Source organism: Streptomyces sp. NPDC048331, from assembly GCF_043201215.1.
Taxonomy (GTDB): domain Bacteria; phylum Actinomycetota; class Actinomycetes; order Streptomycetales; family Streptomycetaceae; genus Streptomyces.
Genome location: NZ_JBICYT010000049.1, coordinates 1 through 47694, shown reverse-complemented (window position 1 = coordinate 47694; position 47694 = coordinate 1). Strand labels below are relative to the sequence as shown.

Below are 47694 nucleotides of genomic sequence, written 5' to 3'. Positions count from 1 at the left end.
GGGCGGGGCCCCCCGGGGGGGGGGGCCCCGCCCCCCCCCCCCCGGGGGGGCGGGGGCGCCCCCCGCGCCCCCCCCCCCCCCCCCGGGGGGGGGGGCCCCCCCCCCCCCGCCGTGTGCGTGCGGTGCGTGTGCGGTGCGTGTGCGGGTCCGTGCCCCGCTCAGCAGGTCGAGTGGAAGAGCCCGCCCACCCGCCCGCCCGGGGCCAGCCGGTTGTAGATCTCCACGGCCTCGGGCGTCCGTGCCACGTGCACCTCCACCCCGGCCGCCGCGAGCACCTCCAGGGTGCTCGGCGCCACCCCGAGGCGGCTCTCCATGCCCTGGCTGAGCACCACCGCCGTCACCCCGAGGTCGAGCAGCTCGCGTACCTCCTGCGGCTGGATGCCGGGATCGTGCCGCGTACCGTGCTCGGACCAGTCCCAGGGGCGGCCACCGCCCGGGTAGAGCCTCAAGTCCTTCCCGGCGGGCAGCCCTTCGGCCTCGATCCGGCCCCACGACAGGTGCGTGACGCGCGGGGAACGCTCGGCGGCCGGGGCGGGCGCCGGGGGAGTCCACAGCATCAAGTTGCTCATCAGCTCGGCCTGTTCGATCGCGTCGTCCAGGGCGTGGTGCGTGTGACGGCGCCGCGACAGCAGTTCGCGCGGCATCCGGCCCTTCACGGCGGCCCGGAGCGGCACCCGCGCCTTCGTCGCGTAAAGGGTCTTCATGTCCAGGCAGCCGGAATGGCCGAAGGGGCTGTCCCCGCCGAACCGGATCAGGTACCAGTACAGGAAGGTCCAGTCGAAGGAGGCCGGGTAGCCGCACATCACCGGCTGCGCCCCCGCCGACACCTCCCGCACCCAGGCGCGGAACTCGGCCATGGCCACCGCCGGATCGGCGCCCTCCCGCACCAGACGGTCGCGGTCCAGCCCGCTGACGGCCAGCGCCTCGGGCACGAACTCCTCACTGATGGGCCGCAACTCCCGGTAGAAGGTCAGCTGTTCGGGATCGGCGGCCGTATACGAAGGGCCGTCCTGGCGGCCCGCGACCGAGGCCCCGAAGCTGATCATCGAATACGGTCCGGGAATGGGTCCGTCGGCCTCGATGTCGACGGAGATGTAGAGGCTGGGACGTGCGTTACGGGCTGCCATGCGCCCGAGCATGCCGGCCGGCCACCCGCCGATCACCCCCTTTTCCGGGGGCGTCCGACGCTGCCCGGACTGCGGAATCGACGCCCGGCGGTCCAGGAGGGACCATGGGAAGCGGGGTGCCTCGGACCGAAGGAACGACCATGTTCGCAAACAGCAGGGCATTCAGCGGATTCGCCGTCGACGACCTGGACAGGGCCAGGGAGTTCTACGGAACGACGCTCGGCCTGAACGTCTCGCGGGACGAGGAGATGGGCCTGCTCCGCCTGGACCTCGCGGGCGGCGCCACGGTCATGGTGTACCCGAAGGAGGACTTCCGCCCCGCGACCTACACGATCTTGAACTTCCCGGTGGAGGACGTGGAGCGGGCCGTCGACGAGCTCACCGCGCGCGGTGTCGCGTTCGAGCGCTACGAGGGCTTCGAGGCGGACGCCAAGGGCATCGTGCACGGCGAGGACGGCATGCCCACCATCGCCTGGTTCAAGGATCCGGCGGGCAACATCCTGTCCGTGCTGACGGGCCCCGGCCCCGACACCCCGTGAAGAACGTCGGTCAGTACACCCGTGCGTCGGTGTGCTCGCGTACCGCGATCCTGGCCAGCTTCGTCAGCATCATGCCGTTGCGGATGGCGACGATGTAGTCCACCGGAAGTCCGTGCATCCGGGTGCCTGGTCCCCGCAGGGGGTGCCAGTCGAGGGTGAAGAGGGTGTTCTCGCCCCAGGGGTCCAGCCGCATGGCGATGCGCGCCGCACCGAAGGGCTCCGCCCGCGCTTCCAGCTCCAACCGGCGCTCCGGTTCGCACCTGCGGACGACGCACGTGTCGTCGAGGGTGAGGGGGCCGGAGCCGACCCGGACCTTCAGCCGGGCCCCCACCTGCGGCCAGTGCGGATCCGCGGCGAGGACCGCTCGGGTTCCCGTGACCCACTCGCCGTAGCGGTGGCCGTCGGCCAGCAGGCGCCAGACCTCGGACGGCGTGCTCAGGATGAGGCGGCGGTTCCGGGCCACGCCGATCACGCTCCTTCCGGATCCGGCGCGCCGCGTCGGGCCCGCGGTCCGTCACCCTGTCCGTCACCCCAGACTCGCGCCGAAGGTCCGCTCGCGCAGTCCCACTGACCCGAACGGGCAACGGAGCCGGCACCCGAACCGGCACCCGGGTGGGCTCCACCGGGCGCCGCCGCGCCCGGTGGAGCCCGCACAGGGGGCCTGCTAGGGGGCCGGGGTCAGGAACATGCCCGTCTGGTCCCCGCCCGCGGTGTTCTTGCAGCTGAAGTCGGAGCTCGCGGGCTGGGCCACGACCAGAGCCAGGCAGCGTCCCGCGGCCAGCTGGCCGAAGTAGTTCGGGTGCATGGACTCCTGGATCAGCCCCTGCGTCTCGTTGTTGTCGATCCAGCGCGCCCACTCGCTCGTCTTCGCCGAGGCCGGCACCGCGGAGGTCACCTGCTTGCTCGCCTTCGCGCACACCTCGCGGCCCTGCATCATGTCCCGCAGGTCCAGGAACTGCGCGTTCTTGGCCGCCGCGACGCCCTTGATCCGGTTCGCCAGCTGCGGCACGAGCGAGTCCCGCGCCCAGTCGGAGTCCCGGTTCCAGAAGGGGCAACCGCCGGTGTTGAGACGGCTCCAGTCGCTCTGCGTGTACCGGTTCTCCGCGCCGCGCGGGATCGGCGACGGGTAGGACTGCAGCACGATCCGGTACGAGGAGTCGGCGTACCCGGCCGCGCGCATCACGGCCCGGATCTCGTCCACGGACTTGCCGACCTTGCCCATGACCGCGTCGATCTTCTGGTCGACCCCGTACTGCTGGTCGTCGTAGCAGTACGAGTTCCACAGGACGAAGTCGAGCGCGCAGTCCGTGATGATGTCGGCGAAACCGAGGTCGTTGCCACCGATGGACAGGGCGATGACCTTCACGTCGTGGCTCGCGGCCACCGCGGCGAGCTGATCGGCCTGGGGGGCCTCGCCCTTGTAGGAGACGCCGCCGTTGGAGGAGCGGAACACGTTGTCCGAGACCGCCCCGGAGCACGCGAGGTTCACGGCGACGTCGGCGATCGCCCCGGCGCTGCGCACCTCGGCGGAGTCGGAGCGGTGGCATCCGCCCGCGGTGGTCCCGTACACCTTGGCGGGGTCGTAGGTGCTGCCGCTGACCCAGCCCCGGTCGGTGCCGTTGCGGCTGCCGCTGTTGGTCAGGCTGTTGCCCTTCCAGCGGCCGGCCTCGCCGGAGATGTAGCTGTCGCCCATGGACACCACGGCGGTGGGGCCGGTTCCCGGGCTGGCGGCGGAGGTTCCGGCTCCGCCGGCCAGCAGTGCGCCGGCGGCGAGTGGCACGGCCATTGCGGCGCCGGCCAGCCGTCGCACCCGACTGCGGTCCCGGTCCTTGCTGACGTTGCGGAATCCGATCACTGCGGAACTCCTGCGTTCGGCCACGCCGAAGTCGGCGACGACTGCGTCGCGTGGCTGGGAAGTGGGGGTACCGCCGGCCGGTGGCATCGGAAAGGTGACACGGGCCCACTTGTTACCGCTAGGTACAGTCATGTTACGAACGAGTAACGACCGACCGGTCGTTCGGGAGCCGACCCCTCCTGTTGTGGTACGCAAACGACTCCGCCCCCGCGCCGTGAGGCGACGGGGGCGGAGCCGACAGGCTTCGACCGCTGTGCGTGTCAGTCGAATTCGGGGGTCAGCCGACCAGCTGGTCGTAGGCGGGGAGGGTGAGGAAGTCCGCGTAGTCCGCGTCCAGGGAGACCTGGAGGAGGAGGTCGTGGGCCTGCTTCCACTTGCCGGCCGTGAAGGCTTCCTCGCCGACCTCGGCGCGGATGGCGGCCAGTTCCTCGGCGGCGATCTTGCGGGTCAGTTCGGCCGTGGCCGTCTCGCCGTTCTCGAAGACGACGCCCGCGTTGATCCACTGCCAGATCTGCGAGCGCGAGATCTCGGCGGTGGCCGCGTCCTCCATCAGGCCGAAGATGCCGACGGCGCCGAGGCCGCGCAGCCACGCCTCGATGTAACGGATGCCGACCTGGACCGCGTTGCGCAGGCCCTCGTACGTCGGCCGGGCGTCCAGGGAGTCGATCGCGATGAGCTCGCCCGGGGCCACCGAGACGTCCTCGCGCAGCCGGTCCTTCTGGTTCGGCTTCTCGCCGAGCACCGCGTCGAAGGAGGCCATCGCGATCGGGACCAGGTCGGGGTGGGCCACCCAGGAACCGTCGAAGCCGTCGCCGGCCTCGCGGTCCTTGTCGGCCTTGACCTTCTCGAAGGCGACCTTGTTGACCTCGGCGTCCTTGCGGGACGGGATGAAGGCCGCCATGCCGCCGATGGCGTGCGCGCCGCGCTTGTGGCAGGTGCGGACCAGCAGTTCGGTGTACGCCCGCATGAACGGGGCGGTCATCGTCACCGCGTTGCGGTCCGGCAGGACGAACTTCTCGCCGCCGTCACGGAAGTTCTTGACGATGGAGAAGAGGTAGTCCCAACGGCCCGCGTTCAGGCCGGCCGCGTGGTCGCGCAGCTCGTAGAGGATCTCCTCCATCTCGTACGCGGCGGTGATGGTCTCGATGAGGACGGTCGCGCGGACGGTGCCCTGGGGGATGCCGACGTAGTCCTGGGCGAAGACGAAGATCTCGTTCCAGAGGCGGGCCTCCAGGTGCGACTCCGTCTTCGGCAGGTAGAAGTACGGACCCTTGCCGAGGTCGATCAGGCGCTTCGCGTTGTGGAAGAAGTACAGGCCGAAGTCCACGAGCGAGCCGGAGGCCGGGCCGCCCTCGAACCGCAGGTGACGCTCCTCCAGGTGCCAGCCGCGCGGCCGCATCACGACGGTGGCGAGCTGGTCGGCGGGCTTCAGGGCGTACGCCTTGCCGGTGCGGGGGTCGGTGAAGTCGATGCGCCGCTCGTAGGCGTCGATCAGGTTGAGCTGGCCGAGGACGACGTTCTCCCAGGTGGGAGCGGAGGCGTCCTCGAAGTCGGCGAGCCAGACCTTGGCGCCCGAGTTCAGGGCGTTGATGGTCATCTTGCGGTCCGTCGGACCGGTGATCTCCACACGACGGTCGTTCAGCGCGGCCGGGGCCGGCGCCACCTTCCAGTCGCCCTCGCGGACCTGTGCGGTGTCCGGGAGGAAGTCGAGGGTGGAGGTCCGGGCGATCTCGGCACGGCGCTCACCGCGACGGGCGAGGAGCTCGGCGCGGCGGGGGGCGAACCGCCGGTGGAGCTCGGCCACGAAGGCGAGGGCCGCTTCGGTGAGGACTTCGTCCTGCCGGGGCAGGGGCTCGGCGTCGACGATGGCCAGCGGGGACGGCGCTGGTGCGGACATAACTGTCACTCCTTCAGCGGCGGTGCCTGGCGGCCGCGGGGAATGCTCGCGCGAGACGGCACGCAGTGCCGTCGGGTGTGGAGAGTTCCGAAATACGGTCGCGGGCGCCGTCTGTGGGTTCAGGGCGCTTCTGACCAGTGGATAGTAATTTCCTCATGGTGGAAGTTCAATGGTTTGTTGATGTCGAGATTCTCCGAGTCGACAGATTCCGCTTGTCGGTGGCCCTCAGTGCCATTGTCGTCACGCGGTGCTCAGAGAAGTCGCGCCAGGTCGGGCGGCGTGTCGATGTCGAACGCCTCCGCGACGTCCGAGCACTCCACCAGCATGAGCTCTCCGGCGTGGCGCGCCAGATGGCCCCGGGCCCCCTGGTCGCCCGTCGCCGTCGCCGCGATGTCCGCCCAGCGGTCCGCGCCGAACAGCACGGGATGCCCGCGCTCCCCGTCGTACGCAGCCGCCACCAGGCTCGTGGGGGAGCGGTACGCCGCCCGCACCCGGGCCACCGCCGCCGGGCCGATGCCGGGCTGGTCCACCAGCGAGACCAGGGCCGCGCCGGCGCCCGTACCGGCCAAGGAGGTGAGGCCGACCCGCAGCGAGGAGCCCATCCCCTGCGCCCAGTCCGGGTTGTCCACGATCACGCAGCCGGTCAGGTCCGCGCGCTCGCGGACCTCGGCCGCCGAGGCGCCGAGCACCACGTGCACCGGGCCGCAGCCCGCCTCGCGCAGCACCCGTACCGCGTTCTCGACCAGCGGACGGCCGCGATAGGGGAGCAGCGCCTTGGGTCGCCCACCGAGCCGGCGGCCACCGCCGGCGGCGAGGAGCAGGCCCGCGATCACGGGCGGATCGGAGTGCGTGTGGGATGACATGCCCCCGATTCTCGCTCCTGCGCGCGACCTCGTGGCCGTCGTTCCAGAGTGCGCCGTACGGCGGCGAGCGCGGCCCCGATCCGCAGCGGACGGGCGATGCGGTTCTCGGTGGCGGCCAGCAGGGCGCGCTCGTCACGGTCGGTCAGCATCTGGGCATCTCCTTGCCAATCGAGGGCCAATACGGCGAGTCTGGTCCTCGATTGGCCTGGCCGTCAGAGCCAATCAGGGGAGGTTGGCATGGCAAACGGGCGAGTGGTCCAGACAGCGGACAGAACGATCGGCAGCCGTCAGCTCGCGGCCCTGCTGCCCGCCGACGTCCTGGCCCGCCCCGGCTACCGGGCGCTCGCCGACGCCGTCCGCACGCTGATCCTCGACGGCCGCATCGCCCTGCACGTGCGGCTGCCCGCCGAACGCGAGCTCGCCGAGGCGGTCGGCGCGAGCCGGGCCACCGTCACGGGTGCCTACGACCTGCTGCGCGAGAGCGGCTACGTCCGCAGCCGGCGCGGCTCCGGCACCTGGACCGAGCTCCCGGACGGCCACCGCCCGGTCGGCGCCCACGCCCTCCTCGGCGCCGGCGGCTACAGCGCCGACGGCGAACCCGGCGTCGACCTGGCCATCGCCGCGATGGGCGCCCCGGAGGGCAGCCTCGCCGCCGCCTTCGCCTGGGCGGCGCCCCGGCTCCCGCGGCTCGCCCAGGACCCCGGCTACCACCCCTTCGGTCTGCCCGACCTCCGCGGCGCCGTCGCCGACCGGTTCACCCGGCGCGGGCTCCCCACCCGCCCCGAGCAGATCCTGGTGACGGCCGGCGCCCAGCAGGCCTTCTCGCTGGTCGTCAGCCTGCTCTGCCGGCCCGGGGACCGGGTCGTGACCGAGAACCCGACCTACGCCAACGCCCTCGACGCCCTGCGACACGCGCGGCTGCGCACCGGATCCATCGCCGTCTCCGAAGCGGGCTGGGACCTGGAGATAGCCGAGTCCACCCTGCGCCAGACCGTGCCCAGGCTGGCGTACGTGATCCCCGACTTCCACAACCCGACGGGCGCGCTCATGCCACCGGAGCAGCGGCTGCGCCTGCTCGCGGCGACCCGTGCCACCGGGACCTGGCTGGTCGTCGACGAGACGATCGCCGACATCGCGCTGGACGTGCCCGCCCCCGCGCCGTCGGCCTCCCTCGCCCCGCGCGGCGGCGCGGACCACGTGATCACCATCGGCTCGCTCAGCAAGACGCACTGGGGCGGGCTGCGGGTGGGGTGGATCCGGGCCTCCGCGAAGATGATCACGGAGCTGACGGCCGTGCGGGTCTCCGCCGACATGACCGGCTCGGTGCTCGACCAGCTCGTCGCGCTCCCGCTGCTGGACGACATGGACCGGGAACTGCCCGCCCGGCTGGCGCAGCTGCGGATCCGGCGCGAGGCCCTGGTGCGGGCGCTCCAGCGGCACACCCCGGAATGGTCCTGGCAGGTCCCGCCGGGCGGCCTCTCGCTCTGGGTCGACCTGGGCGAGCCCGTCAGCTCCGCCCTGTCCGAGCGGGCCGCCGCGGCCGGGGTGTACATCGGTCGCGGCGCCCGCTTCGGCGTGGACCCGGGCACCTTCGAACACCGGCTCCGGATCCCGTACACGCTGCCCGAGGACCGCCTGGACGAAGGCGTCCGCCGCCTCGCGAGCGCCTTCCACGACGGGGTCCCGCTGCCGCCGGCGGTGGAGCGCCCGCACTGGGTCGCCTAGGCCGTCTCTTCGGATCAGGCCTACGAGGGCCGTTCGCGGAAGTACGCGTTCGCGGCCGGGCGGAACATCAGGGCCACCGCCGTCAGGACGGCCGGCAGGTGGACCGTCCGGCTCGCCCCGAAGACCAGGTCGAGGGCGTCCGCCCGGGACACGGCGTCGGCGAGCGACCCCCCGTCGAGGAGGTACCCGAGGGGTTCGACGACCAGCGAGGCGCTGCCGGCCACGCCGAGGCCGACGGCCAGGGTGATCCGGGCCCAGCGCGCACCCGAGCGCATGCGGAAGGCGACCAGCACGGCCGCGGTGAAGACGGTCAGGCGGATCACCAGGCCGACGGCCACCTGGTCGGCCGGCACCCGGCCGAGCATGAGCGCGGTCTCGAACGCCCCGGCGGCCACCGCCGTGAGCCAGAGCGCGAAGGCGGTGCGGACCTCGGTGGGGGGCGCCGGTCGGCGCACCAGGACGGCGGTGTGCATCGGGGGGGCTCGCTCTCCGGTCGGGGATCGGACCGTCTCGGCAGTGACGGCCCGGGGGACACCCCGATGCTCCCAACGGTCCGAGCCGCGCACCCTCCTGCGGCCCGGTGTGTCCGTAGGGGGGGCCGGCCCCCCTACGGGGTGCGGATCAGCCGGCGTACGGCGGCCGCCGCGACCGCCGAGGTGCGCGAGTCGACACCGAGCTTGGCGTAGACGTGCACCAGATGGGACTTGACGGTGGCCTGGCTGAGGAAGAGCCTCTTGGAGATCTGCTGGTTCGACAGGCCGTCCGCGACCAACTGGAGCACCTCCAGCTCCCGCTTCGTCAGCGCCTCCGCCGGGGTCCGCATCCGGTCCATCAGGCGCAGCGCCACCGCCGGCGCCAGCGCCGACTGGCCCGCCGCGGCCGTCCGGACCGCCGCGGCGAGCTCCTCCGGCGGGGCGTCCTTGAGCAGGTAGCCGGAAGCGCCCGCCTCCACCGCCGCCAGGATGTCGGCGTCCGTGTCGTACGTGGTCAGCACCAGCACCCGGGGCGCGCCCGGCCGGGCGGTGATCAGGGCCGTCGCCTCGGAGCCGTGCATACCGGGACCGGGACCGAACTGCAGGTCCATCAGGACCACGTCCACCGGTTCACCCGCGGCCAGCTCCACCGCCCGCTCGGCGGTCGCGGCCTCGGCCACCACCGCGAAGTCCGGCTCGGTGTCCAGTACCGCGCGCAGCCCGGCCCGGACCACCGGGTGGTCGTCGGCGAGCAGGAGACGGATGCTCACAGGGCCTCCACGGTGTCCGGACGTTCCGCGTGTCCGAGGTGTTCGAGGTGTTCGAGGGGGAGCGGCAGGGTGACGGCCACGGCGGTGCCCTGGCCGGGGTCGGACTCCACCGTGAACAGCCCGCCCAGGGTCTCGGCGCGCGAGCGCATCGCGGGCAGCCCGAAGCCGCCGTCTCCGGAGCCCGCCGAGCCCGGTGACACCGACGCCGGGTCGAAGCCGTCCCCGTCGTCGACGATGTCCAGCGTGACCGAGGCGTCCATGAACGTCAGGGTGATCTCGGCGCGCCCGGCCCGCGCGTGCCGCACCACATTGGCCAGCGCCGACTGCGCGATCCGCAGCAGGGCCACCTCGTACGGGGTGGGCAGCACCCGCGGGGTGCCGCTCAGCGAGAACCGCACGCGCGGTCCCGGGACCCCCGCGCACAGCCGTTCCAGCGCGGCCGCCAGCGACCCGTGCTCCAGGTCCGGCGGAGTGAGGGCCCGTACGAAACGGCGCGCCTCGGCGAGGTTCTCCTGGGCCGCCTCGCGTGCCCGGGCGATGTGCTCCAGGGCCGGTGCCCGCGCCGGCAGCGCCCGCTCGGCCGCCCGCAGCAGCAACTGGATGGAGGACAGGCCCTGCGCGAGGGTGTCGTGGATCTCCCGGGCGAGGCGCTCGCGCTCGGCCAGGATCCCGGCGCCCCGCTCGGCCGCGGCCAGCTCGGCCCGGGTGGTGATCAGCTCCTCGATCAGCTCCCGGCGGCGTTCGCTCTCACGGTAGAGCGCCTGGTAGCCCAGTACGGTCGCCACCGCCACCGCGCCGCCCAGCAGGGGTCCGAGGAAGGCCCCGGGGGTCGCCGCGTCGCTGTGCGCGACGAAGCCGCCGATGGCGGCGCAGGCGGTCACCGCGACGGCCGTGATCCCCCAGCGCAGCCGCAGCAGGTGCAGCTCCAGGAAGTACAGCGGGAAGGCGATCCACAGCCCGTCGGGGGAGACCACGAGCAGGCCCGTCCAGGTCGCGCAGAGCCCGGCCAGCCACAGCGCCCCGGCACGCGGCGAGCTGTGCACGGCGGGGGCCCGTACGCCGCCCGCGTAGACGAGGGCGAGCACCGCGCAGGCGGCGATCACCCACCCGGCCCGGGGCGCGGAGTCGGTGACGGCCCGCCCGGCGGCGAGCGCGAGCAGGCCGAGGAGCAGCGCGTGCAGGCACAGCCGCAGCACCTTGGAGACGGGCGTCAGGGCACGGGTGGCGGGGGAGAGGGAGGAAACCGGTGCAGTCATGTCCGGACCAGCGTAAGTGGGGGCGGGCCGGCCCCGGTCAACCAAAAGTTCGATGTCCGGACGCACCCTTCGATACGAGGATCACTACTGTGGCGCGATGCCTTGTGTCCACGCGGATGACCAAGGTGGGGAACATGTTCGTCGCATGGAGAGATCTACGGTTCGCCAAGGGCCGATTCGCCCTCATGGGCTCGGTCGTGCTGCTCATCACGCTGCTGGTGGGACTGCTGTCCGGGCTCACCTCCGGCCTGGCCCGGGAGAACATCTCGGCCATCACCGGTCTGCCCGCCACCCACCTGGCCTTCGCCGCGCCCACCGGGGACCAGAAGGTGTCCTTCACCAACTCCCAGGTGGCCGAGCCCGCCTGGCTGGCCTGGCGGGCGCGGCCCGGGGTCAAGGCGGCCGAGCCGCTCGGCATCCGCACCACCAACGCCGTCTCGGGTGAGCGCACCGCCGCGATCTCGGTCTTCGGTGTGGCCTCCGCCGGGGGGCTCGCACCGCGGAACGCCGGCCTCACCCAGGGCCAGGTGGTCCTCACCGAGAAGGCCGCGAAGGAGCTGGGCGGCCTGACCGCCGGGGCCAAGCTCAAGATCGGCCCGCTGGAACTGACCGTGGCGGGCGTGTCCGGGACCGCCGCGTACAGCCACACCCCGGTCGTCTGGATGGACCTCAACGACTGGCAGCGCGTCGGGAACCCCGGCACCTCCATCGACACCCTCGCGACCGTCGTCGCCCTCTCCGTCGGCGACGGTGCGGACCTCGCCGCCGCGGACCGGGCCGCCACCACCGAGGTGCGGACCGTGGACGAGGCCTTGGGCGCCATCGGCTCGTACCAGGCCGAGAACGGCTCGCTGCAACTGATGCGCGGCTTCCTCTTCGCCATCTCCGCCCTGGTGACAGGCGCCTTCTTCACGGTGTGGACGATCCAGCGCAGCGGGGACATCGCCGTCCTGAAGGCGCTGGGCGCCTCCACCCCGTACCTCCTGAAGGACGCCCTCGGCCAGGCCGTCGTGATGCTCGCCATCGGTACCGGGCTGGGCACCGCGCTCGCCGCCGGCTTCGGCGCGCTGATCGACGGCGGCCCCGTGCCCTTCGTCCTCGACGCCGCCACGGTGCTCCTCCCCGCCGCGATCATGATCCTGCTCGGCGCGCTGGGCGCCGCCCTGTCCATCCGGCGGATCACCGCCGTCGACCCGCTGACCGCCCTCGGGAGCGCCCGATGACCCTCCTCGTCCACGACGTCACGCTGACCTACCCCGACGGCGAGAGCCGGCTCACCGCCCTCGACGCCGTCGGCCTGGAGGTGCCCGCCGGCACGCTGACGGCGGTCATCGGCCCCTCCGGCTCCGGCAAGTCCAGCCTGCTCGCGGTGGCCGCCACCCTGGTGACCCCGGACTCCGGTCGGGTCGTCGTCGCGGGCCAGGACACCACGGAGCTCGGCCCCGCCGAGAAGTCGGCCCTGCGGCGGGAGAAGATCGGCATCGTCTTCCAGCAGCCGAACCTGCTCGCCGCGCTGACCGCCGCCGAACAGCTCCAGGTCATGGCGCACCTCTCCGGCCGCCCCGCGCGCGCGGTACGCCGGCGGGCCCTGGAGCTGCTCGACGCGGTGGGCTTGGCGGACAAGGCCGACAAGCGCCCCCACCAGCTCTCCGGTGGTCAGCGCCAGCGGATCAACATAGCCCGCGCCCTGATGAACGAGCCGGCGGTGCTGCTGGTCGACGAGCCCACCAGCGCGCTCGACCACGAGCGGGGCGCGGCCGTGCTGGACCTGCTGGTCACCCTGACCCGGGAGCGCGCCACGGCCACGGTGCTGGTCACGCACGACCACGCCCACCTGGAGCGGATGGACCGTACGGCGACGATGACGGACGGCAGCCTGACGCTCGGCCCGGCCCCGGCCCCGGTGCGTTGAGCGGCACGGGCGAAGGCGGTACGCGAAGGCCCCGGCCGCCCCTCGTGTCGAGGGGCGGCCGGGGCCTTCGTGTAGGACCGCGTGAACCTACGCGGGGCTCTGGTTGGCCAGGGCCACCGAGAGCTCGGCGGCCACGCCCTGCAGGATCGGCACGAAGGACTCGGCCACGGCCTCCGTGACCCGGCCCGCCGGACCCGAGATGGAGATCGCGGCGGCGGTCGGCGAGTTCGGCACCGACACGGCGAGGCAGCGGACTCCTATCTCCTGCTCGTTGTCGTCGACCGCGTAGCCCGACTTGCGGACCTGCTCCAGCGCGTCGAGGAAGCCCTCGGGCGTGGTGATGGTCTTCTCGGTCGCCGCCGGCATCCCGGTGCGGGCCAGCAGGGCCCGTACCTCGTCGGCCGGGGTGTGGGCGAGGAGCGCCTTGCCCACACCGGTGGAGTGCGGCAGCACCCGGCGGCCGACCTCGGTGAACATGCGCATGGAGTGCTTGGAGGGCACCTGGGCGACGTAGACGATCTCGTCGCCGTCGAGGAGGGCCATGTTCGCGGTCTCCCCGGTCTCCTCGACCAGGCGGGCGAGGTAGGGGCGGGCCCAGGTACCCAGCAGGCGCGACGCGGACTCGCCGAGGCGGATCAGACGGGGGCCGAGGGAGTACCGTCGATTGGGCTGCTGGCGTACGTAGCCGCACGCCACCAGCGTGCGCATCAGCCGGTGGATCGTGGGCAGCGGCAGGCCGCTGGCGGCGGAGAGCTCGCTGAGGCCGACCTCACCCCCGGCATCGGCCATGCGTTCGAGCAGGTCGAAGGCGCGCTCGAGGGACTGGACGCCACCGCCGGCGGCGGGGGTCTTCGAGGAAGCGTCGGTGGTGCTGGCGCTGGACGTCGGCACGGCGCGGTCCTTTCGGTGCTGGCAGGCAAGGGAGCAGCCTACCCGGCGGTCGGCGTCCGTCCCAGTGCTGGGGTCGAGGTCGTCGTCGCCGGTCAGAGAGGGTTTGTCCTGGTGGCGGACGTCCTCCGGAAGGTATTCGCCCGGTTGCCGGTGGTGATAGCTACATTCTGTATAGCGAAATCTTAATTCCATCCTGTGGAAACATCCAATTGCGGCCCTGGTGTGTCAGTGGTCCGTCCGGACGCTCTTGACGGGGTACCGATCGCGGGGAAGACTCCGTCAACAGAACGTTGAATTTCGCTCTGTGGAAGTAGATGGGGAGGTTCCGGTGGCCGACGTGGCTGTGGAACTGGTACTGCGCTCGACGCGCGTCATCACCCCCGAGGGGACGCGCGCCGCCTCGGTCGCCGTCGCCGGCGGGAAGATCACGGCCGTGCTGGCACACGACGCCGAGGTTCCGGCCGGGGCCCGGCTGGAGGACTTCGGCGACGACGTCCTGCTCCCCGGCCTCGTCGACACCCACGTCCACGTCAACGACCCGGGTCGCACGGAGTGGGAGGGCTTCTGGACGGCCACCCGCGCCGCGGCCGCCGGTGGCATCACCACGATCCTCGACATGCCGCTGAACTCCCTGCCGCCGACCACCACGGTCGACAACCTGCGCGTCAAGCAGGAGGTCGCCCGCGCCAAGGCGCACGTGGATGTCGGCTTCTGGGGCGGTGCCCTGCCGGACAACGTCAAGGACCTGGCCCCGCTGCACGACGCCGGCGTCTACGGCTTCAAGTGCTTCCTGTCGCCCTCGGGCGTGGACGAGTTCCCCGAGCTCGACCAGGAGCAGCTGGCCACCTCCCTCGCCGAGATCACCGGCTTCGGCGGCCTGCTCATCGTGCACGCCGAGGACCCGCACCACCTGGACGCCGCTCCCGTCGTCCCGGGCCCCAAGTACGCCGACTTCCTCGCCTCCCGGCCGCGCGACGCCGAGAACACCGCGATCGGCAACCTGATCGCCCAGGCCAAGCGGCTGAACGCCCGCGTGCACGTGCTGCACCTGTCCTCCTCCGACGCGCTGCCGCTGATCGCCGCCGCCAAGGCCGAGGGCGTACGGATCACCGTCGAGTCCTGCCCGCACTACCTCACCCTCACGGCCGAGGAAGTGCCCGACGGCGCCAGCGAGTTCAAGTGCTGCCCGCCGATCCGCGAGGCCGCCAACCAGGACCTCCTGTGGGACGCGCTCGCCGACGGCACCATCGACTGCATCGTCTCCGACCACTCGCCCTCCACCGCGGACCTGAAGACCAGCGACTTCTCCACCGCGTGGGGCGGCATCTCCTCCCTCCAGCTGGGCCTTCCCGCCATCTGGACCGAGGCGCGCCGCCGCGGCCGGACCCTGGAGGACGTCGTCCGCTGGATGTCCGCCGCCCCGGCCGCCCTCGCCGGGCTGGCGCAGAAGGGCGCGATCGAGGCCGGCCGCGACGCCGACTTCGCCGTGCTCGCCCCCGAAGAAACGTTCACCGTGGATCCGGCCGAACTCCACCACCGCAACCAGGTCACGGCGTACGCGGGCAAGACCCTGCACGGCGTCGTGAAGTCCACCTGGCTGCGCGGCACGCGGATCGCCGACCACGGCACCCCGACCGAGCCCACGGGCCTCCTCCTCGAAAGGCAGAACTGACCAGTGGCGATTGAATCCTTCACCGGCAACGCGAACCCGTACGGAGGCGGCGACCCGTACGCGGACTACCGCACCGCGGAGTTCCCCTTCACCCAGTACGCGAACCTCGCCGCCCGTGAGCTGGGCGCCGGTGTCATCGCCGCCAACGACGAGTTCTTCGCCCAGCGCGAGAACCTGCTGATCTCCGAGGCCGCGCACTTCGACCCCGAGGACTTCGGCCACAAGGGCAAGGTCATGGACGGCTGGGAGACCCGCCGCCGGCGTGGCGTCTCCGCCACCCAGCCCTGGCCGACCCCCGAGGACCACGACTGGGCGCTCGTACGCCTGGGCGCCCCCGGCGTGATCCGCGGCATCGTCGTCGACACCGCCCACTTCCGCGGCAACATGCCGCAGGCCGTCTCCGTCGAGGCCACCAACTGGGCGGGCGCCCTCGCGCCGACCCCGGAGGAGCTCCAGGGCGACGACGTCAAGTGGACGACCATCGTGCCCCGCACGGCGGTCGGCGGCCACGCGGCCAACGGCTTCGAGGTGGACGCCGAGCAGCGCTTCACCCACCTGCGCGTCAACCAGCACCCCGACGGCGGCATCGCCCGCCTGCGCGTCTACGGCGAGGTCCTGCCCGACCCGAAGTGGCTCGACGCGCTCGGCTCCTTCGACGTGGTGGCCCTGGAGAACGGCGGCTCCGTGCAGGACGCCTCCAACCGCTTCTACTCCCCGCCGACCAACACCATCAACCCGGGCCGCTCCCGCAAGATGGACGACGGCTGGGAGACCGCGCGCCGCCGCGACAACGGCAACGACTGGATCCGCTACCAGCTCGTCGCCGAGTCCGAGATCCGCGCCGTCGAGATCGACACCGCCTACCTGAAGGGCAACTCGGCCGGCTGGGCCTCGCTGTCGGTGAAGACGGGCGAGGAGGGCGAGTGGCAGGAGTTCCTGCCGCGCACCCGCCTGCAGCCCGACACCAACCACCGCTTCGTCCTGGACGCCCCGGCGGTCGGCACGCACGTCCGGATCGACATCTTCCCGGACGGCGGCTTCTCCCGCCTGCGCCTGTACGGCTCCCTGACGGAGTCCGGCGCGACCGCGCTGACGGCCCGCCACCAGGAACTGGGCGGCTAGTCCGGCCGCTGCGTGCAGCCCGCCCCGGGGGCCGACACCCCAGGGGCGGGCTGCTGCTCGTTCCGGGCTGTTTCGGCCTCGGCCCGAACTGTCCACCCCCGGTCCGGGCACACTTCAGCCCCGCCGGCGTTCGAGGCGCGGGGTCCGGGGCGGAGCCCCGTGCGGGCGGTCCGCACCCGCCCGCCGACAGGTCCGGCTCCGGAACCCGCCCGCACGCCCGGCCCGCCCGCCCGGCGAGGCTACGCGGCGTGCCCCCCGTCCACCGCGAACTCCGCCCCCGTCACGTACGAGGCGTCCGGACCCGCGAGGAACGACACCACCGCCGCCACCTCCCGCGGCGCACCGAACCGCCCGAGCGCCGTCAGCGCCGCCTGCGAAGCCGCGTAGGGTCCGTCCGCCGGGTTCATGTCCGTGTCCACCGGCCCCGGGTGCACGATGTTCGCGGTGATCCCGCGCCCGCCCAACTCCCGGGCGAGCGCTCTGTTGAAGCCGATCAGCGCCGACTTGCTCATCGTGTAGAGCGTCCCGCCCGGCCCCGGCACCCGCTGGGCCATGCAACTGCCGATGGTGATGACCCGCCCGCCGGAGCCCAGGTGCGCGGCCGCGGCCCGCGTGGTGTCGAACACCCCGCGCACGTTGACCGCGAGCACCCGCTCCACGTCGGCCGGGGCCAGCGCCTCCAGCGGCCCGAGCACCCCCACCCCGGCGTTGTTCACCAGTACGTCGAGCCGCCCGAACTCCGCCACGACCCGCTCCACCACCACGCCGGCGGCCGCGGGATCCGCGGCGTCGGCCCGCACGGCCAAAGCCCGCCGCCCGAGCGCCTCGACCTTCCCGACGACCTCGGCCGCGGCCTCCGCGTCGTTGACGTAGGTGATCGCGACGTCGACCCCGTCCTCGGCGAGCCGCAGGGCGACCGCCGCCCCGATGCCCCTGCTCCCACCGGTCACCAGAGCCACGCTGTTGTCGCTGTCCACGCTGTTCCTCCCGCATCGGTTGGTTGCGAGTTCAATCAAACTGCGTGGCAGGTGAACGATGCCGGCAGGAATCCGACCCGGCGTTCCTCCGCGTCACCGGAAGAAAACGACGGGCGCCTCGCCGGGAGTCATCTCCCGGCGAGGCGCCCGTGGTTACCGATGCCCGACCCGGCTAGCCGATGGTCAGGAAGGTGTTCCAGCCGTCCTCGTCGCGGCCGATGGCGCCACCGACGGCGCTGATGCCACCCTGGATGAGCCATTGGTTCTCGTTGGTCCCGACGGCCCAGATGTCGGGGATGCCGTCACCGTTGGCGTCGGGGGTGCCGAGGACCTTGGGGTAGGTGGTCCTGCCCCAGCCGGTGGTGGCGTAGGTGTAGTCCTCAGCACCTTCGGAGTTCGCCTTGGACTCCAGGGACGTGAGGTCGACGCCGCCGTTGACGCCGGGCTTGCCCTTGCGCAGGGCCAGGCCCCGGTTGGCGTTGGTGTTGTCCCGGAAGATCAGGTCCGGGACCTTGTCCCCGGAGACGTCGCGGACGCCGACGATGTCGCGGCCGGCCCAGCCGGTGGCCATCTTCTTGTAGGAGGTGAGGCTGGATCCGGTGTAGCCGGAGAACGCCCAGAAGCCGTCGGCGTCCAGGGCGAACAGGTCACCCAGGCCGTCGCCGTCGATGTCCTCGGTCACGACCAACTGTCGGAAGACGGACGGGTCCGGGGCGCTCAGCGGGAGCTGCATCTGCATGCGGCGGCCGACGTCGAACTGGCCGGTGCCGGTGCCGGGGTAGATGTAGAGCTTGCCGTCGGGCATCCGTGCGATCAGGTCTGTGAGGCCGTCGCCGGGGTACCAGTCGGTGGCGTGCCCGATGAGCGCGGACTGGCCGGTGGTCGGGTCCTTCCAGTACCCGGGGGCGACGGGCTGCCCGTTCTCGACCGCGCCGGGGATGTAGGCGTCGGTGTCGCCGACCGCGTCTCCCGCGTAGGTGCGCAGGTTGCCGTCCTTGTCGATCGCCAGGAGGTCGGGGTGGCCGTCTCCGGTGACATCGCCGGGCGTGTCCTGGCCGGGTCTCGGCCTGACGAGGAACCCGTAGGCGCTTTGGGCGGAGACGTTGCCGGACTTGGTGACGGTGCGGACGTAGAGGACGTTCGGACCGGAGGTGTCCACCTGGAGCGGGACGGAGACCGTGTCGCTGCCGACGCCGGGTACGGCCTTCTGGTCGAAGAGGGGCCGGTTCAGGCTCCACTGGTACTCGCGGATGTCCTCAGCCTTGGCGCCGTTGCCCTTGATGGTGAAGCTCTGGCCCGGGGTACTGGCGGGCTCCGTGCTCCACTCGTTGAAGTTGTCGCCCTGCGGCGGGAAGGCGGTGGAGGAGACGGCGGGGTTGGGCGGGACGGTGTGGCTGACGGTGAAGGTGCACCAAGCCCCGCTACCGGAGTCGTGCGGCCCGCTGCCGTTCGACCATGCGCCGTCCTTGTCCTTGGTGCGGGAGAGCCAGTAGTACGTCTGCCCGTCGGTGAAGGTGTTCCAGGGCACCTCGGCGGTGACGACGCCATCGCTGTTGGGTGAAAGCCACTGGTCGAAGGCCGTCCCACTGTTGCCCCACACCGCGATCTGGACCTGGTCGAGGTTCTGCTGATCCGGCCGGTCGTTGCGGTCGGTGCCCTTGACCTGGAAGGTCACATTGGTCTTGCCGATGGCGGTCCCGGGCCAACTGGTCTGGCACGGGCCGCCGGGGAAGGTCTGCCAAGTCGACCTTCACCTACAACAACCTCGACCAGCAGGTCTCGACGACCAACGTCTACAACGTCACCCAGTACACCTCCTACGACGTACTCGGCCGCAAAACCGCACTGCGCGACGACTCCGAAACCGCCGACCCCATCGCCACCTGGACCTACGACACCCTCCCGGGAGGCAAGGGCCAGCCCGTCGCTTCCACCCGCAAGTGGGGCGCCGGGTCGTACAAAACCGAGGTCACCGGCTACGACAGCGAGTACCGGCCGACCGGTTCGAGGATCACCATCCCGGACCTGCCCGCTACGAAGGGCCTGGCCGGCAGTTACGCCTACAGCACCACGTACACCCCCACCGGAAAGGTCCAATCGACGACCTTCCCGGCCACGATCGGCGGTCTCGCCGCCGAGAAGCTGATCACCCGATACAACGCCGACGGCATGGTGCAGACCATGTCGGGCCTGTCCTGGTACACCGCGGAAACCGTCTACAGCCCCTACGGCGAGATCCTGCGCACCGCCTCCGGCAACGCACCCAACCGCGTGTGGACCACGAACACCTACGACCCCCACACCGGACGAGTCGCCTCGGCGACTGCCCACAAGGAGACGCGCGACTCCGCGTCCGGCTCGAATCTCCTCTCCTCCCTCAGCTACACGTACGACGCGGTCGGCAACCCGACCGCTATCAAGGACACCTACCCCGGTACCACCCCGCAGTCTCCGCCCCTCGTCGACCGTCAGTGCTACAGCTACGACGCCATGGGCCAGCTCGTGCGTGCCTGGACGGGCAAGACGGAAGGCTGCCCCACCGGTCCCACGGGCCCTGCACGCACGGAGGTGGGATCGGGTACGCCCGGGGATGCCTACTGGCAGGACTACCAGTTCGACGCCATCGGCAACCGCACCAAGCTCACCGATCGCGACCCCACCAACAGCGCCCTCGACGACGAGACGACGTACTCCTACGGCGTGGAGATCACGGGCGGCGCCCTCCCCCATCCCAAGAAGCAGCCCCACGCCCTGACCAAGGTCAACAAGACCACCAGGACGCCCGGCTCCACGGTCGACTCCCTGTCCACCTACACCTACAGCGCGGCGGGCAGCACCAAGACCCGCACCATCGACGGTGACACCCAGACCCTGAACTGGGATCGCCGCAGCAAGCTCCTCTCGGCCACCAGCCCCGGCATCGGGTCCGTCGCGGTCACCGGTCTCTCCGGCAAGTGCCTCGACGTCCAGGACGGCAACACTGCCGACGGAACTCCCGTCCAGCTGCTGTCCTGCAACGAGAGCAAGCCCCAGCAGTGGCGTATCACCGGCGACACCGTTCAGGCTCTCGGCAAGTGCCTGACCTCCGAGAACGGCAAGGCAGTCCTGAAGGCCTGCAAGCCGGGCGAGCCGAGCCAGAAGTTCACCTACCGGGGGACGGACAAGGCCCTCATCACCGGCACCAACCAGTGCCTCACCGTTCCCAACGACAATGACGCCGACGGCAACGACCTGCACACCTTCACGTGCGCGAGTCCGGCCGCCACGCCAGCCCAGCAGTGGAGCTTCGGCAACGTCACCAGCTACCTCTACGACGCGTCCGGTAACCGGGTCATTCAGGAAACCGGCAGCGCCCGCACCCTCTACCTCGGTGAAACCGAGATCACCGTCGACAAGGCCGGCAAGGCCATGGACGCCGTCCGCTACTACAGCGGCCCCGGCGCCCCGACCACGGTCCGCCGCACCAACGGCAAGACCACCGGCCACACCCTGTCGCACCTGCTCACCGACCACCACAACACCGCGACCATCAGCGTCGAACAGAAGGCCGGACAGCCGACCACCCGCCGCAAGTCCGACCCGTACGGCAACCCCCGCGGAAGCCAACCCTCCGACTGGCCCGGAGACCGCTCCTTCCTGGGCACGGGCACGGACGACAACACCACGGGCCTGACCCACATCGGAGCCCGCGAATACGAAGCCGGCACCGGCCGATTCATCACCGTCGACCCGGTCATCGACATCACCGACCCGCTCCAGATGAACGGGTACACCTACGCCAACGGCAACCCCATCACCAACCTGGACCCGGACGGCCTCAAGTACTTCGAGGGCGACAGCGACGGCGGCTTCCAGGCCGAGGCCAGCAAGGTGGTGGAGGTCGCGCAGCGGCGCATCACGCAGCGTGCGGCCCGGGAATCCAACTATCGCCTCTGCTCACGCGACCCCGAATGCCGGGGCGGCAGTGGCAGGGGTGGTGTGACCACGCTGACGGCGAAGAAGAAGCCCTCGACGTGGACCAACATCTGGACGGGTGCGGTCCGGGGCTACGCAAGTACCGACCAGATGCTACCCACAGGTCGGTTGATGTCCCTCTTCGGTATATCCGGACGCGAACAGGCCAACTGGCTGTTCAAGAAACTCGGTGTTGAATCCGACGAGAACGCCTTGGAATCGATCATCGCTGAAGTGCTCGCGCCAATGCCTCCAGTAGCGAAGGTGGCGGCTGGGGCTACATTGGTAAGGAGATCTGAAAGCCTCGTTACGAGGTTGTTCAGCAAGGGAGATGGTGCAGAAGCGGCGCTCCAGAGTAGGAATGTGTCGGGCTCTGGTCCAAAGCTGCCAATGAATATGGATTGTGTTTGCCGCGTCGCGGAAAAGTATGGTATCGACATCTCGGGCATCACTGTGAGGATCGATAAGGCTCGAGCGGGAATTGCTGGAATAACCTCGCCTACGGGTGTCATTACTTTGGCGCGGAACGCTTTTCAAAACGAGGAGCAGTTGGCGCGGACTCTGGCGCATGAGCGGTTTCATGTTGATCAGATCAGGTCTGGGATGGGCTATCCTAGCGCCTACGATGCCGCGAACGCGTGGGAGACTGCTGCTCAAAAGTTCGAGGACCATTGGTGGGAGAAAGTCGGGAGCGCGTTGCAATGACTATAGAGTCGGATTCGTCTCGATGGGTTCGGGTGTACGAGCACCTATACGCGAATCCCGACGGGGTTGCCTGTGAGGGCTGCCCGAGTTGCGGCGCGAAGAAGCTGCAGTTGATCTTCGTGGTCGATGACCTCGCGTCCATGTCGGGCATGTCGGTGTTCTGGTGCGATTCTTGCCTGAATGGCCTGATGCCGAATCGCGCATTCGTGCCTCCTCTTGGGGTTAAGGTTCTGAAGGGGGTCGAGAAAGTCCCCAATTTTCGACTGGTGGTAGAGTCTTCCGAAAGTTGAATCAGTCGCTATTGAAGGTGCTGGAAGCTGCTTGACGGGGCTCCTTCAGTCCGGCCGGTAGCTCTTTTGAGGCCTCCTCCGTAGAATATTGCGGAGGGGGCCTCTCGGTGTTTGTGAATTTAATGTGCCGCTTCCTTGGTGGGTCGTTTTCTGGCGGTAATGGGGGAGAGCGTATTCTGGCGGCGTTCAGGATAGGGGGTGGGTGGGGCGGGATGAGGTTGCTCGTCCGTAGCAGTGGGACGGATGTGGGTTTCATCGGTCGTGAGGTGAGAATGGCGAACTGGTCGAGCAGCTGAGATTCCCCGCGCTCGAGTATCGCTTCTGATTCTGGCCAAGAGGGGATAATGATGTTGGGCGAGCGGTGATCCTTCGGGGTTCGTGTCTGTTAGACCAGCGAGCGAGGAGCGCAGAGATATGGGGAAGTTGAGTCTCACCACCTTTCTGACGTTGGACGGCGTGATGCAGGCGCCCGGGGGGCCCGAGGAGGATGCGAGTGGGGGATTCGCGTACGGGGGGTGGGTCGCGCCGTTCGCCGATGAGGGGATGGGGGAGTTCATCACCGAGGTGTTCGGGCGGGCCGAGGCGTTTCTGCTCGGGCGGCGGACGTACCAGATCTTCGCCGCGTACTGGCCCGCGCACGAGGACCCCGCCGACCCCATCGCGGGCAAGCTGAACCGGCTGCACAAGTACGTCGCCTCCGCCACCCTAGAGAATCCGGCCTGGGGGCCGGCCAGCGTGCTCGACGGGGAGCACCTGCAGAGCGAGATCGTGCGGGCGAAGGACACGATGGACGGGGAGTTGCAGGTGCACGGAAGCGGTGTGCTCGCGCAGTGGCTGCTGGCCCGCGACCTCGTCGACGAGCTGAACCTGCTGGTCTTCCCCGTGGTACTCGGCGCCGGGCAGCGACTGTTCCCCACCGGCGGGCTGCCGACCGCGTACGGGCTGACGGGCTCCCGTACAACGTCGGCCGGGACGGCGATCCAGACCTACCGGCCCACGGGGCGGGCTGCCTTCGGCACCGTCGGCTGACACGCCGGGCGCGCTGGCGCCGCACCCCTCCCCGCCGCCGGCCGATGCGCGGCAAGCAGCCGCGTCGGCTCCGCCTGGCGAGGGCCCCTCGCTCGCGCTCAGGCCCCACTCCGACCCCGGGCGTGGCGGTGGTCGTGGCCGCCCGGGCGCTGCGGTCCCTCGGCGAGGCAGCCGCGGCTCCGGTCCCGCTGCGGCTCGGCGTGGCGGCAGCCGAAGCTCCGCCCCCTGCTGCGGCCCCCTCCCCGTGGCGCGGCAGGGGCTTCGGAGGCGGCGCGGGCTGCCGTTCGGGACGGGTCGGCCAGTGCCGGGGAGCGTGGCGGCCCGTCGCTCCGGGGCCAGCCCGGCCAGGCGGCTCCCGGACTCCGTACGGTGGGTCCGGGCCGCCGGCTTCTCCGGCAGGGGCCCGAAGACGCCCCCTACCGCCGGTCCAGCGCCAGCTGGACCACCCGGCCCTCGCGCAGGACCAGGAGGTCCGGGGCCTCGTTCTCGTAGTGGCGCAGCCGGCCGAGCGGGCCCGGCGGGCGGACGTGGGGGGCCAGGACGAGCAGGAGGTCCTCCACCTCGGGGAGCTGTTCCTCGTGGACCTCCTGGCGGACGGTCAGGGCCCAACCGCCGCGCTCCGCCGGTCCGAACTCGCCCACGAGCATGCCGCCGACCCGCCAGGCCGGGCCTCGGGACGCCAGGAGGCCGTCCGGCGACGACAGCTGCCGCCGCACCTCCGCGAGCACATGGTCGGGTGTGCCGTCGAGCAGGTCGAACGCCAGGTCCAGGGCGTAGAGATCAGCCATGTCGCCGATGCTACGGGTCCGGCGGGGGCCGCCGACAAAGGGGTCGCCCCGCATGATCGGCTCCGGTAGTGTGCGCCCACCGTGCGAGCCGCCGCCGTCTCCACCCGCCGAAGACCCGTTGGAGACATCCGGTGACCGTCGCCGCACCCGCCCTCGAAGCCGCCCCCGGCCGTTCCCCCCGCGCCTGGCTCGCCGATCTGCCCGTGCTGGCCGTCGCCGTCGTCTGGGGCGGCAGCTACCTCGCGGCCAAGGGCATCACCACCACCCACACCGTCATCGCGGTGCTCGTGCTGCGGTTCGCGCTCGTCCTGCCCGTGCTCGTCGTCGCCGGCTGGACGCGGTTGCGCGCCCTGCGCCCCGCCCAGCTGCGCGGCGCCGGGGTGCTGGGCCTCGTACTCGGCGGGATCTTCCTGCTGGAGACCTACGGGGTCGTCCACACCTCCGCCACCAACGCCGGGCTGATCATCAGCCTGACGATGATCTTCACCCCGCTCGCCGAAGCGGCCGTCAGGAAGCAGGCGCCGTCCCTCGGGTTCCTCGGCGCCGCCGCCGTGTCCGTCGCCGGGGTCGTGCTGCTCACCCAGGGCGCCGGATTCACCGCGCCCAGCCTCGGCGACCTGCTCATCCTCGGTGCCGCCCTCGCCCGGACCCTGCACGTCCTGCTCATGGCCCGCATCGAGGCCGTCCAGGACGCCGACTCGCTGTCCCTGACCACCGTGCAGCTCGGGGCCGCGGTCCTCGTCTTCGCCCTGCTGGCGGCCGTCCCCGGCACCGGCGACAGCCCCTGGGCGGCCGCCGCCGACTTCGGGCCCGCCGAGTGGGCCGGGCTCGCCTTCCTCTCCGTCTTCTGCACCCTGTTCGCCTTCTTCGTGCAGATGTGGGCCGTACGCCGCACCTCGCCGTCCCGCGTCAGCCTGCTGCTGGGTACCGAGCCGCTGTGGGCCGCCCTCGCCGGTATCGCCATCGGCGGCGACCACCTCGGCTCCCTGGGCCTGGCCGGTGCGCTCCTGGTCCTCGTGGGCACCGCCTGGGGGCGACGGGCCGTGACCCCCGCCGCCGGCACCTCCTGAGGGTGTCCGGAAAGCGCCGCAGCCGACATTGATCACCCGTCGTACTGTGGCCCCGTGCCCCCCTTACAGAGCCGGCAGGTCCGGGAGCTCCTCCAGCCGCACCCGGCGCCGCTCCCGCCGCGAGAGTTCACAGGCCTCCGCGATCCGGAAGGCCGCCAGCGCCTCCCGGCCGTCGCAGTGATTGGGTCCTTCGCCTCGCACCAGCTGGACGAAGGCCGCCAGCTCGGCCTCGTAGGCGGGGGCGAACCGCTCCAGGAAACCCGCCCACGGCTTGCTCGCCGCGGGCGGGCCGTACGGTTCGGTGGAGGCGATCGGCGTCCGGTCGTCCAGCCCGACGGAGACCTGGTCCCGCTCCCCGGCCAGCTCCATGCGCACGTCGTACCCGGCACCGTTGCACCGCGTGCCGGTGGCCGTGACCAGGGTGCCGTCGTCCAGCGTCAGCACGGCGGCCGCGGTGTCGATGTCGCCCGTCTCACGGAACAGCGCCGGACCGGCGTCCGACCCGGCCGCGTACACCTCGACCACCTCGTGCCCGGTCACCCAGCGGACCATGTCGAAATCGTGCACCAGGCAGTCCCGGTACAGCCCGCCCGAGGTCGCCAGGTACGCGGCTTCCGGCGGCGCCGGATCGCCCGTCGTGGTCCGGACGGTGTGCAGCCGCCCCAGGGCGCCCGACCGGACCCGCTCCCGGGCCGTGCCGTAGCCCGCGTCGAAGCGCCGCATGAAGCCCACCTGGAGCAGTCCGCCCAGGGCCGCGACCTCCCGCAGCGCCGCGAGGGTCCGGTTCAGGTCAGGGGCCAGCGGCTTCTCGCAGAACACCGGCAGCCCGCCACGGATCGCCCGTACGACGAGATCCGCGTGCGCCTCGGTCGCCGACGCCACCACCACCGCGTCCACGCCCCAGGTGAAGACCTGCTCCACGGAGGGCGCGGCGGTGGCCCCGAGCCGGTCGGCGAGGCGCGCCGCCCGCGCGGGTTCGGCGTCCGCGAGCAGGAGCGAGCCCGCCTCCGGGTGGCGTGCCAGTGCCGCCGCGTGGAAGGACCCGATCCGGCCCGTTCCGATCAAGCCGATGCGCATGCACTCAACCTGACCCTGTCGGCGGAACCTGTCAATCCGCCCACGCATGTCAACCTGACCGCGCGTGCCCCGATGCCCCTTCATGGTCGACTGTGGCGGATACTGAGCGGCTGGACCGGAATGGAGCCGGAATGACCGGATTGGTGACCGGCTCGACGACGGACCGAATTGGTGACGAGGGAAGGGCGCGGCGACGTGGCTAGGGTTCGGACAGGGGTACGCGTCGTGGGCGCCGTGCTCGCGGCGGTACTGGGGGCCTCGCTCGCGGGCTGCAGCAGTACGGGCGGCAAGCGCGCCGAGGAGCGCGCGAGGGCCGCCGAGGCGGGCCGACCCGCCGTCTCCACGCCGCGCTGGACCTTCGCGATGGTCACGCACGCGGGCGACGGGGACACCTTCTGGGACATCGTGCAGAAGGGCGCCAAGGAGGCCGCGGCGAAGGACAACATCAACTTCGTCTACGCCCACGACGACCAGGCCCAGCAGCAGGCACAGTTCGTGCAGAACGCCATCGACCAGAAGGTCGACGGGATCGTCGTCAGCCTGGCCAAGCCCGAGGCCCTCAAGGACGTCCTCGCCAAGGCCGTCAAGGCCGGCATCCCCGTGATCACGGTCAACTCCGGCTCCGCCCAGTCGGCCGAGTACGGGGCGCTGACCCACATCGGCCAGGACGAGGAGATCGCCGGCGAGGCCGTCGGCACCGAGCTGAACAAGCGCGGGAAGAAGCGGGCCGTCTGCGTCCTGCACGAGCAGGGCAACGTCGGCCACGAGCAGCGCTGCGCCGGGGCGAAGAAGACCTTCTCCGGCACCATGGAGAACCTGTACGTCGAGGGCACCAACATGCCCTCCGTCCAGGCGTCCGTGCAGGCGAAGCTGCAGGCCGACCCGTCCGTGGACGCGATCGTCACCCTCGGTGCCCCCTTCGCCCCGACCGCGATCAAGGCGAAGGAAGCGGCCGGCAGCAAGGCCGAGGTCGACACCTTCGACCTCAACGCCTCGGTCGCCCGCGACCTCAAGTCCGGCGCCCTCGGCTTCGCCGTCGACCAGCAGCCCTACCTCCAGGGCTACGAGGCCATCGACCTGCTGTGGCTCTACCGCTACAACGCGAACGTGCTCGGCGGCGGCCGCCCGGTGCTCACCGGCCCGCAGATCGTCACCGCCGACGAGGCCGCCGAGCTGGAGAAGTACATCCAGCGGGGCAGCCGATGAGCACCCCCGCCGCCGTCGACGAACGGCTCGCGCCGACCTCCACCCTGCGCAAGCTGCTCGCCCGCCCGGAGCTCGGCTCGGTGGTCGGCGCCGTCGCCGTCTTCGTCTTCTTCTCGATCGCCGCCCCGAGCTTCCTGCAGGCCTCCAGCCTCAGCACGGTCCTGTACTCGGCCTCCACCATCGGGATCATGGCCGCGCCGGTGGCCCTGCTGATGATCGGTGGCGAGTTCGACCTCTCCGCCGGTGTCATGGTCACGACCTCGGCGCTGGTCAGCTCGATGTTCAGCTACCAGATGACCGCGAACGTCTGGGTCGGCGTCGGCGTGTCCCTGCTGGTCACCCTGGCCATCGGCTTCTTCAACGGGTTCATGCTGACCCGCACGAAGCTGCCCAGCTTCATCATCACGCTCGGCACCTTCCTGATGCTGACCGGCCTGAACCTCGGCTTCACCAAGCTGATCACCGGCACGGTCTCCACCAAGACCATCGCCGACATGGAGGGCTTCTCCTCCGCCCGCGCGCTCTTCGCCTCGCAGTGGAACATCGGCTCGGTCACCCTCAAGGTCACCATCCTGTGGTGGTTCGCCATCGTCGCCGTCGCCACCTGGATCCTGCTGCGCACCCGCGCCGGGAACTGGATCTTCGCCGTGGGCGGTGGGGCCGACGCGGCCCGCGCCACCGGCGTGCCCGTCGTGAAGACCCGGATCGGGCTCTACATGGGCGTCGCCCTGTGTGCCTGGATCTCCGGACAGCACATCCTCTTCTCGTTCGACGTGGTCCAGTCGGGCGAGGGCGTCGGCAACGAGTTCCTCTACATCATCGCGGCCGTCATCGGTGGCTGTCTGATGACCGGCGGCTACGGCTCCGCCATCGGCTCGGCGGTCGGCGCCTTCATCTTCGGCATGACCAGCAACGGCATCGTGTACGCCCAGTGGAACCCGGACTGGTTCAAGTTCTTCCTCGGCGCGATGCTGCTGCTGGCCACGCTGCTCAACGCATGGGTCCGCAAGCGGGCGGAGGCACGGGCATGACCGGCGACGCACTCGTGAAGCTGACGGACGTCAGCAAGTACTACGGCAACATCCGCGCCCTCCAAGGGGTCTCCCTGGAGGTGTCGGCGGGCGAGATCACCTGTGTCCTCGGCGACAACGGCGCCGGGAAGTCCACCCTCATCAAAATCATCGCGGGGCTGCACCGGCACGACGCCGGCACCTTCGAGATCGAGGGGGAGGAGACCGTCCTCGCCAACCCCCGCGCGGCCCTCGACCACGGCATCGCCACCGTCTACCAGGACCTCGCCGTCGTCCCGCTCATGCCCGTCTGGCGGAACTTCTTCCTCGGCTCCGAGCCCACCAAGGGCCGCGGCCCCCTCCGCCGCCTCGACGTGGAGCTCATGCGCGAGACCACCCGCGCCGAGCTCCTGCGCATGGGCATCGACCTGCGCGACGTGGACCAGCCCATCGGCACCCTGTCCGGCGGTGAACGCCAGTGCGTGGCCATCGCCCGCGCCGTGTACTTCGGCGCCAAGGTCCTCGTCCTCGACGAGCCCACCGCCGCCCTCGGCGTCAAGCAGTCCGGAGTGGTCCTCAAGTACGTCGCCGCCGCCCGGGACGCGGGCCTCGGCGTGGTCCTGATCACGCACAACCCGCATCACGCGTACCTGGTGGGGGACCGTTTCGTGCTCCTCAAGCGCGGCGCCATGGCGGGCAGTCACACCCGCGAGTCGATCACGCTCGACGAACTCACCCGGCAGATGGCGGGCGGCTCCGAGCTGGACGAACTGAGCCACGAACTGGAGCGAGTGGCAGAATCAGGGGCAGGCGCCCCACACGCCACGGCCGCGAAGGACCGCGCAGCCGGTCGGAGCGGCCCGGCGGACGACGCCGACCGGCCCCCCCGAACCACCGCACCCAAGAGGGACGACACGACTCGATGAGCACGTACCGGGATTTCGCGCTCACCCACCGGGGGTCGGCGCGAGGCACCGTCCTGCGGACCATCGGGACCCGGGAACGCCGGTCGCACCTGACCGCCCCGCGCGTCCCCACGGTCGGCATCGACATCGGCGGCACCAAGGTGATGGCCGGCGTCGTCGACGCCGACGGGATCATCCTGGAGAAGATCCGCACCGAGACCCCGGACAAGTCCAAGAGCCCCAAGGTCGTCGAGGACACCATCGTCGAGCTGGTGCTGGACCTGTCCGACCGGCACGACGTGCACGCGGTCGGCATCGGGGCGGCCGGCTGGGTCGACGCCGACCGCTCCCGGGTGCTGTTCGCACCCCACCTGGCCTGGCGCGACGAGCCCCTGCGCGACGCGCTCCAGTCCCGGCTCGCGGTCCCGGTCATGGTCGACAACGATGCCAACACCGCCGCCTGGGCGGAATGGCGCTTCGGCGCCGGCCGCGGCGAGGACCACCTCGTCATGATCACGCTCGGCACCGGCATCGGCGGGGCCATCCTCGAAGGCGGCCAGGTCAAGCGCGGCCGGTACGGGGTCGCCGGCGAGTTCGGCCATATGCAGGTCGTCCCCGGCGGCCACCGCTGCCCCTGCGGCAACCGCGGCTGCTGGGAGCAGTACAGCTCCGGCAACGCCCTGGTCCGCGAGGCCCGCGAGCTGGCCGCCGCCGACTCGCCGGTCGCGTACAACATCATCGCCAAGGTCGGCGGCAACGTCCACGAGATCACCGGACCGCTGATCACCGAGCTGGCCCGCGAGGGCGACGCCATGTGCGTCGAGCTGCTCCAGGACATCGGCCAGTGGCTGGGCGTCGGCATCGCCAACCTCGCCGCCGCGCTCGACCCCTCCTGCTTCGTCATCGGCGGCGGCGTCAGCGCCGCCGACGACCTGCTGATCGGCCCGGCCCGGGACGCCTTCCGCCGCCACCTCACCGGCCGCGGCTACCGCCCCGAGGCCCGGATCGCCAAGGCCCAGCTCGGCCCCGAGGCGGGCATGGTCGGCGCCGCCGACCTCGCCCGGCTCGTCGCCCGCCGCTTCCGCCGCGCCACCCGCCGCCGGGTCGAGCGCTACGAGCGGTACGAGCGCTACGCGCAGCAGCTGGGCCGGCGCGACCCCGCCGCCCCCGACGACCAGGACGCACAGTGAACCCGCCCACCCTGCCCCACCAGGCCTCCGCCCCCGACGCCGAAGGCACCCCGACGCCCACCGCCGAGGACCGCAGGCACGTCGTCAAGCGCCGCTGGATCACCGCGATCATCATCCTGCTGCTGGTCGGCGTACCTGCCGGCTACCTGGCGATCTCCACCCAGCAGAGCCGTGAGAGCGGCCGCGACAAGGCCGCCAAGGTCGGCGCGTCCCAGGTCCGCCCGGGCTGGCCCTCCAAGGTGCAGCGCAGCATCTACGAGGTCCCGGTACCGGACCAGGCGTGGCGCGTCGGGTTCCTGGAGACCAACAACTGGCGCACCAGCCGGCTGTACGTCCAGTTCGCGGTCACCCCGCCGGAACTGGACCGCTTCCTGTCCTCCCTCGGCATCGGCCGGAAGGACCTGACCCCCGGCGTCTCGATCTCCGCGCACGACACCTCGATCGCCGGCTGGCACTGGAAGCCGCAGACCCCGTGGCAGGGCACCACCCTGGAACAGGACGACCCGCGGCCCACCCGGGACATCACCGTCGACCTCACCGACCCCAAGGTCTCCAAGGTCTACGTGGTCTCCTCCACCACCCCCTGACCGGGCCCCGGACCGGTCCCCTTCCCCGCTAGCCTGGGATCATGAAGCTCACCAAGCGGCTGCATTCCTGCGTCCAGTTGGAGAAGGACGGGCGTACGCTCGTCATCGACCCGGGCGCTTTCAGCGAACCGGACGCGGGCCTGGGGGCGGACGCCCTGCTGGTCACGCACGAACACCCCGACCACTTCGAGGAGGGCCGGCTGCGGGCCGCCCTCGACGCCGATCCGGCGGTGGAACTGTGGACCCTGCGCAGCGTCGCCGAGAAGCTCGCCGCCGCCTATCCGGGCCGGGTGCACACCGTCGGTCACGGTGACACCTTCACCGCGGCCGGGTTCGAGGTCCAGGTGCACGGGGAGCTGCACGCGGTGATCCACCCGGACATCCCGCGCGTCACGAACGTCGGCTACCTCGTGGAAGGTTCCCTCTTCCACCCCGGGGACGCGCTGACCGTGCCCGGAGTCCCCGTCGACACGCTGATGGTCCCGGTGCACGCCCCCTGGAACAAGGTCTCCGAGGTGATCGACTACCTGCGCGAGGTCAAGCCGCGCCGGGCCCTCGACATCCACGACGCCTACCTCTCCGACATCGCCCGGCCGATCTACGACGGCGCCCTGGCCGCCCTCGGAGGCACCGACCACGGGCGACTCACCGCGGGGGACTCCGCCGAACTGTGACTGTCGGTGCCGGGCGGTAGGTTGGCACGTATGCGTATCGCCACCTACAACGTCAACTCCATCACCGCCCGGCTGCCGCGCCTGCTGGCCTGGCTGGAGAGTTCCGGCACGGATGTCCTGTGCGTCCAGGAGACCAAGTGCTCGGCGGAGCAGTTCCCGCACGACGCGCTGCGCGAGCTGGGCTACGAATCGGCGGTCAACGCCACCGGCCGCTGGAACGGCGTGGCCCTGCTCTCCAAGGTCGGCCTGGACGACGTGGTCCTCGGACTGCCCGGCGGGCCCGACTACGAGGGCGTCCAGGAGCCCCGCGCGATCTCCGCCACCTGCGGCGGGGTCCGGGTCTGGTCCGTGTACGTGCCGAACGGGCGCGAGGTCGAGCACGACCACTACGGCTACAAGCTGGACTGGTTCCGCTCCCTGGCCACGGCCGTCGCCGAGGACGCGGCCGGTCCGCGCCCCTTCGCCGTCCTCGGCGACTTCAATGTGGCCCCGACCGACGAGGACGTCTACGACCCGGCCGTCTTCGCGGGCCTCACCCACGTCACCCCCGCCGAGCGGGCCGCCCTGGAGGCGCTGCGCGCCGCCGGCCTCTCGGACGTGTTCCCGCGCGCGCTGAAGTACGACCGTCCCTACACCTTCTGGGACTACCGGATGCTCGCCTTCCCCAAGAACAAGGGCATGCGCATCGACCTGGTCTACGGGAACGAGCCCTTCACCAAGGCCGTCACCGACTCCTACGTCGACCGCGAGGAGCGCAAGGGCAAGGGCGCCTCCGACCACGCGCCCGTCGTCGTGGACCTGGACCTCGGCGTCTGAGGATGTGTGGACCGACGGATCCAGGCGCGCCCTGTGGTCAGCGGCGGATCCTGGTGCGACGCTGGGCGGTATGAACATCCCTTTCCTGGGCAACTGGCTCAGCCGACGCGAGACGGAACAGGGTGCGGGACTCGCCGTCGCCCTCGCGGACGACCCCGAGGGCGTCGCCGAGTTGTTCTCGGAGTGCGAGATGCTGCGGGTCCAGGCGCGGGCGGCCGGGCTCGAACTCGATGAGAGCCAGGCCTCGTTGGAGGCCCTGGACCAGCTGATGCCGCGCTGGCGACGGGACCCCGAGGCGGTGCCCTGGCTCGGCAACGACGCCGGCTTCTACCTCGGGACCGTGATCATCCGGACCGTTCCGGGAGCGGCCTGGCTGGTGTGGCCCAACGGCCAGCCGGTGATCCGGCTGGCCTCGGGCCGGGAGCTGAACGTGATCGAGTCGGGCGTGTCCTGGGCGATGACCGGATCGCCCGAGCTCAGCCAGGCGTACGCGGAGGCCTCCGAGGGTTGACGTTCCGGCGTGTCGTGTTCCCCTTACCGTGCGAAGTGCCCTTCCGCGCCTGGATAGTTTGCGCTGACCTCGGCACACCGGGGCCGACTCCGACAAGTGGGCAGGGCAGCACATGGCCGTCGAACCGTTGATCGAGCTGCGGGACGTCAACAAGCACTTCGGTGCCCTGCACGTACTGCGGGACATCAACCTCACCGTCGGCCGCGGGGAGGTGGTGGTGGTCATCGGCCCCTCCGGCTCCGGGAAGTCCACCCTGTGTCGGGCGATCAACCGGCTGGAGACCGTGGAGTCCGGCACGATCCTGATCGACGGGGAGGCGCTGCCCGCCGAGGGCAAGGAGCTGGCCCGGCTGCGCGCCGAGGTGGGGATGGTCTTCCAGTCCTTCAACCTGTTCGCGCACAAGACGGTCCTCGCCAATGTCTCGCTCGCCCAGGTCAAGGTCCGCGGCCGAAAGCGCGGCGAGGCGGACCGGCGCTCCCGGGAGCTCCTGGAGCGGGTGGGCCTGGCCGACCAGGCCGAGAAGTTCCCGGCCCAGCTCTCCGGCGGTCAGCAGCAGCGCGTGGCCATCGCCCGCGCCCTCGCCATGAGCCCCAAGGCCCTGCTCTTCGACGAGCCCACCTCGGCGCTCGACCCGGAGATGATCAACGAGGTGCTGGAGGTCATGCGGCAGCTCGCCCGCGAGGGCATGACCATGGTCGTGGTCACCCACGAGATGGGCTTCGCCCGCTCCGCCGCGAACCGCGTGGTCTTCATGGCCGACGGGCGGATCATCGAGGACCGCACCCCGGAGCAGTTCTTCACCGCCCCGGAGAGCGACCGGGCCAAGGACTTCCTCTCCAAGATCCTCAAGCACTGACGGCGCCGGGCGCCGCGGCGGTCGCTGCCGGGCGGCCCGGGCCCGGCAGCGGCGTGGATCACCGCTCGCGCAGCGGCACCGACACGTAGCTGGGATCGGTGCGCGGGGAGGAGAAGGTCAACTGCGCGCCGAGGGGGTTGTGTTCGATGTAGAGCGGGTCGACGGTGTCGACGAGGAGGGCGAGCCGGTGGCCCGCGGGGACGTCGTAGGCGGTGGAGAACAGCTCCAGGTCCACGCCGAAGGCCTGGCCGGGGGCCTTGCCGTGGAAGGTGTACGGGGCGTTGCTGACGAGCTTGCCGATGCCGAGCGGGCCGACGTCGTAGAGGTACGCGACGAAGGTGCCGTCGCCCTTGGTGGGGGTGACGGTGGTGTGCAGCTTCGCGGTGCCGCGGATCCGGCGCGCCCGGTCGTAGCGCTCCGACTGCCAGACGGCCGCGAAGGCCCGGGGGAGGAGCGGGATCGAGGCGATCGGCGGCGCCTTCACGAACTGGTCGAGGGCGCTGGACAACAGGAGGATGCCGCCGTTGGCGCCGGAGTCGACATTGGCGAAGAGGTGCTCGTTGTCGGACAGGGCGAGTTTCTCGGTGCCCCCGGCGCCGACCGACTTCCAGTCGGCGTAGCCCTCGTACCCGTCGTCGCTACGGGACTTGATCTGCACCGGGGCCTCGGTGTCGACGCCGTTGCGCTCGCCCTTGAGGTAGCGGTCGAACCAGCGGTGCGCGTTGGTCCAGGTGTCGTTGGGCAACCCGAGCAGGCCGGTGCCCTCGGCGGTGGCGTGGTCCCCGGGCCGGAACTCCAGACGCTTGGGGCCGGTCAGCCGCTCGTAGAACTTCGCGTACTGGTTGGGCGGGAAGATGGTGTCGCCCCAGGCGTTGCCGAGCATGATCGCGGCGCCGTTGGCGTTGATCCGGTCCACCTGCTCGGAGGGCGAACGCCGCCTGCCCCACTCGATCATCTCCTGCTCCCGGTCCAGCCGGGAGCCGAGGAAGTTGCCGAGCAGCGTCTTCAGTTCGGGTCCGGGACGGCCGGTGAGGTATCCGGCGGCGCCGAGCATCGCGGCGGCCTGGACGTGCTGGGTGCGACCGGAGTAGATGGACTCGATCAGGTCGGCCCAGCCGCTCATCGCGACCACGGCCTTGACGCGCGGGTCGTGGGCGGCGGCCAGCAGGGTGATGCCGGCGGCGTACGAGACCCCGCCGAGGCCGATGCGGTCCGCGTCGGCGGGGGAGTTGGCGAGGGCCCAGTCGATGACGGCGCTGACGTCGGCGATGTCCGGCGGGCCGGCCACCTCGATGTTGCCGCCGGACAGCCAGAAGCCGCGCGAGGTGTAACTGACCACGACGTAGCCGGAGTCCGCGAGCTTCTTGGCCTGGGCGATGTACTCGACCTGGGGCAGGCCCCAGCTGGTGGGCAGCACGATCAGCGGGTAGGTGCGGCCGCTCTCGGCCCCGGCCGGGGTGAAGACGTTGCCTTTGAGGGTGATTCCGCCGGAGCCCGGGATGTCGTGGAAGCGCACCTGCGACGAGGCGTCGGCGGCGGCTGCCGCGGTGGTGGCGGGCGCCGCCTGGGCCTGGTGGGGGGCCAGGCCCAGGGTGGCTGCCGCCAACACGGTCGCCATGGCCGCGGCGGTGGTGGTGCGTCGCATCTCTCGCTCCTCGTGTACGCCGGGGTTGTTGTCAAAGTGACCCGACGGTAACGGGAGCGTGTTACCGAAAGTAACCCGTGAGTAAGTTACGTGCTGGTAACAATTGGGCGATTACGGTGGACCGGCGGCGGACCGGCCGCGGTACGGGTCCGGGCGGGCGTGCGAGGGGCCCGCGCGGGCCGCGCGTCGGCCCGCCGGCCGTCAGCCGTTCTGCGGCGTGCCGGACAGGGCGCTCTTGGCCTTCCACTGGTCCCACGACAGGTTCCACTCGCCGTAGCCGTTGCCCAGCTCCGCCTGGCCCTTCGAGCCCTCGCCGACCACCTCGAAGAGGTCGCCGACCTGCGACTGCCCGAAGAACTCCTTCGCGTCGGCGTCGCTCATCCCCACGCAGCCGGAACTGCTGTTGGCGCGGCCGAAGTTGCCGGAGTTCCAGGGGGCGGCGTGCGCGTACATGCCGGACCAGGTCAGCCGCATCGAGTAATCGACCATCTTGTCGTAGGCGTTGTCGAGGCCCACCGTCTGGGAATCCATCCGGATGGTGCCCTCCTTCGTCATGATCACCATCTTCCCGGACCACGACGCCTTCTTGCCGCCCGGCGTACCGGCCGAGATCGGGACCGCCTTCTGCGCCTGACCGTTCTCGGTCACCGTCATCTTCTTGCTGTCGAGGCTGACCTGGATCCGGCGATCCTTACCGATCTTGAACTCGGTGTTGTAGTCGCGGGCGAACAGCCCACCGCCCTTGCCGGAGTCCACACCGTTCAGGTGCATCTCGACCTTCACGTCCGTGCCGGACTTCCAGTAGTCCTTCGGCCGCCAGTCCACGCGGTCCTTGCCGTCGTAGTCCTTCAGCCAACCCCACGAGCCCTCGGTGTTGTCCGAGGCGGTGACCTTGAGCTGCTTCTCGACCTCGGCCTTGTTCGTCACCGGGTTGTCGAAGACCAGGGACACGGGCATGGCCACGCCCACCGTGCTGCCCTTGGAGATGTTGATCGAGACCTTGTTCACCTTGTCGGCGGCGCTGGTCCTGAACTGGGTGGCGGCGCTCTGGCTGTCGGTGTTCTGCGCCTCGACCTTGTACTCCGCACCGGGCGGGGCGTTGCGCTCCGAGGTCCAGGTCTTCCCGTCGTCGGATATCTTCCCCGGCAGCTCCGTGCCCTTGGCGTCGGTCACCTTCACCTGCGCCAGCTTGCCCTCCGCGACGGTCACCACCACCGGCTGGCCCGCCTTGACCTGATCCCCGGTGAGGTTCACCGAGACCGCCATGGCCGTCTTCGGCTTCTGCGGCTCGGCCTTGCCCTTGTCGTCGCCGCCGCCGTCGCTCGCGCCCGTGCAGGCGGTGAGCGAGGCGGCCAGAAGTGCGGTGCCCGCCATGGCGGTGCGGCGTATACGGCTCAACGAAGGGCCCTTTCCAGGAGCGGTGGGGAGTGACGTTCGCAAAAGGAGATGCCAACGACCCGACTTTAGGTTCCGCGATCGGGGGAAAACCTCGTCCTTTCTCTTGTGACGTCGACCGCAGCGAAACGGTCATCGTCCGGTCACAATCGCCGCGCACAGCGGTCACGGGCGACTGTGAAAGTCCTGTGAGAGACCGTCAGGACGACAGGAAGGCCGTCTGCCGTGTGCGCACTGCTCGTGACCCCCGCCCAGCAGGACCATGACCAGGACCGGGAGCTCCGCGTGCGTGCCCTGTCCGTCTCCGAATACCAGGCGTTCCTTTCCCGCGACGGCGGGGCGAGCTTTCTCCAGTACCCCTCCTGGGCCCGGGTAAAGGACCTCTGGCGCTCGGAAAGGGTCGGTTGGCACTATCCGGACGGACGGATTCAGGGTGCCGGTCTCGTTCTCTATCGGCAATTTCCCGGGACCCGCAAATACTTCGCCTACCTCCCCGAGGGGCCCGTCGCCGACTGGTCCGACCCGCACATCGACCGCTGGCTGACCCCGCTCATGCGCCACCTGCGCTCCTCCGGCGCCTTCGCCGTCCGCATCGGCCCCACCCCCGCCTACCGCCGCTGGGACGCGGCCACCGCCAAGTCCGCCTCCGGGCCCGGCCGGCAGATATCCGACGTCCTCGCCACCGAGGTCGACCCGGTGGGCGCCGCACTCGCCGACCGGCTGCGCACCCGCGGCTGGACGCGATGCGGCGGCGAGGACGACGGCGACGCCCAGCCCCGCCACGTCTTCCGCGTGCCCCTGGCCGGCCGCACCCTCGACGACGTGTGGGCGAGCCTCAACCAGGAATGGCGCCGCAACGTGCGCAAGGCCACCAAGTCCGGCGTGGAGACGATCATCGGCACCGCCGCCGACCTCCCGGAGTTCTACCGCCTGCTGCGCATCACCGAGGAACGCGACGGCTTCCGGCTCGGCCGCTCCCTCGCCTACTACGAGCAGCAGTACCAGGTCCTCAACGAGGAGGCGCCCGGCCGCATGCGGCTCTACCTGGGCGTCCACCAGGGCGAGATCCTCGCCGCCCACACGATGATCACCGCCGGGAAGCGGGTCTGGTACCAGACCGGCGCCTCCGCCGACCACCGCCGCGAGGTACGCCCCAGCAACGCCCTGCAATGGCGCATGATCTGCGATGCCCACGCCCTCGGCGCGGAGGAGTACGACATGCGCGGGGTACCCTCCACCCTTGACCCCTCGGCGCGTTCCTACGGGCTGCTGCGCTGGAAGCTCGGCACCGGCGGGCAGGTCGTCGAGACGCTGGGAGAGTGGGAGAAACCGATGGACGGAGTCGCCAACACGGCGCTCTACAAGGCGTTCCAGGCCTATCTGGCCCGCCGGTGACGGCCACCGACACCGACAGCGCCACCCGAGCCGAAGCCGCCCCGGCGAGCACCGGCGCGAGCACCGGCGCGCCATCGGGGAAGACCTCGGTGCTGCGCAGCGGCGCGCTCATGGCGGCCGGCTCCATCGTCTCCCGTGCCACCGGCTTCATCCGCTCCGCCGTCGTCGCCGCGGCGCTGGGCGCCGAGTTCCTCGGCGACAGCTACACCGCCGCCAACACGGTCCCGAACATCATCTACATGCTGCTCATCGGCGGCGCGCTCAACGCCGTCTTCGTACCCGAGCTCGTCCGGGCCGCCAAGGAGCACGCGGACGGCGGATCCGCCTACACCGACCGGTTGCTCACCGCCTGCACCGCCGCCCTGGTGGCGCTCACCGCCGTCGCGGTCCTCGCCGCCCCACTGATCGTCTCGGTGTACACCGACTACGACGGGGCACAGGCGAGCACCACCGTGGCCCTCGCCCGGTACTGCCTGCCGCAGATCCTCTTCTACGGGCTCTTCACCCTGCTCGGGCAGGTACTGAACGCCCGCGGCCGGTTCGGCGCGATGATGTGGACCCCGGTCCTCAACAACGTCGTCATCATCAGCGTCTTCGGGCTCTTCCTCCACCTCTCCCACGACGGGGCGAACGGCCTCACCGCCGACGAGACGCGGCTCCTGGGTCTCGGCACCACCCTCGGCATCGTCATCCAGGCCCTCGCCCTCGTCCCCTCGCTGCGTGCCGCACGCTTCCGCTGGCGCCCCCGCTTCGACTGGCGCGGCAGCGGCCTCGGCCGGCCCCTGCGCAACGCGGGCTGGCTGATCATGCTCGTCCTCACCAACCAGATCGCCTACTGGGTCGTCACCCGGCTCTCCATCACCACCGGACGGCACGCCGTGGACGCCGGCCTCGCGGGCGGCGCCGGCTACATCGCCTACACCAACGCCTACCAGCTGTGGGTCGTCCCGCAGGGCATCATCACCGTCTCCCTCGTGACCGCCCTCATGCCACGGATGAGCGCGGCCGCCACCGACGGCGACCTCTCCGCCGTGCGCCGTGACATCTCCTACGTGCTGCGCTCCAGCGCCGCCCTCGTCGTGCCCGCCGCCGCACTCTTCGCCGCCCTCGCCCCCTGGGTGATGGGCAGCGTCTTCGAGTACGGCCGCACCGACGCCGCCGACATCGAGGTCATGGCGGGCATGCTCATCGCCTTCGCACCCGGCCTGATCGCCTACTCCGCCCAGTACGTCCTCTCACGCGGCTTCTACGCCCTGTCCGACACCCGGACCCCCTTCTTCCTGAACCTGGTCATCGCCGCGCTCACCGCCGGACTGTCCGCCGCCGCCTACTTCCTGCTGTCCCCGCGCTGGGCCGTCACCGGCATGGCCGCCGCCTCCTCCGTCGCCTTCCTCGCGGGCGCCGCCGTCACCGCCCACACCCTCACCCGACGGCTCGGCCCGCGCGCGGGCACCCGTACGCAGCGGCGCGCCACCGCCCTACGGACCCACCTAAGGCTCCTGGCCGCCTGCGCACCGGCCGCCGCCGCCGCGTACGCGGCCGCCCGCGCCACCGAGCGGTTCGGCGACCTCGCCGCGGTCGGGGCGGGAACCGTCACGCTGGCGCTCGTCGTCGTCGTCCTCGCCGGGCCGCTGCGCCTGACCGAGATCACCGACATGCTGGACTCCCTGCGGCGCAAGACCGGCCGGTAGCGGGAGGACGGCCCCCGCACCACCTTTGGGATACTGACCGGATGCCACGCGTACTGCTGATCGAGGACGACCCTTCCATCCGCGAGGGGGTCGGCCTCGGCCTGCGCCGCCGGGGCCACGACGTGAGTTCCGCCGAGACCGGCGAGGAAGGGCTGGCGCTGATGGGAGGCTTCCGCCCCGAGCTCGTCCTGCTCGACCTGATGCTGCCGGGCATCAACGGAGTCCAGGTCTGCCGCCGCATCCGAGAGACCAGCCAGGTCCCGATCATCATGCTCACCGCACGCGGCGACGACTTCGACATCGTCGTCGGCCTGGAGGCCGGCGCCGACGACTACATCGTCAAACCCGCCCGCACCGAGGTCATCGAGGCACGCATCAAGGCCGTCCTACGCCGGCTCAACGACCCCGTGGGCAGCCGTCCGGGAGTCGAGCACCACGGCGAGTTGAGCATCGACCGCGCCGGACTGAGCGTGGCGAAGAACGGCGAGCGCGTCCCCCTCGCCCCCAGCGAGATCAAGCTCCTGCTGCACCTGTCGGCCTCGCCCGAGCAGGTCTTCTCCCGCCAGCAACTCCTCGAGTACGTCTGGGACCACAGCTACCACGCCGACGCCCGGCTCGTGGACGCCTGCGTCCGCCGGCTGCGCACCAAGGTCGAGAACCCCGACGCGAGCCCCCGCTACATACAGACCGTGCGCGGCTTCGGCTACCGCTTCGGTCCCCTGTAGGCGACCGTGCGACGTATAGCGCCGTTGGGCCTGCGCACCCGGTTGATCGCGGCCTTCCTCCTGGTCGCCGCGATCAGCGCGGTGACCACCGCCGCCCTCACCTACCAGCAGGCGCGCAACGCGATCCTCAAACAGACCCAGGACACCGCCGTCAGCACCCTGCGGGACCAGATCGAGCAGCAGGAGTTCCGGCTCCCGCTGGATCAGACGGAACTCCAACGCATCGTCATCGACCTCGGCAAGCGCGGCAAACCGCACCCGTGGATCATCTTCGGCGAGTACGGCAGCGTACGGGTCTCCACCAACCCCGACACACCGACCTCCAGCGTGATCACCGACAACCTGCGCGAGAAGGTCCGGCGCAACGACTACACCGCCTTCCAACGGGTCGAGGACCAGCGCGGCAACCCGTGGCTCACCGTCGGCGTCCCCGCCCTCTTCGAGCACAACGGCTACACCGAGTCCACCGGCGCCGTCTTCTACGCCAGCGTTCCGCTCTCCACCGAGAAGCAGACCGTCGAGGCGATGGTCGACGCCGCCAAACAGGGCGCCGTCCCGGGTCTGGCCATCGCCGTCGTACCCGCGCTGCTGGCCGCCCGCAGCGTACTGCGGCCGGTCCGCGACATGCGCCGGGCCGCCCAGCACCTCGGCAGCGGCCGCCTCGACACCCGGATCGAGGTCCGGGGCGCCGACGAACTCGCGGGGCTCGCCCGCACCTTCAACGAAACCGCCCGCGCCCTCGAACAGTCCGTGCGCGAGCTCCAGGACGCGGAGGTCCGCGCCCGCCGCTTCGCCTCCGACGTCTCCCACGAACTGCGCACCCCCCTCGCCGGGATGCTCGCCGTCACCGAGGTCCTCGACGAGGACGCCGAACGCCTCGACGCCGACACCGCCAAGGCCCTGCGCCTGGTCAGCGCCGAGACCGGCAAACTCGCCGTCCTCGTCGAGGACCTGATGGAGATCTCCCGCTTCGACGCCCGGGCCGCCGAGCTCAACCTCGACGACGTGGACATCGCCGAAGCCGTGCGCAAGACCCTGGAGCGCCGCCACTGGGTCGACGACCGCATCGTCACCGAGTTGCCGGACCACGTGCGCGCCCGGCTCGACCCGCGCCGCTTCGACGTGGTCCTCGCCAACCTCGTCGGCAACGCCCTGAGGCACGGCGGCGCCCCGGTACGCGTCACCGTACGGACCGCACCGGGCGAGGACGGCGAACGGCTGCTGATCGACGTCGCCGACAGCGGCCCCGGCATAGCCCCCGAGGTGCTGCCGCACATCTTCGACCGCTTCTTCAAGGCCGACGCGGCGAGGACCCGTTCCGCCGGCAGCGGTCTCGGCCTCGCCATCACCCTGGAGAACGTCCGCCTGCACGGCGGTACCCTCCACGCGGCCAACGGGCCGTCCGGCGGCGCGGTCTTCACCCTCGACATGCCCCTGGAGGCCCGCGGATGACCCGGCTCAGGACGCGGTCCCGGGCGGCCGCGACCACGGCAGTGCTGGTGGGCTGCGCCCTGCTGCTCACCGGCTGCGGGATCAAACGCACCGGGGTGATCGACAGCGGGCACGCCGCCACCGTCAAGGTCCCCGGAGGCAACAGCACCGTCGTCTACTTCCTCTCCAAGGAGGGCGACCGGCTCGTCCCGTCCCCGATCGTCGGCTTCGAGGGCCACGACATCAATCCCGTGGTGCTCGTGAGCCTGCTGCTGGGCGGACCCCGTGGCCGGGCCGGCGAGGTCGGGCTCACCACGGGGCTGCCCCGGCTGTCCCCCGAGAAGGACGAGAAGCTCGCGGTGAGCCCCTACTCGCATCAGGGGACGACCGTCGGGGTGCCGTTCCCGGTGGCCGACCTGTCGCCTCTGGCCCGGATGCAGCTCGTGTGCACCGTCGGCCTCTCCGCCGTCCCGGAAACCGTCACCCCGGTCATCCTGATCGGCACCGACACCACCCTTCCCGCCGCCGACTGCGATCTGAAGCGCTGACGGGGTCCGGCCCCGGCGCGCGAGGCCCGCGCTCTCGCGGCCGCGCCCTTGCGGTCGGGGCCGCACACCCGTCACGGTGACCCCATGGATCACGCCGCGGACGTCCCCGACGTCTTCGACCCCCGCATCTACGCCTCCGGCATCCCGCACGAGCGCTACCGGCTGCTGCGCGAGAGGCATCCCGTCGCCTGGCAGGCCGAGCCGGAGATCCAGGGCTGGCCCGCCGGCCCCGGTTTCTGGGCCGTCACCCGGCACACCGACGTCATCCGCGTGCTGCGCGACCACCGGACCTACTCCTCCTGGCTGGGCGCCACCCAGATCCGCGACCCCGATCCCGCCGACCTGCCGTTCCTGCGCCGCACCATGCTCAACCAGGACCCGCCCGAGCACGGCCGGCTGCGGCGGCTGGTCTCCCGCGCCTTCACCCCCGCCCGCGTCGACGCCTTCGCCGGACGGGTACGGGAGCGCGCCCGCGCCCTGCTCACCGCCGCCCGCCGGGACACCGAGGACGGCACCGCCGATCTCGTACGCGCCGTCACCGACGAGTACGCGCTGCTGAACCTCACCGACCTGCTGGGGGTCCCGGCCGCCGACCGGGCCCTGCTGCTGGAGTGGACCGTACGGATCATCGGGTACCAGGATCCCGACGACGCCCCGGCCCCGCTCCTCGGCCCGGACGGCGCACCGCTCAACCCGCGCTCACCGGCCCTGCTCGGCGAGATGTTCGCCTACGCCCGCGAACTGGCCGACCACAAGCGCGCCCACCCCGGCGACGACGTGATGACCGCCCTCGCCGAGGCCGGGCTCGACCCCGCCGAACTGGAGATGTTCTTCTTCCTGCTCACCGTCGCGGGCAACGACACCGTACGCAGCGCCGCCCCCGGCGGCCTGCTCGCCCTGGCCCAGGATCCGGACGCCTACCGCCGGCTCGCGGACGGATCCGTCCCCTTCCACCGGGCCGTCGACGAGCTCCTTCGCGTGCACCCGCCGGTGCTCAGCTTCCGCCGTACGGCCGCCGTCGACACCGAACTGGCCGGGCAGCGGATCCGCGCCGGGGACAAGGTCGTGGTCTTCCACGCCTCCGCCAACCACGACGAGCGCGTCTTCGCCGATCCGGGCCGCCTGGACCTCGCCCGGACGCCCAACCCGCACGTCTCCTTCGGCGACGGCCCGCACGTCTGCCTCGGCGCCCACTTCGCCCGGCTCCAGCTGCGCACCCTCTACGAGGAGTGGTGCGCGGCCATGCCTGTCCCCGAACTGGCGGGCCCGCCGCGCCGGCTGGTGTCCAACTTCATCAACGGGATCACACGGCTGCCGGTGCGGGTGACCGGGCCGGCCCGGTGACGTCCGCCACCAGCTCCGCCACGTCCGGTCCGTAGGCATCGGAGTTGATGACCTTCAGCAGGAGGCAGAACGGCTCCCGGCCGTACTTGCGGGCCAGCCGCTCATGGTGCTTGGCCAGATGACGGGCGGCGGCCTGGTTGCTGTTGGCCGTCTGTCCGGAGAGCAGGAACACCGGCCGGGAGCCGTGCCGCGTCGTCAGCCGAGCCAGCAGCACGTACTCGACCATCCCCTTCTCCCAGCGGTAGCTCTCCTCGCCGATGCGGATGGCACCGCGATCCGGATGGCCCGACGCGAGGCCCACGTCGACCTGCACACCCGGCAGCATGGAGGTCAGATGTGCGGTCGTGCGGGCGTTGGAAGCGGGTCCGCCGACACAGAACTCGGCCCGTTCGCCGAAGCCCTGGCGGGCCTCGTCGTGCGTGACGATCTGGACGTTCGCCCCGCAGTCCTTGATCAGTGCGGAGATCTCCAGCAGTGCGAAGGCGTCGCTGCGGTGCACCGAATTGTCCTTGGCGCCCACCTGGCGGTTGACCACGAACAGGCAGTCGGAGCCGGTCGGCAGCCCGAAGAAGGCCTGCTTGCGGCGGAGCGCGCGCCGCGAGAGGTAGGTCCGGGAGAACCAGCCGAACCCGCCGCTCACGGCGGTGGCTATCACCCCGAGCACGATGTTGCGCACGTCGTCGTTCATGCGGCGGATGGTAGCGGCAGGGCGGTGCTCCTGACGCGGGGGGTGCGGTGAAGTTACGCTGCGCCGACCAGACCTGACATGCCGTCGACCGGAGGAACCGGATGCGTGCTCCCGCCGCACGTCAGTTAGCGCTCGTCGCCCTCGCCGGAGCGCTCGTCTCCACCGGGGCCGCCGCCCCGCCCACCACGACCGCCCCACCGGCCAAGGTGCCCGTCGCCGTCGGCCACGGCGGAGCCGTCGCCAGCGTCGACGCCGACGCCTCCGCCGCGGGCATCGCCGTCCTGCGTTCCGGCGGCAACGCCGTGGACGCGGCCATCGCCACCGCCGCCGCGCTCGGGGTGACCGAGCCCTACTCGGCGGGCATCGGCGGTGGCGGCTACTTCGTCTACTACGACGCCCGCACGCACCGCGTCCACACCCTCGACGGCCGGGAGACCGCCCCCGCCACCGCCACCGAGACCCTCTTCCAGGAGAACGGGCAGCCCATCCCCTTCGCGGAGGGCCAGACCAGCGGCCTCGGCGTCGGGGTCCCCGGCACCCCCGCCACCTGGAAGAGCGCCCTCGACGCCTGGGGCACCCGCCCCCTGGACAAACTGCTGAAGCCCGCCGAGAAACTGGCCCGCGACGGCTTCACGGTCGACAGCACCTTCCGGGCCCAGACCGAACTCAACCAGGACCGCTTCAAGGACTTCCCGGCCACCTCGAAGCTCTTCCTGCCGGGCGGCGCCCTGCCGGTGGTCGGCTCCACCTTCAAGAACCCGGACCTGGCCGCCACCTACGCCGAACTCGGCCGCAAGGGCACCGGCGCCCTCTACCGAGGCCCCCTCGCCGAGGACATCGTCCGGGCCGTGCGTACACCCCCGGTGGACCCGGCGGCCGCCCGCAACGTCCGTCCCGGCGATCTGACCACCGCCGACCTGCGCGCGTACGCCACCAAACGGCAGGACCCCACCCGGGTGGGCTACCGGGGGTTGGACGTCTACAGCATGGCGCCCTCCTCCTCCGGCGGCACCACCGTCGGCGAGGCACTGAACATCCTGGAGCGGACCGACCTCTCGAAGCTGTCCGAGACGCAGTACCTGCACCGTTTCATCGAGGCCTCGCGGATCTCCTTCGCCGACCGGGGCCGCTGGGTCGGCGACCCGGCGGCGGTGGACGTGCCGACGCGCGAGCTGCTCTCGCAGCGGTTCGCCGACTCGCGCGGCTGCCTGATCTCGCCCGACCGCACGCTGACCAGCCCGCTCGCCCCCGGTGACCCACGCCGTCCGGCGGCCTGCGGCGGCTCCGGCCGGGCCGCCCCGACCACGTACGAAGGGGAGAACACCACCCACCTGACGGCCGCCGACCGCTGGGGCAACGTGGTCTCCTACACCCTGACCATCGAGTCCACCGGCGGCAGCGCGATCACCGTCCCGGGCCGCGGCTTCCTGCTCAACAACGAGCTGACCGACTTCTCCTTCGCCCCGGCCGCACCCGGGGTCCCCGACCCGAACCTGCCCGGCCCCGGCAAGCGGCCGCGCTCCTCCATGGCCCCGACGATCGTGCTGGAGGACGGCCGTCCGGTGCTCGCGGTGGGCTCCCCGGGCGGCGCCACCATCATCACCACCGTGCTGCAGACCCTGATCGGCCACCTGGACCGGGGGCTGCCCCTGGTCGACGCGATCGCCGCGCCACGCGCCAGCCAGCGCAACCAGACCACCACCGAGCTGGAGCCGGGCCTGTGGAACAGCCCGCTGCGCGCGGAGCTGGAGGCGATCGGCCAGGCCTTCCGGCAGAACCCGGAGATCGGCGCCGCGACCGGCGTGCAGCGGCTGCCGGACGGCCGCTGGCTGGCGGCGGCCGAGACCAGCCGCCGGGGCGGCGGCTCGGCGATGGTGGTCCACCCGCACGGGAGGCCGTAGCGTCACAGCACTAGAGGACGGTGAGGATCCGCGGACCGTCGGCGGTGATCGCGACCGTGTGCTCCGAGTGGGCGGCGCGGCTGCCGTCGACGGTGCGCAGGGTCCAGCCGTCCGCGTCGCAGCTGTAGTCGTCCGTGCCGCCCGCGATCAGCATCGGCTCGATGGCGAGGACCAGGCCGGGACGCAGCTTCGTCCCGACTCCCGGCGGGCCCTCGTTGGGCACGCCCGGGTCCTCGTGCATGGTGCGGCCGATGCCGTGGCCGCCGAAGCCGTCGGGCACCCCGTATCCGGCGGCCCGGCAGGTCGAGCCGATCGCGTGGGCGATGTCGCCGATCCGGTTGCCGGGCACGGCGGCGGCGATCCCGGCGGCGAGGGCCGCCTCCGACGTCTCGATCAGCCGGAGGTCCTCGGGGCGTGCCGAGCCCACCGTGAAGCTGACCGCCGCGTCCCCGGCCCAGCCGCCGAGCTGCGCCCCGCAGTCGACGCTGACCAGGTCGCCGTCGCCCAGCCGGTGGTCGCCGGGGATGCCGTGCACGATCGCGTCGTTCACCGAGACGCACACCACGGCCGGGAAGGGTACCGGCGCGAACCGCGGCCGGTAGCCGAGGAAGGGCGAGGTGGCGCCTGCCTCGTGGAGCACCTCGCGGGCCACCCGGTCCAGGTCCAGCAGGGACACGCCCACGTCGGCGTGCTCCCGTACGGCGGCCAGGGCGCGGGCGACCACCCGGCCCGCGGCCCGCATCTCGTCGATCTCTCGGTCCGTCTTCAGTTTCACCATGCCAATAACTATACCGGTATAAAAATAACGGGATAGTTATTGGTGCGCGGGGTAGGATGAGGCCATGGTCCGTACCCCCCTCACCCCCGAAGAGCGCGAGCGCGGCGAGCGGCTCGGCGTCCTGCTGCGCGAAGCCCGCGGCGACCGCAGCATGGTCGAGATCGCGGCCGGCGCCGGGCTCTCCGCCGAGACCCTGCGCAAGATCGAGACCGGTCGGGCGCCCACCCCCGCCTTCTTCACGGTCGCCGCCCTCGCCGCGGCCCTCGGCCTCTCCCTGGACGACCTGCTGCGCCGCTGCGCCGTCGTCCCCGCCTAGTGCCGTGACCGGAAAGGTTCACCGGGTCGCGCTGCCCGGCACGGCACCTCGCCGCGTTGTCGGACCACGGCGGTACGTCCGGTACGAGCC

44 protein-coding genes are annotated in these 47694 nt (G+C 71.4%); 26 read left to right on the top strand and 18 right to left on the bottom strand.

Annotated elements, in window-relative coordinates; genetic code table 11:
- Positions 1-158: 158 nt before the first annotated feature.
- Positions 159-1127, bottom strand: coding sequence for an MTH938/NDUFAF3 family protein (locus ACGFYY_RS37620; protein ID WP_365278056.1), 969 nt, complete (start codon positions 1125-1127; stop codon positions 159-161).
- Between the two features lie 140 nt (positions 1128-1267).
- Here ACGFYY_RS37620 and ACGFYY_RS37615 point away from each other — a divergent pair, with 140 nt between their 5' ends.
- On the top strand, positions 1268-1666 hold the full coding sequence (locus ACGFYY_RS37615) for a VOC family protein (RefSeq protein ID WP_393716538.1): 399 nt from the start codon (positions 1268-1270) through the stop codon (positions 1664-1666).
- Between the two features lie 10 nt (positions 1667-1676).
- Here the strand turns inward: ACGFYY_RS37615 and ACGFYY_RS37610 are convergent, their stop codons facing one another.
- The 5 genes from ACGFYY_RS37610 to ACGFYY_RS37590 all read right to left on the bottom strand — a co-directional run bounded on the left by ACGFYY_RS37610 (position 1677) and on the right by ACGFYY_RS37590 (position 6430).
- Positions 1677-2129 (bottom strand): SRPBCC family protein, encoded by a 453-nt coding sequence (locus tag ACGFYY_RS37610; RefSeq protein ID WP_393716536.1) that lies wholly within the window; start codon positions 2127-2129, stop codon positions 1677-1679.
- A 201-nt stretch (positions 2130-2330) separates the two neighbouring features.
- Positions 2331-3608, bottom strand: coding sequence for a GDSL-type esterase/lipase family protein (locus tag ACGFYY_RS37605; RefSeq protein ID WP_393716545.1), 1278 nt, complete (start codon positions 3606-3608; stop codon positions 2331-2333).
- Between the two features lie 190 nt (positions 3609-3798).
- Positions 3799-5418 carry a malate synthase A gene (gene aceB, locus ACGFYY_RS37600; protein ID WP_393716534.1) on the bottom strand — a complete coding sequence of 540 codons (1620 nt, stop codon included), beginning with the start codon at positions 5416-5418 and terminating at the stop codon, positions 3799-3801.
- A 251-nt stretch (positions 5419-5669) separates the two neighbouring features.
- The gene (locus ACGFYY_RS37595; protein ID WP_393716532.1) at positions 5670-6281 is read right to left on the bottom strand and encodes an NTP transferase domain-containing protein; all 612 of its coding nucleotides are present in this window, start codon (positions 6279-6281) and stop codon (positions 5670-5672) included.
- A complete protein-coding gene (locus ACGFYY_RS37590; protein ID WP_365278042.1) occupies positions 6248-6430 on the bottom strand; it encodes a hypothetical protein in 183 nt (60 codons plus the stop codon). The genes ACGFYY_RS37595 and ACGFYY_RS37590 overlap by 34 nt, the downstream gene beginning before the upstream one ends.
- Positions 6431-6518: 88 nt before the next feature.
- Between ACGFYY_RS37590 and ACGFYY_RS37585 the strand changes: the two genes are divergently transcribed.
- On the top strand, positions 6519-8006 hold the full coding sequence (locus ACGFYY_RS37585; protein ID WP_393716530.1) for a PLP-dependent aminotransferase family protein: 1488 nt from the start codon (positions 6519-6521) through the stop codon (positions 8004-8006).
- A 20-nt stretch (positions 8007-8026) separates the two neighbouring features.
- Here ACGFYY_RS37585 and ACGFYY_RS37580 read toward each other — a convergent pair whose 3' ends face one another.
- The 3 genes from ACGFYY_RS37580 to ACGFYY_RS37570 all read right to left on the bottom strand — a co-directional run bounded on the left by ACGFYY_RS37580 (position 8027) and on the right by ACGFYY_RS37570 (position 10505).
- Positions 8027-8479, bottom strand: coding sequence for a hypothetical protein (locus ACGFYY_RS37580; protein WP_393716528.1), 453 nt, complete (start codon positions 8477-8479; stop codon positions 8027-8029).
- Between the two features lie 134 nt (positions 8480-8613).
- On the bottom strand, positions 8614-9249 hold the full coding sequence (locus ACGFYY_RS37575; protein WP_365278033.1) for a response regulator transcription factor: 636 nt from the start codon (positions 9247-9249) through the stop codon (positions 8614-8616).
- Complete coding sequence (locus ACGFYY_RS37570; protein ID WP_393716526.1) at positions 9246-10505, bottom strand: sensor histidine kinase; 1260 nt, start codon at positions 10503-10505, stop codon at positions 9246-9248. The genes ACGFYY_RS37575 and ACGFYY_RS37570 overlap by 4 nt, the downstream gene beginning before the upstream one ends.
- A 134-nt stretch (positions 10506-10639) precedes the next feature.
- On the opposite strand from ACGFYY_RS37570, the gene ACGFYY_RS37565 reads away from it, so the two are divergent.
- Both ACGFYY_RS37565 and ACGFYY_RS37560 read left to right on the top strand, forming a co-directional pair.
- On the top strand, positions 10640-11728 hold the full coding sequence (locus ACGFYY_RS37565; RefSeq protein ID WP_393716524.1) for an ABC transporter permease: 1089 nt from the start codon (positions 10640-10642) through the stop codon (positions 11726-11728).
- Positions 11725-12417 carry an ABC transporter ATP-binding protein gene (locus ACGFYY_RS37560; protein WP_393716522.1) on the top strand — a complete coding sequence of 231 codons (693 nt, stop codon included), beginning with the start codon at positions 11725-11727 and terminating at the stop codon, positions 12415-12417. Before ACGFYY_RS37565 ends, ACGFYY_RS37560 begins: the two co-directional genes overlap by 4 nt.
- Positions 12418-12504: 87 nt before the next feature.
- Here the strand turns inward: ACGFYY_RS37560 and ACGFYY_RS37555 are convergent, their stop codons facing one another.
- Positions 12505-13308: an IclR family transcriptional regulator gene (locus ACGFYY_RS37555; protein WP_393716520.1), complete on the bottom strand. Its 804-nt coding sequence runs from the start codon at positions 13306-13308 to the stop codon at positions 12505-12507.
- A 337-nt stretch (positions 13309-13645) separates the two neighbouring features.
- Between ACGFYY_RS37555 and allB the strand changes: the two genes are divergently transcribed.
- Both allB and alc read left to right on the top strand, forming a co-directional pair.
- Positions 13646-14980: an allantoinase AllB gene (gene allB / locus ACGFYY_RS37550; protein ID WP_393716543.1), complete on the top strand. Its 1335-nt coding sequence runs from the start codon at positions 13646-13648 to the stop codon at positions 14978-14980.
- Between the two features lie 3 nt (positions 14981-14983).
- Positions 14984-16102, top strand: a complete 1119-nt coding sequence (gene alc, locus ACGFYY_RS37545; protein WP_393716518.1) for an allantoicase — start codon at positions 14984-14986, stop codon at positions 16100-16102.
- A 239-nt stretch (positions 16103-16341) separates the two neighbouring features.
- Here the strand turns inward: alc and ACGFYY_RS37540 are convergent, their stop codons facing one another.
- Positions 16342-17079, bottom strand: a complete 738-nt coding sequence (locus tag ACGFYY_RS37540) for an SDR family oxidoreductase (RefSeq protein WP_365278014.1) — start codon at positions 17077-17079, stop codon at positions 16342-16344.
- A 172-nt stretch (positions 17080-17251) separates the two neighbouring features.
- Positions 17252-18754 carry a hypothetical protein gene (locus ACGFYY_RS37535; RefSeq protein WP_393716515.1) on the bottom strand — a complete coding sequence of 501 codons (1503 nt, stop codon included), beginning with the start codon at positions 18752-18754 and terminating at the stop codon, positions 17252-17254.
- 494 nt (positions 18755-19248) lie between these two features.
- Here ACGFYY_RS37535 and ACGFYY_RS37530 point away from each other — a divergent pair, with 494 nt between their 5' ends.
- Complete coding sequence (locus tag ACGFYY_RS37530) at positions 19249-21738, top strand: ricin-type beta-trefoil lectin domain protein (protein WP_393716513.1); 2490 nt, start codon at positions 19249-19251, stop codon at positions 21736-21738.
- Positions 21739-22442: 704 nt separating this feature from the next.
- Positions 22443-23057: a dihydrofolate reductase family protein gene (locus ACGFYY_RS37525; protein WP_393716511.1), complete on the top strand. Its 615-nt coding sequence runs from the start codon at positions 22443-22445 to the stop codon at positions 23055-23057.
- A 416-nt stretch (positions 23058-23473) separates the two neighbouring features.
- Here the strand turns inward: ACGFYY_RS37525 and ACGFYY_RS37520 are convergent, their stop codons facing one another.
- Complete coding sequence (locus ACGFYY_RS37520; RefSeq protein ID WP_365275453.1) at positions 23474-23845, bottom strand: hypothetical protein; 372 nt, start codon at positions 23843-23845, stop codon at positions 23474-23476.
- A gap of 131 nt (positions 23846-23976) precedes the next feature.
- Between ACGFYY_RS37520 and ACGFYY_RS37515 the strand changes: the two genes are divergently transcribed.
- Entirely contained in the window at positions 23977-24915 is a 939-nt protein-coding gene (locus tag ACGFYY_RS37515) for a DMT family transporter (protein WP_393716509.1), read from the top strand.
- A 63-nt stretch (positions 24916-24978) separates the two neighbouring features.
- On the opposite strand, the gene ACGFYY_RS37510 is transcribed toward ACGFYY_RS37515, so the two are convergent.
- On the bottom strand, positions 24979-25992 hold the full coding sequence (locus ACGFYY_RS37510) for a Gfo/Idh/MocA family oxidoreductase (protein WP_365275459.1): 1014 nt from the start codon (positions 25990-25992) through the stop codon (positions 24979-24981).
- Positions 25993-26217: 225 nt separating this feature from the next.
- On the opposite strand from ACGFYY_RS37510, the gene ACGFYY_RS37505 reads away from it, so the two are divergent.
- The 9 genes from ACGFYY_RS37505 to ACGFYY_RS37465 all read left to right on the top strand — a co-directional run bounded on the left by ACGFYY_RS37505 (position 26218) and on the right by ACGFYY_RS37465 (position 33747).
- Entirely contained in the window at positions 26218-27198 is a 981-nt protein-coding gene (locus ACGFYY_RS37505; protein ID WP_393716507.1) for a sugar ABC transporter substrate-binding protein, read from the top strand.
- Positions 27195-28229, top strand: coding sequence for an ABC transporter permease (locus ACGFYY_RS37500; RefSeq protein ID WP_393716505.1), 1035 nt, complete (start codon positions 27195-27197; stop codon positions 28227-28229). The genes ACGFYY_RS37505 and ACGFYY_RS37500 overlap by 4 nt, the downstream gene beginning before the upstream one ends.
- A complete protein-coding gene (locus tag ACGFYY_RS37495; RefSeq protein WP_393716503.1) occupies positions 28196-29134 on the top strand; it encodes an ATP-binding cassette domain-containing protein in 939 nt (312 codons plus the stop codon). Before ACGFYY_RS37500 ends, ACGFYY_RS37495 begins: the two co-directional genes overlap by 34 nt.
- Positions 29131-30303, top strand: a complete 1173-nt coding sequence (locus ACGFYY_RS37490) for an ROK family glucokinase (RefSeq protein ID WP_393716501.1) — start codon at positions 29131-29133, stop codon at positions 30301-30303. The genes ACGFYY_RS37495 and ACGFYY_RS37490 overlap by 4 nt, the downstream gene beginning before the upstream one ends.
- Entirely contained in the window at positions 30300-30890 is a 591-nt protein-coding gene (locus ACGFYY_RS37485) for a hypothetical protein (protein ID WP_393716499.1), read from the top strand. Before ACGFYY_RS37490 ends, ACGFYY_RS37485 begins: the two co-directional genes overlap by 4 nt.
- Before the next feature lie 41 nt (positions 30891-30931).
- Positions 30932-31564 carry an MBL fold metallo-hydrolase gene (locus ACGFYY_RS37480; protein WP_393716497.1) on the top strand — a complete coding sequence of 211 codons (633 nt, stop codon included), beginning with the start codon at positions 30932-30934 and terminating at the stop codon, positions 31562-31564.
- 30 nt (positions 31565-31594) lie between these two features.
- Entirely contained in the window at positions 31595-32380 is a 786-nt protein-coding gene (locus ACGFYY_RS37475) for an exodeoxyribonuclease III (protein ID WP_365275477.1), read from the top strand.
- A 70-nt stretch (positions 32381-32450) separates the two neighbouring features.
- On the top strand, positions 32451-32891 hold the full coding sequence (locus tag ACGFYY_RS37470) for a DUF6278 family protein (protein WP_365275479.1): 441 nt from the start codon (positions 32451-32453) through the stop codon (positions 32889-32891).
- Positions 32892-33003: 112 nt separating this feature from the next.
- Positions 33004-33747: an amino acid ABC transporter ATP-binding protein gene (locus tag ACGFYY_RS37465; RefSeq protein WP_189740706.1), complete on the top strand. Its 744-nt coding sequence runs from the start codon at positions 33004-33006 to the stop codon at positions 33745-33747.
- 58 nt (positions 33748-33805) lie between these two features.
- Here the strand turns inward: ACGFYY_RS37465 and ACGFYY_RS37460 are convergent, their stop codons facing one another.
- Both ACGFYY_RS37460 and ACGFYY_RS37455 read right to left on the bottom strand, forming a co-directional pair.
- Complete coding sequence (locus ACGFYY_RS37460) at positions 33806-35365, bottom strand: CocE/NonD family hydrolase (RefSeq protein WP_393716541.1); 1560 nt, start codon at positions 35363-35365, stop codon at positions 33806-33808.
- 228 nt (positions 35366-35593) lie between these two features.
- Complete coding sequence (locus tag ACGFYY_RS37455) at positions 35594-36766, bottom strand: Ig-like domain-containing protein (protein ID WP_365275517.1); 1173 nt, start codon at positions 36764-36766, stop codon at positions 35594-35596.
- 246 nt (positions 36767-37012) lie between these two features.
- On the opposite strand from ACGFYY_RS37455, the gene ACGFYY_RS37450 reads away from it, so the two are divergent.
- The 6 genes from ACGFYY_RS37450 to ACGFYY_RS37425 all read left to right on the top strand — a co-directional run bounded on the left by ACGFYY_RS37450 (position 37013) and on the right by ACGFYY_RS37425 (position 43921).
- Positions 37013-38182 (top strand): peptidoglycan bridge formation glycyltransferase FemA/FemB family protein, encoded by a 1170-nt coding sequence (locus ACGFYY_RS37450; RefSeq protein ID WP_365275485.1) that lies wholly within the window; start codon positions 37013-37015, stop codon positions 38180-38182.
- On the top strand, positions 38179-39873 hold the full coding sequence (murJ, locus tag ACGFYY_RS37445) for a murein biosynthesis integral membrane protein MurJ (protein ID WP_393716493.1): 1695 nt from the start codon (positions 38179-38181) through the stop codon (positions 39871-39873). The genes ACGFYY_RS37450 and murJ overlap by 4 nt, the downstream gene beginning before the upstream one ends.
- Before the next feature lie 41 nt (positions 39874-39914).
- Positions 39915-40598 (top strand): response regulator transcription factor, encoded by a 684-nt coding sequence (locus ACGFYY_RS37440; RefSeq protein WP_365275488.1) that lies wholly within the window; start codon positions 39915-39917, stop codon positions 40596-40598.
- Between the two features lie 6 nt (positions 40599-40604).
- Positions 40605-42050, top strand: coding sequence for an ATP-binding protein (locus tag ACGFYY_RS37435; RefSeq protein WP_393716491.1), 1446 nt, complete (start codon positions 40605-40607; stop codon positions 42048-42050).
- The gene (locus ACGFYY_RS37430) at positions 42047-42577 is read left to right on the top strand and encodes a hypothetical protein (protein ID WP_393716489.1); all 531 of its coding nucleotides are present in this window, start codon (positions 42047-42049) and stop codon (positions 42575-42577) included. Before ACGFYY_RS37435 ends, ACGFYY_RS37430 begins: the two co-directional genes overlap by 4 nt.
- Before the next feature lie 84 nt (positions 42578-42661).
- Positions 42662-43921 carry a cytochrome P450 gene (locus ACGFYY_RS37425; RefSeq protein WP_393716487.1) on the top strand — a complete coding sequence of 420 codons (1260 nt, stop codon included), beginning with the start codon at positions 42662-42664 and terminating at the stop codon, positions 43919-43921.
- Here ACGFYY_RS37425 and ACGFYY_RS37420 read toward each other — a convergent pair.
- Positions 43881-44609 carry a hypothetical protein gene (locus tag ACGFYY_RS37420; protein ID WP_393716485.1) on the bottom strand — a complete coding sequence of 243 codons (729 nt, stop codon included), beginning with the start codon at positions 44607-44609 and terminating at the stop codon, positions 43881-43883. The genes ACGFYY_RS37425 and ACGFYY_RS37420 overlap by 41 nt on opposite strands.
- A gap of 101 nt (positions 44610-44710) precedes the next feature.
- Between ACGFYY_RS37420 and ggt the strand changes: the two genes are divergently transcribed.
- Complete coding sequence (gene ggt / locus ACGFYY_RS37415; RefSeq protein WP_393716483.1) at positions 44711-46510, top strand: gamma-glutamyltransferase; 1800 nt, start codon at positions 44711-44713, stop codon at positions 46508-46510.
- A gap of 10 nt (positions 46511-46520) precedes the next feature.
- Here the strand turns inward: ggt and map are convergent, their stop codons facing one another.
- Entirely contained in the window at positions 46521-47288 is a 768-nt protein-coding gene (map, locus tag ACGFYY_RS37410) for a type I methionyl aminopeptidase (RefSeq protein WP_365275506.1), read from the bottom strand.
- A gap of 64 nt (positions 47289-47352) precedes the next feature.
- Between map and ACGFYY_RS37405 the strand changes: the two genes are divergently transcribed.
- Positions 47353-47604, top strand: coding sequence for a helix-turn-helix domain-containing protein (locus tag ACGFYY_RS37405; RefSeq protein ID WP_365275508.1), 252 nt, complete (start codon positions 47353-47355; stop codon positions 47602-47604).
- Positions 47605-47694 lie beyond the last annotated feature (90 nt).

What these genes read in the sequence shown, in the direction of transcription:
- ACGFYY_RS37495 (WP_393716503.1), top strand. Translation starts at nt 28,196, where the DNA reads ATGGGTCCGCAAGCGGGCGGAGGCACGGGCATGACCGGCGACGCACTC.
- ACGFYY_RS37500 (WP_393716505.1), top strand. Translation starts at nt 27,195, where the DNA reads ATGAGCACCCCCGCCGCCGTCGACGAACGGCTCGCGCCGACCTCCACC.
- ACGFYY_RS37405 (WP_365275508.1), top strand. Translation starts at nt 47,353, where the DNA reads ATGGTCCGTACCCCCCTCACCCCCGAAGAGCGCGAGCGCGGCGAGCGG.
- map (WP_365275506.1), bottom strand. Translation starts at nt 47,288, where the DNA reads ATGGTGAAACTGAAGACGGACCGAGAGATCGACGAGATGCGGGCCGCG.
- ACGFYY_RS37475 (WP_365275477.1), top strand. Translation starts at nt 31,595, where the DNA reads ATGCGTATCGCCACCTACAACGTCAACTCCATCACCGCCCGGCTGCCG.
- ACGFYY_RS37425 (WP_393716487.1), top strand. Translation starts at nt 42,662, where the DNA reads ATGGATCACGCCGCGGACGTCCCCGACGTCTTCGACCCCCGCATCTAC.
- ACGFYY_RS37560 (WP_393716522.1), top strand. Translation starts at nt 11,725, where the DNA reads ATGACCCTCCTCGTCCACGACGTCACGCTGACCTACCCCGACGGCGAG.
- ACGFYY_RS37570 (WP_393716526.1), bottom strand. Translation starts at nt 10,505, where the DNA reads ATGACTGCACCGGTTTCCTCCCTCTCCCCCGCCACCCGTGCCCTGACG.
- ACGFYY_RS37470 (WP_365275479.1), top strand. Translation starts at nt 32,451, where the DNA reads ATGAACATCCCTTTCCTGGGCAACTGGCTCAGCCGACGCGAGACGGAA.
- ACGFYY_RS37510 (WP_365275459.1), bottom strand. Translation starts at nt 25,992, where the DNA reads ATGCGCATCGGCTTGATCGGAACGGGCCGGATCGGGTCCTTCCACGCG.
- ACGFYY_RS37605 (WP_393716545.1), bottom strand. Translation starts at nt 3,608, where the DNA reads ATGCCACCGGCCGGCGGTACCCCCACTTCCCAGCCACGCGACGCAGTC.
- ACGFYY_RS37455 (WP_365275517.1), bottom strand. Translation starts at nt 36,766, where the DNA reads ATGGCGGGCACCGCACTTCTGGCCGCCTCGCTCACCGCCTGCACGGGC.
- ACGFYY_RS37460 (WP_393716541.1), bottom strand. Translation starts at nt 35,365, where the DNA reads ATGGCGACCGTGTTGGCGGCAGCCACCCTGGGCCTGGCCCCCCACCAG.
- ACGFYY_RS37480 (WP_393716497.1), top strand. Translation starts at nt 30,932, where the DNA reads ATGAAGCTCACCAAGCGGCTGCATTCCTGCGTCCAGTTGGAGAAGGAC.
- ggt (WP_393716483.1), top strand. Translation starts at nt 44,711, where the DNA reads ATGCGTGCTCCCGCCGCACGTCAGTTAGCGCTCGTCGCCCTCGCCGGA.
- ACGFYY_RS37520 (WP_365275453.1), bottom strand. Translation starts at nt 23,845, where the DNA reads ATGGCTGATCTCTACGCCCTGGACCTGGCGTTCGACCTGCTCGACGGC.
- ACGFYY_RS37440 (WP_365275488.1), top strand. Translation starts at nt 39,915, where the DNA reads ATGCCACGCGTACTGCTGATCGAGGACGACCCTTCCATCCGCGAGGGG.
- aceB (WP_393716534.1), bottom strand. Translation starts at nt 5,418, where the DNA reads ATGTCCGCACCAGCGCCGTCCCCGCTGGCCATCGTCGACGCCGAGCCC.
- ACGFYY_RS37490 (WP_393716501.1), top strand. Translation starts at nt 29,131, where the DNA reads ATGAGCACGTACCGGGATTTCGCGCTCACCCACCGGGGGTCGGCGCGA.
- ACGFYY_RS37430 (WP_393716489.1), top strand. Translation starts at nt 42,047, where the DNA reads ATGACCCGGCTCAGGACGCGGTCCCGGGCGGCCGCGACCACGGCAGTG.
- ACGFYY_RS37420 (WP_393716485.1), bottom strand. Translation starts at nt 44,609, where the DNA reads ATGAACGACGACGTGCGCAACATCGTGCTCGGGGTGATAGCCACCGCC.
- ACGFYY_RS37525 (WP_393716511.1), top strand. Translation starts at nt 22,443, where the DNA reads ATGGGGAAGTTGAGTCTCACCACCTTTCTGACGTTGGACGGCGTGATG.
- ACGFYY_RS37530 (WP_393716513.1), top strand. Translation starts at nt 19,249, where the DNA reads ATGGTGCAGACCATGTCGGGCCTGTCCTGGTACACCGCGGAAACCGTC.
- ACGFYY_RS37595 (WP_393716532.1), bottom strand. Translation starts at nt 6,281, where the DNA reads ATGTCATCCCACACGCACTCCGATCCGCCCGTGATCGCGGGCCTGCTC.
- ACGFYY_RS37585 (WP_393716530.1), top strand. Translation starts at nt 6,519, where the DNA reads ATGGCAAACGGGCGAGTGGTCCAGACAGCGGACAGAACGATCGGCAGC.
- ACGFYY_RS37615 (WP_393716538.1), top strand. Translation starts at nt 1,268, where the DNA reads ATGTTCGCAAACAGCAGGGCATTCAGCGGATTCGCCGTCGACGACCTG.
- ACGFYY_RS37620 (WP_365278056.1), bottom strand. Translation starts at nt 1,127, where the DNA reads ATGGCAGCCCGTAACGCACGTCCCAGCCTCTACATCTCCGTCGACATC.
- ACGFYY_RS37565 (WP_393716524.1), top strand. Translation starts at nt 10,640, where the DNA reads ATGTTCGTCGCATGGAGAGATCTACGGTTCGCCAAGGGCCGATTCGCC.
- ACGFYY_RS37465 (WP_189740706.1), top strand. Translation starts at nt 33,004, where the DNA reads ATGGCCGTCGAACCGTTGATCGAGCTGCGGGACGTCAACAAGCACTTC.
- ACGFYY_RS37580 (WP_393716528.1), bottom strand. Translation starts at nt 8,479, where the DNA reads ATGCACACCGCCGTCCTGGTGCGCCGACCGGCGCCCCCCACCGAGGTC.
- ACGFYY_RS37590 (WP_365278042.1), bottom strand. Translation starts at nt 6,430, where the DNA reads ATGCTGACCGACCGTGACGAGCGCGCCCTGCTGGCCGCCACCGAGAAC.